A 57,671-nucleotide genomic window follows, 5' to 3' on the forward strand; every position below is an offset into this window, starting at 1 on the left:
GATTAAGCATCGACTGAAATTACTCAGTGATCAATGTGCCTTCTTTTTCACCCATCACAACACGGCGAAGCGCACCAGGTTTGTTCATATTGAAAACACGAATCGGTATTTTGTGATCGCGGGCCAGCGTAAACGCCGCCAAATCCATCACTTTCAGTTCTTTTTCCAGTACTTCGGTATAGGTCAATTGCTCACAAAGCGTGGCGGTAGGATCTTGAACCGGATCCGCAGTAAACACGCCATCTACTTTTGTGGCTTTCAGTACTACGTCCGCTTCAATCTCAATTCCACGCAAACACGCAGCAGAGTCAGTAGTAAAGAACGGATTACCGGTACCAGCTGCCAGGATAACTACGCGGTTATTGCGCAGCAAGCTGATAGCTTCTGCCCAGCTGTAGTTATCACATACGCCATTCAATGGAATAGCAGACATCAGGCGGGCGTTCACATAGGCGCGATGAAGCGCATCACGCATTGCCAGGCCGTTCATTACGGTTGCCAGCATGCCCATGTGGTCGCCCACAACACGGTTCATACCGGCTTTTGCCAGGCCTGCACCGCGGAATAAGTTGCCACCACCAATCACCACCCCGACCTGAATACCCAATTCAACCAGCTCTTTAATTTCCTGAGCCATACGATCAAGGATGCTTGCATCAATACCGAAGCCTTCGGTACCTTGCAGCGCTTCGCCGCTTAGCTTGAGCAGAATGCGTTTGTAGACAGGTTTTGCATTGGTAGCCATGATTCTTTCCTGGGAACAGTCAACGAATGGGGATGGTAAATTCAGACGACATAATGTCGCATATCAACAAGATCTGTATCAGAGCAGGCTGATTTTTAAAGCCAGATAAAAAGGAACCGCCAATTGGCGGCTCCCTTTAAAAATTAAGACTGCTTGGACATTGCAGCAACTTCTGCTGCGAAGTCAGTCTCAACTTTCTGGATGCCTTCGCCCACTTCAAAGCGGATGAAGCCAGTTACGTCAGCATTGTGCTCTTTCAGCAACTGACCAACAGTTTTGCTTGGCTCGATAACGAAAGGCTGACCAGTCAGAGAAACTTCACCGGTGAATTTCTTCATGCGGCCTTCAACCATTTTCTCTGCGATTTCTTTCGGCTTGCCAGACTGCATAGCGATGTCCAGCTGAACCTGGTACTCTTTCTCAACAACTTCAGCAGACACGTCTTCTGGCTTAACGAATTCTGGCTTGCTTGCAGCAACGTGCATAGCGATTTGCTTAACCAGCTCTTCGTCAGCGCCTTTAGCTGCAACAACAACACCGATGCGAGCACCGTGCAGGTAGCTACCCAGAACATCACCTTCCAGAACAGCGACACGACGAATGTTGATGTTCTCACCGATTTTAGCAACCAGTGCAACACGCTCTTCTTCGAACTGTGCTTTCAGTACTTCGATGTCAGTAACTTTGCCTGCAGCAGCAGCGTCCAGCACTTTGTCAGCAAATGCCTGGAAACCACCATCTTTAGCAACGAAGTCAGTCTGGCAGTTAACTTCCAGAATCACAGCGTAGCCGTCTGCGATCTTAGTTTTGATCACGCCGTCAGCAGCTACGTTGCCTGCTTTCTTAGCTGCTTTGATCGCACCAGACTTACGCATGTTTTCGATTGCCAGCTCGATGTCGCCATTAGCTTCAGTCAGTGACTTTTTGCAATCCATCATGCCTGCGCCAGTACGTTCACGCAGTTCTTTTACCAGAGCAGCAGTAATATCAGCCATTCTAAAATCCTCGGTTATCTCGTAGAGAGAGATAAGCCCTGGTCCACGAAATAGACGAACCCTGGCTCAAAATAAAAAGGGGGCCTGAGACAGGCCCCCTAACCAAACTATTCAATACCTGGTTAATAAGAGCTCAAATAAGAGCGAACCTTATTATTCAGCTTCTACGAAGCTTTCTTCTGCCTGAGAAGCCAGATCCTGAGAGCGGCCTTCACGAACGGTAGCAGCTACAGCACCCAGATACAGGGTTACAGCACGGATTGCATCGTCGTTACCAGGGATAACGAAATCAACGCCATCTGGATCGGAGTTAGTATCAACGATAGAGAATACTGGGATACCCAGGTTGTTCGCTTCTTTGATTGCAATGTGTTCGTGATCAGCGTCGATTACAAACAGTGCATCCGGCAAGCCGCCCATGTCTTTGATACCGCCGAGGCTGTTTTCTAACTTAATCAGCTCACGGGTACGCATCAGCGCTTCTTTCTTGGTCAGTTTGTCGAAGGTACCGTCCTGAGACTGGATTTCCAGGTCTTTCAGACGTTTGATGGACTGACGAACAGTTTTCCAGTTAGTCAGCATACCGCCCAACCAGCGATGGTTCACGAAGAACTGATCGCAGCTCAGAGCAGCTTCTTTTACTGGTTCGCTTGCAGCACGCTTAGTACCAACGAAAAGGATTTTGCCTTTACGAGAAGAAATCTTGCTCAGTTCAGCCAAAGCTTCGTTGAACATAGGTACAGTTTTTTCAAGGTTGATGATGTGAACTTTGTTACGAGCGCCGAAGATGAAAGGCTTCATTTTCGGGTTCCAGTAACGGGTTTGGTGACCGAAGTGAACACCAGCCTTGAGCATGTCGCGCATGGAAACAGTTGCCATGATTAAAACCTCTATATAAAAGTATGGGGTTAAGCCTCCACGTATCCCATATTACCGACCCCTAAGGGCACCCCGGAATATGTGTCGATACGTGTGTGTTATTTACACAAAGTGAGAGTGTTGGCCGTATCCGAAAAATCGGAATACAAGTCCGGCGCGCTTTATACCATAAAACAGACCCGGACTCCAATAGTTGTTAGTGGATAGTGCGCACACCGATTCTCGATTTGGCACCGATCGTAGGCCCTGATACCATTACCCTACTACTGCTCAATTATTGTCGATAACGACGACACCTGCGGATCGAATGAATGGCTATCTCAATTAAAACACCTGAAGAAATCGAAAAAATGCGCGTTGCGGGCCGCCTTGCCGCTGAAGTGCTGGAAATGATTGAATCCCACGTACGACCGGGCATTTCCACTGGCGAACTGGACCGTATTTGTAACGATTACATTGTTAACCAACAGCAAGCGGTTTCCGCGTGCCTCGGCTACCATGGCTTCCCGAAATCCGTGTGCATCTCCATTAATGAAGTGGTCTGCCACGGTATTCCTGATGACGCTAAACTCCTGAAAGATGGTGACATCGTCAACATCGACGTTACCGTTATCAAAGATGAATACCACGGCGACACCTCAAAAATGTTCATCGTTGGCAAACCGACCATTCTGGGTGAGCGTCTGTGCCGCGTGACTCAAGAAAGCCTGTATTTGTCTCTTCGCATGGTAAAACCAGGTATTCGCCTGCGCACTCTGGGTGCAGCCATTCAGAAGTTCGTTGAAGCTGAAGGTTTTTCTGTGGTTCGCGAATACTGTGGACACGGTATTGGCCGCGTATTCCACGAAGAACCGCAAGTGCTGCATTACGATGCTGATGACGGTGGCGTGGTGCTGCAACCGGGCATGACTTTCACTATCGAGCCGATGGTGAACTCCGGCGATTACCGCATTCGCACCATGAAAGACGGCTGGACGGTGAAAACCAAAGATCGCAGCTTGTCTGCACAATACGAGCATACTATTGTGGTGACAGATAACGGCTGCGAAATTCTCACTTTACGCAAAGATGACACCATCCCCGCGGTGATTTCGCATAACGAGTGATATGCCTGGCGAAAGTCAGCAATCGAAGCCGGCTTATGCCGGCTTTTTTTATGGATGGCGACATGACACCGAGCTTACCCGAGCAGTACGCAACCACAGTGCTTCCTGAGATTTCCGGGCAACCTGAATACCCTGTCAACTGGACAGACTCAGAGCTTAATTGCGCCGAAATCAAAGCCCGCCTCGACACTTTCCAGCAGTGGTTGGGGACAGCATTTGACGACGGTATTTCCGCCGAAAAACTTATCGATGCCCGCACCGAGTTTATCGACCAGTTACTGCAACGGTTGTGGGTAAACTACGGTTTTGGTGATGTCGCTGAAACCGCGCTCGTCGCGGTGGGTGGTTACGGGCGCGGTGAACTTCATCCGTTATCTGATATTGATTTGCTGATACTCAGCCGTAAACGTCTGAGCGAGCCGCAATCCCAGAAAATCGGTGAACTTCTCACGCTGCTATGGGACGTAAAGTTAGAAGTCGGCCACAGCGTACGCACGCTTGAAGAGTGCCTGCTCGAAGGCCTGTCTGATTTAACAGTTGCCACCAACCTGATTGAGTCACGCTTACTGATTGGCGATGTCGCACTCTTCCTTGAACTGCAAAAACACATTTTCAGCGACGGTTTCTGGCCATCTGCCAAGTTCTTTGCCGCAAAAATTGATGAGCAAAATGTTCGTCATCAGCGTTACCACGGCACAAGTTATAACCTCGAGCCAGATATCAAAAGCAGCCCCGGCGGTTTGCGTGACATCCATACGCTGCAATGGGTCGCGCGTCGCCATTTTGGTGCCACGTCCATGAGTGAAATGGTCGGCTTTGGTTTTTTAACCGAAGCAGAAAGAAATGAACTGGATGAGTGCCAACACTTGCTGTGGCGTATTCGCTTCGCTTTACATCTCGAAGTAAATCGCTATGACAACCGTTTGTTATTCGACAGGCAGCTCAGCGTTGCTCAACGTCTGGATTACAACGGTGAAGGCAATCAGCCGGTCGAAAACATGATGAAAGATTTCTATCGTGTGACCCGTCGCGTCGGTGAGCTTAACCAAATGCTGTTGCAGTTGTTTGATGAAGCGATTCTTGCGTTAGATGCCAGCGAAAAACCGCGCCCACTTGATGATGACTTCCAGTTACGCGGCACTCTGATTGATCTGCGTGACGAAACGCTATTTATGCGTGAACCGCAGGCTATTTTGCGTATGTTTTACATGATGGTGCGTAACCGTGACATCACCGGAATTTACTCAACCACCCTACGCCATTTGCGTCATGCGCGTCGCCATTTAGTACAGCCGCTTTGCTACATTCCGGAAGCGCGCGAGCTGTTCCTCACGATATTGCGCCACCCCGGTGCCGTGAGCCGCGCCTTATTGCCAATGCACCGCCACAGCGTGTTGTGGGCGTATATGCCGCAGTGGTCGCATATCGTCGGGCAGATGCAGTTTGACCTGTTCCATGCGTATACGGTGGATGAACACACGATTCGCGTGCTGCAAAAACTGGAAAGCTTCGCGAAAGAAGAAACCCGTCCGAAGCATCCATTATGTGTCGATCTCTGGCCGCGCCTGTCGCATCCAGAGCTTATATTGATTGCAGCCCTGTTCCATGACATCGCCAAAGGCCGTGGCGGGGATCACTCGGTTCTCGGCGCGGAGGACGTTATAAAATTTGCCGAACTGCACGGGTTGAACTCTCGCGAGACGCAACTTGTCGCGTGGCTGGTGCGCCAACATTTGCTGATGTCAGTCACCGCGCAGCGCCGTGATATCCAGGACCCGGAAGTGATTAAGCAGTTTGCTGAAGAAGTGCAGACTGAAAACCGCCTGCGTTACCTGGTTTGCCTGACCGTCGCTGATATCTGTGCGACCAACGAAACCTTATGGAATAGCTGGAAACAGAGTTTGTTGCGGGAACTCTATTTCGCCACAGAAAAACAGCTGCGTCGTGGGATGCAAAACAGCCCGGATATGCGTGAGCGTGTGCGCCACCATCAACTTCAGGCGCTGGCGTTACTGCGTATGGATAACATCAACGAAGAGGCGCTGCACAATATCTGGCGCCGCTGTCGAGCCAACTATTTTGTTCGCCACACGCCAAACCAAATTGCATGGCATGCGCGACACTTGCTCAAGCACGACCTCAGCAAACCGATGATTTTGCTTAGCCCACAGGCAACACGTGGTGGTACCGAAATCTTCATCTGGAGCCCTGATCGCCCTCACCTGTTCGCCGCTGTTTGTGCCGAGCTGGACAGGCGCAACCTGAGCGTTCATGACGCGCAAATCTTTACCACGCGTGACGGCATGGCAATGGACACCTTTATTGTGCTGGAGCCGGATGGCAGCCCGCTTTCCGCCGACAGGCACGAACTCATCCGCCACAGTATTGAACAGGCTATTACGCAGGCCAGCTGGCAGACGCCTCAACCGCGCCGCCAGTCCGCCAAACTGCGCCACTTTACCGTCGATACCGAAGTCAATTTCCTGCCTACTCATACTGACAGGCGCACATTCCTGGAACTGATTGCGTTGGATCAGCCAGGCTTACTGGCGCGGGTAGGTGAAGTGTTTGCTGACCTCGGAATTTCACTTTACGGGGCTAGAATTACGACAATTGGCGAGCGAGTAGAAGATTTATTTATAATAGCTACCGCTGATCGGCGTGCTCTTAATAATGAGTTGCAAGAGGAAGTACAGCAACGGTTGACAGCAGCCCTTAATCCAAACGATAAATAACAGTCTGTTAATTTCGTCACAATCAGGAAAATGTTCACAATGCCAATGCAGCAGCTACAAAACGTAATTGAAACCGCTTTCGAGCGCCGCGCCGAAATCACTCCGGCAAATGCTGATACCGTCACTCGTGAAGCGGTAAACCAGGTCATCTCCCTGCTCGACAGCGGTGCGCTGCGCGTTGCCGAAAAAATTGATGGCCAGTGGGTTACCCACCAATGGCTGAAGAAAGCCGTTCTGCTTTCTTTCCGTATCAATGACAACCAGGTTATTGATGGCGCAGAAAGCCGTTACTTCGACAAAGTGCCGATGAAATTCGCCAACTATGACGAAGCACGCTTCCAGAAAGAAGGTTTCCGCGTTGTGCCACCAGCGGCCGTTCGCCAGGGTGCATACATCGCACGTAACACCGTTCTGATGCCTTCTTACGTTAACATCGGCGCTTATGTTGATGAAGGCTCTATGGTTGATACCTGGGCAACTGTCGGTTCTTGTGCGCAGATTGGTAAAAACGTTCACCTGTCTGGTGGCGTAGGCATCGGTGGCGTTCTGGAGCCATTACAGGCTAACCCAACTATCATTGAAGATAACTGCTTCATCGGCGCGCGTTCAGAAGTTGTGGAAGGCGTTATAGTTGAAGAAGGTTCTGTGATTTCCATGGGCGTTTACATCGGCCAAAGCACGCGCATTTATGACCGTGAAACTGGTGAAGTACATTACGGCCGCGTGCCAGCAGGTTCCGTGGTCGTTTCCGGTAACCTGCCATCTAAAGATGGTAAGTACAGCCTGTACTGTGCAGTTATCGTGAAAAAAGTCGACGCGAAAACTCGCGGCAAAGTTGGAATCAACGAGCTGCTTCGCACTATCGACTAATAAAATATGCAAAAGGCGGGCTCTCCCGCCTTTTTAGCATTTAGGGCTAGCGGAAAAGGATATTTCCGTTAATTATCTTGATATTGCTGATATCGAAAAAGGTAACACTATGTACGATAACTTGAAAAGTCTGGGTATTACCAATCCTGATGAGATCGATCGTTACAGCCTCCGGCAGGAAGCCAATAACGATATCCTGAAAATCTATTTCCAGAAGGATAAAGGCGAGTTTTTCGCTAAAAGCGTGAAGTTTAAATACCCACGCCAGCGCAAAACTGTCGTTGCCGATGGCGTCGGTCAGGGTTACAAAGAAGTGCAGGAAATCAGCCCGAATCTGCGCTATGTTATTGATGAATTAGATCAACTTTGCCAACGAGATCGCACTGAAGTGGATCTGAAACGCAAAATCCTCGACGATCTTCGCCATCTGGAATCTGTAGTTGCTCACAAGATCAGTGAAATTGAATCCGATCTTGAAAAGTTAACTCGCGGTAAATAATGCAAAAGGGCCGGAATCTCCGGCCCTTTTATTATCTTTGCTCATCCAGTTGCAACGCCACATACAGCAGCAATCTATCGTCAAAATTTCCTAAATCTAACCCTGTTAATTCCGAAATACGGTTAAGTCGGTACTCGAGCGTATTACGATGAATAAACAATGCCTTAGACGTTGCCAATGGCTGCACGTTATGGCGGAACCACGCGCTTAACGTTCGGCGCAGCAGCCCGTTGTTATCCATTGATTTCAGGCGAGCTAAAGGGCGAGCCAGTTCATTCGCCTGCCATCCGCCACGCAAACTATCCAGCAGCACCGGCAACATCAAATCCTGGTAAAAATAGCCCCGGCTTTCTGGCATACGCTGTTTGCCGACCATCATGGTAGTGCGAGCGGTTCGATACGAGCGCGCAATACTACCAGACCCGGTAAAATAGTTGCCCAGCGCGACACGAAAGCGTAGCTGACCATTTTCTTTCATACGGTTGATTAGCTGCTCTACCCGCTTGCGGTGATCTTCTGCATCCCAACGGCCAAAAGGATTTAGCGCAGGTTTTAGCACCACCATTTCAGTTAACGACACAATGGCTATCAAATTATTCCGCTCAGGTGTCGTCAGTGCAGTTTGCAGCTGCTGTAACTCTTCCATAGCGCTTTCCACGCCAAGCTGCCCACTATCGACTTCCACAACAGCGACCACTCGAGGTTGATTCAGATCGATACCCAAACGTTGTGCCCATTCGCTCAAAGCCGGTGTCTGTTCTTCAGCCTGAATCAAATTCATCACTAACTCTTCACGCAGACGAGTGTCTTGTGCCAGCAAGTGCATCAGACGAGATTGTTCAAGCATCATCTCCGCCGTCATACACACCAGCTCACCGTACTTACGCAGCGAGCCAGGTTCCCCTGTAAGACCGATAACACCGACAATTTCACCTTCGATGCGCAGTGGCAGGTTTATCCCTTGACGCACGCCGTGCAGATGCCGGGCTACGGCATCATCAATATCAACCACACGTCCCTGGGAGAGCACCAGCAATGCACCTTCGTGCAATTCACCAATACGTTCTTTATCACCACTACCAATGATTCGCCCACGCGCATCCATCACGTTTATGTTGGTATCAATAATGGTCATGGTGCGCGCCACAATGTCCTGCGCCATTTTGGTATCAAGGTGCCAGCCAGCCATGTGTCCTCCTGAGTCGTGCTAATGGCCTAGCATAGGCGAGATGGATCGCCTCAGCATTGTGCGAATGCACAAAGCACCGATGAAGAGTATGGAGTTGTGGTAAGGCTCACAAAAAAGGGCCGCAATTTGCGGCCCTGATAGTTTAAGGAGAACTTAGTGGCAATTAATTACTGCATCAACAGATAGATGGTGCTGTCGCCACGCTGAATATTAAGCGCCATTACAGACGGTTTGGTGTCCAGAATTTTGCGCAGTTCAGCGATGTTATTTACAACCTGCTGGTTAACACCAATGATAATGTCGCCTTTTTTCAGGCCAATACGTGCAGCAGGGCTATTGCCTTTTACGTTATTGACGATGACACCCTTCTCATCTTTACCGCTGCGGTTGCTCATTTCAGCACCTTCGATACCCGTAAAGATGGTGGCTGAATCAACCTGAGTCTGGCTGCTTTGTTGCAGTTCCAGATTCACTGATACTGGTTTGCCATCACGCAGCAGGCCAAGAGTCAGTTTGCTGCCAACTGGCATAGAACCCACTTCAGCGCGCAAGGCAGCGAAGCTACTAATTGCTTTACCGTTCATGGAAACCACAACGTCACCGGCTTTCACGCCCGCTTTCGCAGCAGAAGAGTTAGGCATAACCTGGCTGACGAATGCACCACGTTGCGCGTCAACTTTCATCGCTTTTGCTAACTCGGAGTTCAGCTCAGTCCCAAGGATACCCAGTTCGCCACGCTTAACTTGACCATACTGCACCATCTGCGCAGTCAGGTTTTTCACCATGTTGCTTGGGATAGCAAAACCGATACCGATGTTGCCACCGTCTGGTGCCAGAATCGCAGTGTTAATCCCGATCAACTCACCATTAAGGTTAACCAGTGCACCACCGGAGTTACCACGGTTGATTGCCGCATCGGTCTGGATAAAGTTCTCATAGTTTTCAATGTTCAGGCCACTACGACCTAAAGCTGAAACAATACCGGAGGTCACGGTTTCGCCCAGACCATATGGGTTACCGATAGCTACGGTGTAATCACCAACGCGCAGTGCGTCGGAGTCGGCCATTTTTATCGCAGTCAGGTTTTTCGGGTCCTGCAACTGCAGCAGTGCGATATCAGAACGTGGATCTTTACCCACCACTTTTGCTTCAAACTTACGTCCATCACTCAGGGAAACCTGAATTTTTGTTGCATTATCAACAACGTGGTTGTTTGTCACCACATAGCCTTTAGCGGCGTCAATAATTACACCAGAACCCAGTGCTGCAAATTTCTGCTGCTGACCGCCGCCCTGAGGGCCTTGGTCCGCCGGGCCACCCTGGCAGAATGGAGAGCTCTGGAATGGAGAGCCTTCCTGACAGAATGGTGAATTATCACCAAAGAACTGCTGGAAGTTACGCCCCATACGCGGCGTATTAACAGTGGTGCTCCCCTCAACGTTAATACTCACTACGGAAGGCATCACTTTTTCCAGCATCGGCGCAAGGCTTGGCATAGGTTGCCCAGCGGTTGCAGGTACAGAAGAAGCGGTCTCTGCCGCAATTGCAGATACAGGACTCAGCGCCAAACCCAGGCTAAGAGCCAGCGCGCTCATTGCTAAAGTTGTTTTTTTCATCGATTTCAGTCTCAAGTTAATAAGTCACGCAAAATTGCTGTGTAGGCCAATATAGAGTGACAATTGAGGCGCTAAGTTCCGCCGATAAGTCACTGGAAAAAGTAAAAATTTATTGTCCGTCTTTACAAAACTCAATGAGCAACTTATTCCACCGCCATCAGGCGCCGATACTCATCCCAGGCGAATAAGTCCGTCATTCCGCTGATATAATCCTGAATTAGACGACAGCGGTAATAATATTCCCATACTGGGAAATCACTGGCTGACGGCGTCAAATCACTGACGGCTTCAATATACGCAAGTCTATGTTTTGTCGATAATTTGTGGAACAATCGAGTTTCAATCGGCAGACGACGTAAACTTTCTTTCTCCACCAGTTCAGCAAAATCCTCAACTGATATATTGAGTAATGGACTGTAAATTTCAAGTAAGCCACTGATAACGCGATAACCTTGTAACTCAAGTTGCTCAACTTCTGGGTGACTAAATACATGTTTAAATGCAACCTGCTTATATAGCTCCAGCAGGCGCGCAAAAGGGCTGTCATCTTCTAGTAGTGCGTGATTGAACTCGCCGCTAAATATATCGCTGATATTATCGATAAAACGTTGAGCGGCATAAGGCACCAACTGGTTTAACGTATTGACGCGCAGATACATAAAGAACTGATCTTCGGTACTGCGGCGCATCTGATTTGAACGGGATTTCTCCCAGGCCTCATCCACTACATGCTCAAAAAGATCGCCTTTGCTATGCTCGCCCCAGGCATCACATAAGTGCTGATAAAGTTGTTCAACGCTGAAAATGCGCTTCTCAACCGCATCTTCCAGATCCGCCACACAGTATGAAATATCATCCGCAGCTTCCATTATCCATGTCAGTGGGAAACGGCTGTATTCGCCCAGTTCAAGCTCCGTACGCAAACGGGCAATGTACGACTCTTCAGAAAGATAGAAGCCAGGTTTTTTCATCAGATAAGCGTGGCTTTTTGGCGGCTCGCCAACAAACCAGGCCGGGCGCGTATATTTGAGAATGCAACCAACCTGCGCCCAGGTCAGATTCATACGCAATAGACTATGTACCAGGCGAATGCCCTGCGCATTGCCTTCGAACTGACAAAGATCCTGGCGCACCTTGTGGCGCAAGCCATTCAGTTGATCTTCACCTTCACGCAGGCGTAAAGCTTCAACCCGGCAACGATCGTCGCTGCGCGGCTGGCTTCCGGCATCTGTTGGGAATAAACGCTGGCGGAACCAGTCATTAATAGCTGACTCACCAAAATGACCGAACGGTGGGTTACCGATGTCATGCATCAGGCAGGCCATTTCAACGATGCTTTCAAACGGGCCGGTGAGCTCATGCAGCCCAAAGCGCTCAAGATCCTGCTGCTCCTTCAGGCGGCTCAGCACTTCTTTGGCGATGTAGCGGCCGACTTGCTGAACCTCCATCGAGTGAGTCAAACGTGTGCGAACAGAGGCATTACGCTCCAGAGGGAAAACTTGAGTTTTCTGCTGCAAACGGCGAATTGCCGGAGAGTTAACGATTCTCCCGCGATCGCTTTCAAAAATACGCAGGATTTCATGTTCGTTCTTCAGCCCTTCAGGAGAGCGGAAACGGCGGTGCCAGTTAATTTTCTTACGGAAATCTATTTCACTCATGCCATCTCCTGCGCCTTTTAACAGCGGATTAATTCCTTGATGCCAGCCATGATAGACTATGAAGGTAATTTAACACTTTAGCGAGAATCACTATGAAAGTAGGCATCATTGGTGCAATGGAAGAAGAAGTTACGCTGCTGCGTGACAAAATTGAAAGCCGTCAGACTCTGAAGCTTGCAGGGTGTGAAATTTACACCGGCTCCCTGAATGGCGTTGAAGTAGCTTTGCTGAAATCAGGTATTGGCAAAGTCGCAGCTGCAATGGGTGCAACTCTCCTGCTTGAGCATTGCAAACCAGATGTAGTGATCAACACCGGTTCTGCAGGTGGTCTCGCATCCACACTTAAAGTTGGCGATATCGTGGTTTCTGATGAAGTGCGTTACCACGACGCAGATGTTACCGCTTTTGGCTATGAATATGGCCAATTGCCAGGTTGCCCAGCAGGTTTTGCTGCTGACGCGAAACTGATTGCCGCGGCTGAAGAGTGCATTGCCGAGCTGAACCTGAACGCCGTGCGCGGTTTGGTTGTTAGTGGTGATGCGTTTATTAACGGTTCTGTGGCACTGGCAAAAATCCGCCATAACTTCCCACAGGCGGTTGCTGTGGAAATGGAAGCGACCGCTGTTGCGCACGTTTGCCATAACTTCGGTACCCCGTTTGTCGTGGTGCGCGCGATCTCTGATGTTGCCGATCAGCAATCCCATCTGAGCTTCGAAGAGTTCTTAGCTGTTGCGGCGAAGCAGTCCACGCTGATGGTTGAAAACCTGGTGCAGAAACTGGCTCGTGGTTAATAAGAACTTTTGGCGCGGCATCACCGCGCTACTGTGTTGTCTCCCGGCGTGGCTTATTGCCGCGCCGCGGGTTATCTCATTATCGCCGAGCAATACTGAACTGGCATTTGCGGCTGGTATCACGCCAGTAGCGGTCAGCGCCTGGTCAGACTATCCGGAGGCCGCCAAAAAGCTTGAGCAAGTCTCAAACTGGCAGGGGATGAATCTCGAGCGCATCGTGGCGCTTAAACCTGATGTGGTTCTTGCCTGGCGCGGTGGAAATGCTGAGCGCCAGGTCAATCAACTAAAAGCATTGGGTATTAAAGTTGTCTGGCTTGATCCGGCAACGGTCGAAGGTGTGGTTGCGGCATTGCGTCAATTGAGCCAATACAGCCCGACACCCCAAACGGCCCACAACGCCGCAGATAAACTGGCAAAAGAGTTTGCCGATTTGAAAGCGCACTATTCTCAGCACCCGAAGAAAAAAGTGTTTCTCCAGTTCGGCCAGCAGCCGCTATTTACGTCAGGAAGTGGTTCAATTCAGAACGAAATTCTGGAAGTATGCGCAGGGCAAAATATCTTCGCTGATAGCCGGGTTCCCTGGCCGCAAGTGAGTCGTGAACAGGTGCTAAGCCGCCACCCACAGGCTATTATTATCACCGGCGATGAAACGCAAATCCCTCCGGTTGAACAATTCTGGAATACCCAGCTAAAAATTCCGGTTATTGCAGTGAATGATGACTGGTTTAGTCGCTCAGGCCCACGTATTATCCTCGCCGCAAAACAGCTCTGTGAGGAGCTGGCAGAAAAATAACCTTTTCTATGAGGATAACACCCACATGCTCGTCTATTGGCTGGACATCATTGGCACAGCCGTCTTTGCAATATCCGGCGTACTGCTGGCAGGTAAACTACGTATGGACCCGTTTGGTGTTCTGGTTCTTGGCGTAGTGACAGCGGTTGGCGGCGGAACTATTCGCGATATGGCACTGGATAATGGCCCGGTATTTTGGGTTAAAGACCCAACCGACTTAGTGGTCGCAATGGTCACCTGTATGCTGACTATTGTGTTGATTCGACAACCGCGTCGGCTACCAAAATGGATTTTACCAGTGCTCGATGCCGTGGGACTTGCGGTGTTTGTCGGTATTGGGGTGAATAAAGCATTTCTGGCGGGCGCAAGCCCACTAATTGCCATCTGCATGGGCGTGTTGACCGGTGTTGGCGGTGGGATTATTCGTGACGTTTTAGCGCGTGAAATCCCGATGATCCTGCGTACCGAAATCTATGCCACGGCGTGTATTGCAGGCGGAATTGTACATGCCACTGCGTATTACACCTTCCACATTCCACTGGAACAGGCGAGCATGATTGGCATGGTCGTCACCCTCGCAATCCGTCTGGCCGCCATTCGTTGGCATCTCAAATTGCCAACGTTTGCACTCGATGACAGACAATAGAGAATAAAAAAGCCGGATGACGCTTTCGCTTATCCGGCCTACAAGAATTTTTATAACTAACCATTTAAACCGAATAATTCGAGTTGCAGAAAGTCGACAAAGTAGTGAGTCCCAGGAGCATAGAAAACTATGTGACTGGGGCGAACGGGTGCAGTCGACGCATCTGCAGCTTGAAGTATGAAAGCTTAAACGCTGAACGAAGAACCACAACCACAGGTACTTTTCGCATTCGGGTTGGTCACAACAAAGCGCGAACCTTCCAGACCTTCAGTGTAATCCACCGCACCGCCTACCAGATATTGTAGGCTCATTGGGTCAACTACCAGCGCAACGCCTTGCTTCTCGATAGTCATATCGCCGTCATTAATCTGATCGTCAAAGGTAAAACCATACTGGAAACCGCTGCAACCACCACCGGTGATGTAAACGCGCAGTTTCAGATTCGGGTTCTCTTCATCCGCGATCAGGTTTTTTACTTTATTGGCTGCTGCTTCGGTAAACTGCAACGGCAGCACTGCTACGTCATCACTCATCATTTGCTCCCAACGAAATAAGAAGTCGGGTAAAGTTTAACCCAGCCTTTGGGGGTCATTATCTAATACCCGAGTAAATCGTTCAAGTATTCTCCCCGGCAGGGGTTTGCTGCTCTTTCGCCCGCTGTTCGGCTTCTTGTTTTGCCAACGTGCGCTCAAGAATCGAGGAGTATAGCGGCTTTCCGCCGAGAAATTGTGCCAATAGTGTCGCGCCAAGGCAGGTAATAATCATTGGCAGAATGAGCTGATAATTGTCAGTCATTTCCAGAACCAACACAATCCCGGTCAATGGCGCACGCACTGATGCGGCAAACAACGCCCCCATTCCGGCGATGGCAAATGTCCCAACTTCAAGATGATAGGCCGGGAACCAGGCCGCACTCGCGATACCAAATGCAGTGCCAAGTAATGTACCCAAAGCTAGCATTGGTGCAAAAATCCCGCCAGGCGCACCGGATGCAAAACACAGCAAAGTGGTAATCACACGAGCAATAAAGATAAACAGCAGCATGCCAAGGGTGTAATTGCCTGCGGCTGCAATGGGGATCAGATTAAAACCGCCACCGGCCGCTGCGGGTTGGATAAGACCAAGAATCCCGCAAATACCGCCCAGCAAGCCACCAATAATCACCCATTTTTTCAGATTGCCGCCGTGAAGGCGCTGGAACATATCCTGGGTACGGAACACCATCGCGTTAAAGAACACGCCGACGATGCCAAATACCATCCCCAACACCAGATACAACCACAGCGTGTTGACCGGCGCGTTAGCCAGTTTGCCGACTTCGATAACCGCATTTTCACCGTTAAAAATACGGAACACCACGCTCGACATAATCACGCCGATAAACACGGCTTTTATCGAAATCAGGTTGTAGCGAAATTGCGGGCGCATCTCTTCAATGATGAACAGAATCCCCGCCAATGGGGCATTAAATGCAGCGGATAAACCCGCAGCCGCACCGGTAGCTAACAGTGAATGGCGAGCTTCAGCACCACGCAGGCGGAAAATATCCAGCACCATGCGGCCGATATTCCCACCCAATTGCACCGTTGGCCCTTCGCGCCCGAGCACCATGCCAGCACCGAGTGTCCCCATCCCGCCGATAAACTTCACTGGAATGACACGCCACCAGCGCACCGGACGCAACTCTTCCAGTGCCCCTTCAATTTCAGGGATACCAGAGCCCCCTGCTTCCGGCGCAAAACGGCGCACCAGATAGTAGCCAATCATTGCCAAAAGCATTGAGCTAATGAATGCCAGCGGCCAGACAATAAGGCTGTGATCAGCCACATGAGCCAGCATTGCGAGGCGATTTTGTTGAACCCAGGTGACCGCTTTTTCAAAAGCGACACCCACCAAACCGGCTAACGTCCCTACTATCGCGGCCATGAAAAGAATAGCGACGGGAGTTTTATCCTGTCGAATTAGGCGACGCACCATGTCGCCCCTGCGTAAGCGCACAACCTGCTGTGCTTCAAAAGAGGGGTGGGAGTGATTCATTAGGCTAATCATTTATTGGTAATACAAATCGAGGGGGCATTCTACTCTCTCGACGCGTTTGGGCAAAACTTTCATAACTTCGAATGTTTCCCTTAGAATAGCGTGTAGTCATTATTTCCACGAATCCACGAATTGGAGCCGATTCATGAGTAAGTCTGAAAACCTGTACGCTGCAGCACGTAAAGTCATTCCTGGTGGAGTTAACTCGCCGGTTCGTGCTTTTACTGGTGTCGGCGGTGTGCCGCTGTTTATCGAACGCGCTGACGGGGCTTACCTGTATGACGCTGACGGCAAAGCCTATATCGATTATGTTGGTTCATGGGGGCCAATGGTTCTCGGTCACAACCACCCGGCAATTCGTAATGCCGTGATTGAGGCGGTTGAACGTGGTTTAAGCTTTGGCGCGCCAACTGAGATGGAAGTAAAAATGGCGGAGCTGGTGACCGACCTGGTTCCAACCATGGACATGGTTCGTATGGTGAACTCAGGCACAGAAGCCACCATGAGCGCCATTCGCCTGGCACGTGGTTTTACCGGTCGCGATAAAATCATCAAATTCGAAGGCTGCTACCACGGCCACGCTGACTGCCTGCTGGTGAAAGCCGGTTCTGGCGCACTGACCCTCGGCCAGCCAAACTCACCGGGCGTTCCGGCTGATTTCGCTAAACACACCCTCACCTGCACCTATAACGATCTCGCTTCCGTTCGCGCCGCGTTCGAGCAATATCCGCAAGATATTGCCTGCATTATCGTTGAACCCGTTGCAGGCAACATGAACTGCATCCCGCCAAACGATGACTTCCTGCCAGGCCTGCGTGCGCTGTGCGACGAGTTTGGTGCGTTGTTTATTATTGATGAAGTGATGACCGGTTTCCGTGTCGCGCTGGCAGGTGCCCAGTCTTACTACGGTGTGGAACCTGACTTAACTTGTCTGGGCAAAATCATCGGTGGCGGGATGCCGGTAGGTGCGTTCGGCGGTCGTCGCGAAATTATGGACGCGCTGGCACCAACTGGCCCGGTTTACCAGGCAGGTACGCTTTCCGGTAACCCAATTGCGATGGCGGCAGGCTACGCTTGCCTGACTGAAGTCGCACAACCAGGCGTTCACCAGACATTGACCGAACTGACCGAAATGCTGGCAAACGGTTTGCTGCATGCAGCGAAAGAAGAAAACATTCCATTGGTCGTGAACAATGTGGGCGGCATGTTTGGTTTGTTCTTCACTGATGCGGAAACGGTGACTTGCTACCAGGACGTGATGGCGTGTGATGTCGAGCGCTTTAAGAAGTTCTTCCACCTGATGCTGGAAGAAGGCGTTTACCTGGCACCATCGGCATTTGAAGCAGGCTTTATGTCAGTTGCGCATTCGAAAGAAGATATTCAGAAGACTATCGACGCTGCGCGTCGGGTGTTTGCGAAGCTGTAATCGATATGGATAGTGTCGGATGTCGCTTACGCTAATCCGACCTACTAAAAGAAAAGACTGTTGCAGTTGTAGGGTGGATTAGCGCGAGCGACATCCACCATTCATCATCTCGTCTGCTTACGTAGCAAATAGACGAAGTATGGCGCACCGATAAACGTTGCCAGCAAGCCAGCAGGCACCTGATCCGGGAACAGGATCATTCTTCCGCACCAGTCCGCCGCAACCATCAGCATCCCACCTAATAACGCCGATATTATCAGCTGCGGCATTGCACGCCGGAACCCGAGCATACGTGCGATATGTGGTGCCATTAGGCCAACAAAACTCAGCGGGCCGACGGTCATCGTTGCCGCCGCGGTTAAGGTCGCGGCCAGCAAAAGCAGCGCAAAACGTGATGGCGTCAGCGCCATACCGATAGCGCGTGCGGTCGCTCCGCCTAGCGGAAGTATCATTAACCAACGGCGACACAGCGGCGTCAGGGCAAATAGAATCACCATCAGAATAAGTGTTCTGACGGCTTGATCGCCGGTAACGTTATAGGTTGACCCCGAAATCCAGGTCAGGATCCCCGCCATACGCGGGTCACCGCTAGCCATCAGTAACATCAGCAACATGGTAAACGCCGTGCTCAGCGCCATCCCGGCGAGCAACATGCGCTGCGGCGAGAAACCGCCACGGCTGGCCGTTACCATAATCACCAGCAGTGTTACCGCAGCACCCAAGGTTCCAGCCGGGAACAACCAACCAAATGCATTTCCAGGTACGATAAACAACATCACCACCACGCCGAATGCCGCACCAGAGCTGATTCCTAACACTTCGGGGCTTGCCATCGCATTACCGGTCAGACGTTGGATAACGCTGCCAGCAACCGCCAGCATCATACCCGCAGTCAGTGCAGCTAATACACGCGGCCAGCGCCACTGTAATAACTCATGGAATAACGAACCGCTTACCCAGTTCCAGCCATACGCATCGCGTCCAAGCGTTAGCGCAGTGACAAGAACCAACGCTAGCACACCGCTACCGACTAACACCCACCATGCCAGATGCTGGCGTTCGCTAGGAACGTTATCGCCCTGGTTCATCGCTGGCGTGCCAACAGTACGCAAGCGTGGTAGCAGCCACAGCAATAATGGCGCTCCAATAAGAGCGGTCACGGTTCCGGTAGAGATCTCACGCCATACGTTGGTAAGCCAGATAACTGATTGATCTGAAAGCCACAATATCAACGCGCCAATAAGCGGTGCGAGGAACAAACGCGCAACCAGGCGGCGTGCCCCAAGCATTTTCGCCAGCAACGGCGCGAACAGGCCAATAAAACCAATAATCCCGACTGCATTAACCAACAGCGCACTGATGGCAATCGCCAGTACCAGCGTCGCGAGGCGCACCATCGAAAGCGCCAGGCCAAGGTTACGCGCTACACCATCGTCGAGCCCCATCAGCGTTAGCGGGCGCAACAACAGCAGTGTTAACAGCAAACCGCCGACCAGGCGAGGCCACAGGCCGTTAACGATGTCCCAGTCTTGTTGGTTTAACGAGCCAGTGCTCCACAGGAACATGTTCTGCAACTGGTCGTGATGGAAAATAGCCAGCAGTTGGTTTACCGCTCCACAGTAAAGGCTCAGTACCAGCCCTGCGAGAATAAGCGTGACCGGAGATAACCGCTTGCCCCAGGCAACGCCAAACACCAGTAAACCCACAACGCCTGCCCCTACCAGAGCGGCAAACTGTTGTGTGGCGAATCCGCCGGGCAATGCCCACAGCGTGGCAACGGTGACGCCTAATTGCGCGCCACTCGCCACACCCAGCGTTGTCGGTTCGGCAAGCGGGTTACGCAACACTTGCTGGAACAGCACGCCCACTAAACCCAGCCCTGCCCCGACCAACAAAGCGATGGCAAGGCGCGGCAGCAAACTGTAGTGGAATAACATCTGATTGATGTCATCCATGTTGGGTTGCCACCAGGCAGCACGCCATTGTGCAGCAGGCAATTGCGCATTCAGGTTATGCAACGTGAGCGCACAGGCAATGACAAACATCAGCGATAACAACATCGCCGGGAACAAGGCATGACGATGTTTCACGCTTTGCTCCCTATGGTTTTAGCCAGCATGGTGGTGAAATTCATGGCGGAAAGGGTCGCGCCGTAGAGCCAGACAGGTGGCACTCGCTGGAAACGGTTCTGGCGAACAAAAGGCATGGCATTCCACAATGGCGTGGCGGCGACGCGCGCCATTTCTGCATCGTTGTTATGATCGAGACAAATAACATCAGCATCTTTCACTTCGGCGAGGCGCTCAAGGCCAATGACCGCACTGCCCCAGAAGTTGGTTTCACCTGTCCACGCGTTTTTCACGCCGAGCAAGTCCATCACCTGTTGGAACAGACTGCTTTTGCCGATCACCAGCGCATGGCGCGAATCTAACAGTGTCATCAGCAATACGGGTTTATCGCCGCGGTTGGCAAAGCGGGGTTTCATCTGCTCGATAAATTGGTCGAAGTGGGCGAGATGATCTTTCGCGGCCTGCTGCATGCCGAGCTTTTCGCCCAGTTCGGTCAGCGACTGGCGTGCAACCATCAGCGGTTTGCCAGAGGCATCGTTAAAATTGAACCCCAAACCCGGCGCGATACGCGACATCTTTTCCGGTGACGGGCCGTAGCCTGCGGAATAGAGAATCAGTGACGGTTTTAATTGGGTCAGCAGTTCGAGATTGGGTTCGGTGCGTAAACCAACTTCGATTATGCCATCGGGCAATTTCGGTTCACCGACCCAGGCCTGATAATTTTTGATATCAGCCATCGCGTAAGGCTTAACGCCCAGCGCCAGCATCAATTCGACAGGTAGCCATTCCAGCGCAACAATTCGTTGCGGATCTATTGCCGCCGCATGAGCGTTGCCCATTTTGAGCAACAGCGGCGAGAGCGCCAGTGCCGTTAACAACTGGCGACGGCTCAGTAAAGGGTTAATCAGCTCACTCATCAGTAAACGAAGCTCACCGGAGCCGCGCCCGCAGGATGTGGCAGAATACCCATTGGGATACCGTAAATCTGTTCCAGCGTTTCGCTTTGCATCAATTCAGCAGGGCTACCCTGGGCAATCATTTCGCCACCGCGCAGCGCTGCAAGGTTGTCGCAATAACGCGCCGCCATATTGATATCGTGCAGAACGGCAATCACCGTCAAACCACGTTCCTGGCTAAGACGATGAATCAGCGCCAGTACATCAACCTGGTGGGCAATATCCAGCGCCGAAGTCGGTTCATCCAGCAACAGACAACGGCTATCTTGCGCCACCAGCATGGCAATCCACGCACGCTGGCGTTCGCCGCCAGAAAGACTGTCCACCAGACGATGAGCAAAAGGTTTCAGCCCGACCAAAGTGATGGCCTCTTCAACCAATTCCCTGTCCGCTACGCCAAAACGACCCAACGCGCCGTGCCACGGATAACGACCAATCGCCACCAGCTCACGCACGGTCATGCCTTCAGCCGCTGGGAGTTGTTGCGGTAAGTACGCGACTTTGCGCGCAAATTCCTTGCTGCTCCAGCTATCCAATGGTTGATTGTTGAGACTGATTTCCCCATCAGAGGGTTTCTGATGGCGACCAAGCATTTTCAGCAGTGTCGATTTCCCCGAGCCGTTGTGGCCAATCAGGCCTGTGACTTTGCCTACAGGAAAGGTCATCGACAGAGGATGGAGAAGCGTGCGACCAGGTACGCGGAAGGTAACGTCAGTGAGGCTAAACGTGGTATCGGGATGAACGAGTTTGTCCTGCATGGTAGCCATCTTTGTTGATGGGCACGGCGAACCGTGCCCGAATACACTTAGAAGCGGAATGTTGCAGTCGCAACAACCTGACGCTCAGCGCCCCAGAAGCAACCGTAGGTATTGAAGCAACTGGCTACATATTCACGATCGAATAGGTTATTCACGTGAACAGCCACGTTGGAACCAGCCATACCAACACGCGCCAAATCGTAGCGCACCAGGGCATCGACAACAGTATAACTTCCCACTTTGAAGGAGTTCGCCGGGTCGCCATAGCTGGAGCCGGTGAAGCGTCCACCAGTGCCTAACGTCAGACCAGACAGTGCGCCATCAAAGAAGGTGTAGTCAGCCCACAATGAAGCCATATGTTTTGGCACCTGTGCTGGCGTGTTGCCTTTGTAGTTGGTATCCGTGGTGTACTCAGCATCGGTGTAGGTGTAAGAACCAACTACGTTTACGCTCGCAGACAGTGCCGCTTTCGCTTCAACTTCAACGCCACGCGCGCGAATTTCACCACCTTCAACCGAGAAGAATGAGCCCGCAGGGTCAGCCATCAGGTTGTTGGTTTTGGTCAATTGGTACACCGCGCCGGTCAATACAATCGGACGATCGCTCGGCACATATTTCAGGCCCGCTTCATACTGCTTACCTGTAGAAGGTGAGAACAGATTACCCTGTGCGTCGGTCTGTGAAGCAGGTTCAAACGACTCACTGTAGCTGAAATACGGTGTGATACCGTTATCAAACAGATAGTTAACACCACCACGCCAGGTAAACTGAGTGTCATCACGTTTGGAAGTAGTACCAGCCACGCGGTTGTAGGATTCCTGATCGGCCCAGTCATAACGGCCGCCCAACGTCACCAGCACTTTATCCCATTGCGCCTGGTCCTGAACATAGAGGCCCGTTTGCTTCTGGCGGTTCAGGATCTGATACGGACCGGAGTTCGCCGGATCTTTCGAATTGAAATCGAAATCGGTATACACCGGATTGTAGAGATCCAGCAGCGGTACGGAGTCGTCGTAACCAAACCAGGAGTTTATGTCGTTACGCATACGCATAAAGTCAACGCCGGTCAGCAGAGTGTGGTCCACTTCGCCGGTGGCAAATTTGCTCTGCAACTGGGTATCAACAGTGAAGTTTTGCAGCTTCTCATCATCAACCACGTATTTACGAGCCAGATAATGGCCTTTGTCCGCCGGCGCTAACGCCGCACATTGCTTGCTAAAGCTGTTAGCTGGATCGGAACAGACGCCGTAACCGTAGACGCTGTTTTGCGAAGTTTTGTTTTCGGCAAAGCGCAGGTTCTGACGCACGGTAAAGGTATCGTTGAATTCATGGTCGAAGCTGTAGCCAACCATTTTCTCATTACGAGAATAGGTATTGTTCTTCGCACCTTCATTGAAGTCAGTAGGCAGACGATCGCCGTTTGGCAACGGATCGACCGTTCCCTCTTTTGGCAGCCAGCCGTAGTAACCGGTTTCCGGTTCGTTCTGGAAGTAAGAGAGGAAGGTAAAGTTAGTTTTGTCATCCGGACGCCATGAGAAAGACGGCGCGATGGTATAACGCTGCTCTTCCGCACGATCCTGCTGAGCATTGTTCGAACGAGCCAGACCCGTTAAGCGGTACGAGTACACGCCGTCGTCATCTATTGCATCGCTGAAGTCAAAGCCGGTCTGGAAGAGGCTGTCAGTGCCCATTTTGAACTGGATCTCTTTCAGCGGTTCCGTGGTCGGACGCTTACTTACCATGTTCAGCAAACCACCCGGGCTGCTTTTTCCGTACAGAACGGAAACCGGACCACGCATGATTTCAGCGCGCTCCAGCATATAAGGATCTACTACCGCGTCGTTATAGAAGTTGCCCTGCATCTTCATACCATCGAGGTAGTTATTCTGACTCTGACCATCGGCCGCAAATCCGCGAATCACCAAATAGTCATAAGTATTTGAAGCACCACGAGTTCCAACCGCAACGCCTGGGGTATAGCTCAATGCTTCCTTCACCGATCTTGGTTGATGCAACGCCATCTCTTCGGCGGTCACCACAGAAATAGACTGAGGTACCTTTTCAATAGGCGTATCAGTTTTGGTCCCGGTCGCAGACTGACGCGCCGCGATCGTGGCCGCAGGTCCCCAGGCACTTTCTTGCGGGGCTGTGGAAGAAACTGTGATGGTATCTTCTTTGCTGGTTGTGTTGTCTGCTGCAAAACTTGATGCACTCACGCCACTGACGGCGGCCGCAACAAAGAATGCAAGTTTACGGATTGAGGTGTTGACTGGTTGTCCAGTTCTTAAACGCGCCATTGGTTTTTCTCTGATGAAGTAGTGACGAATGATAACGTAAACGATAATTATTATTAGCCGCAGAATAATAGACGAAACGGAAAGTGCATAGCAAGCAGGAAACGCCCCTGCTAAGCGCGAGGGAATAATAATTAACCAGAGTGATTGCATGGGCTTAATAAAAAAGAAAAGCCCCCGTGGTAAACGGAGGCTTTATGGGAAAACCGTGAGGTTTATTTACTGCCGAACATGTCTTTTATCCAACCTGCAACACCGTCACTACTTTCTTGCTGCTGAGGTTGTTGCTGCTGCGGCTGTTGTGGCTGCTGAGTCTGTGGCGCCTGTGACTGACTAAACGGATTGTTGTTCTGCTCAGCCTGCTGGCTTTGCTGGCACAACCCGTCCGGATTAGTGGTCCACACTGGCAACACACGATCCCCGCCGCCGCCACACTGGAAGTAGCCTGCGCTATCAACACCCATATCAACGATATCTTCCGGCGGGTTCAGCACCAGTGGAATCGGCGTCTGGTTAGCCAGATAACGTTGGTAAAGCGACATCGCCCCGCTCGCACCATACAGTTTGGTCGGCTGGTTGTTGTCACGCCCTACCCAGGTAATCGCCACTTCTTTGCCGTCGATGCCCGCAAACCAGGTATCCACGTTATCGTTGGTGGTACCCGTTTTTCCTGCTAAGTGCAGGTTCGGATATTTGCCCCCTAACGCACGACCCGTACCGCGAGCCATAACCTGCTGCATGGTAAACAGCGTCATGTATGCAGCCTGAGGAGGAACAGCCTGCTCCGCCTGTGGGAAGCTTTGGTATAGCACGGTGCCATCTTCAGCAATAACCGAACGCAAGGCTGAAAGCGTTGCCCGGTTGCCACCGCTGGCGATGGTCTGGAATGCCTGAGCCACTTCAATTGGCGTCAGGTTCAGCGCACCCAGCAACATCGCAGGAACCGGATGTAACTGGTTCTGCGGCACACCAAGTTTGACCCAAGTGTCTGTGACAGCAGGCAGGCCCAGCGCCATCCCCAGGTTGACAGTTGGTACGTTCATAGAACGCGTCAGCGCGTCCACGAGCATGACCTTGCCGCTCTCACTGTAGCGACGATCATCGTTTTGCGGCGACCACACTTGCCCGTTCGGCTGTTTCAGCGCGATTGGCGCATCGGCAATCCAGGTATTCAGACGGTAAGCGTCAGGCTGGCTTAATGCCGTCAGATAAGTCGCTGGTTTTGCCAGAGAACCGATAGAACGACGAGCCTGCATCGCGCGGTTGAAGCCCGCAAACTGCGTTTCAGCTCCGCCGACCATCGCACGAACTTCACCGGTCGAACGGTCAACAATGACCATTGCCGCTTCCAGATCTTTCAGTTTGCGCGAGTTACGCAGAACCGGAACCCCTTCACTCACCGCTTTTTCTGCCGCATCCTGAGAAACGGAGTCGAAAGTGGTGAAGATCTTCACGCCGGACAAGTCTTTAACTTTGTCGCCAAGTTTGGTCTGAAGTTCGTTTCGCACCATCTGCATAAAAGCAGGCTGCGGCGAAATCACACCACCACGCGGTTGCACACCCAGAGGGCGCGCGCTCAGCATGTCGTAAAGCTCCTGGTCAATGACCTTCTGCTCTTGCAGCAAGCGCAATACAAGGTTACGACGTTCCAGCGCCAGTTTCGGGTTACGCCACGGGTTATAAATCGACGCGCCTTTCACCATGCCCACCAGCAATGCTTGCTGATCGAGGCTCAGTTCTTCTACCGGACGGCCAAAGTAATACAAGCTCGCCAGCGGGAAGCCGCGAATTTCGTTATCACCGCTCTGGCCGAGATAGACCTCGTTCAGATACAGTTCAAGGATGCGATCTTTGCCGTAACGCGCATCCATGATCAGCGCCATGTACGCTTCGTTCGCTTTACGCCAGTAAGAACGCTCGCTCGACAAGAACAGGTTTTTGACCAACTGTTGCGTCAGCGTACTCGCGCCCTGCACGGTACGGCCAGCTGTCAGGTTCGCCAGCACCGCACGGCCAATGGAGAAGAAGCTAATCCCGTCGTGCTCGTAGAAATGGCGGTCTTCTGTTGCGATCAACGTGTCGACCAGCAGCTCCGGGAACCCGGTGCGCGGCACAAACAGGCGCTGTTCACCATTCGGTGAAGACAACATGGTAATCAAGCGTGGATCCAGACGGAAGAAACCGAAGCTGCGGTTGTTATCCATGTTCTGGATGGATTCCAGATGGTCACCATCAAAATTCAGACGTGCGCGGATCTGCCCTTCTTTACTATCAGGGAAATCAAACGGACGACGGATCATCTCAATGCTGTTGCCCTGAACCGTAAACTCACCAGGGCGCGTCATCTTCGTCACCTGACGGTACTGGGTCGCCTCCAGCAGGTTAACCATCTCTTTTTTGCTGTACGGCATGTCTGGTTCAAGGTTCACCATACGGCCATAGACTGCCGCCGGGAGCTGCCAGACTTTCCCATCAATACGGGTACGGATCTTCTGATCGAGGTAAACACCGTAAATCACGAACAGCACAGCAAAGACAACAAACAGTTTTACCAGGAACCAGAACCAACGGCGCTTTTTACGTGGCGGGCGACCATTGCCATTGCCACTGCCTTTTCCTTTACGTGGCGGCATCGGTTTCTCGTCTTCATAATCATCATCGTAATCCGCGTCATATTCCTCTTCACGGACACGGCGACGGCTTACTTTCTCTTTCACAGGACGTGAAGGTTTTCCTTTACGTCCAATCGGTTCGCGGTCATTCCCCGCCATTGCTTTCTCCACCAAAAATAAGGCGCACGGCCTGATTCTCCCCATCTCAACTCAAGTCGAAAGAGGAAATCTCTCAAAGTTATTGGTACTTTTTGGTACGCCGCGTAGGCAGCGCGTCTGCTGGCGAGTCCGGCCAGACGTGTTTTGGATAACGTCCTTTCATCTCTTTTTGCACTTCCCGATACGCGCCATTCCAGAATGCGGTTAAATCACGCGTAATCTGCAATGGGCGCTGCGCCGGGGAGAGCAACTCCAGAACCAGTGGCACACGGCCTTCGGCAATCACCGGAGTCTGAGCTTCACCAAACATTTCTTGCATACGCACAGCAAGAACTGGCGGGTTTTCATCATCATAGCGAATGGCTATCTGGCTTCCAGTCGGCACAGTGTAATGAGTTGGCAGCGCACTATCCAGACGTACGCGTGCGTTCCAGTCGATCAGGTTCTGTAACGCCCGTGTGACATCAATGTTTTTTAACGCGCGAAGCGAGTGTACACCATGCAGTTCGGGTAATAACCAGCTGTCTAAATCACGCAGCAACGCCTCGTCAGAGACGTCTGGCCATTTAAGTTCTGGCAACCATTTTGCTGCACAGGCCAGGCGTGTTCTTAACTGTTGCGCATGCGCCGACCAGTTAAGCACTGACAGGCCTTTCTCACGAATACCATTAAGCATCGCTTGATGCAGTTCGTCTTCGGAAGGTTTCGCCAGTGGCTGAACTTTCAGAATTAACTTGCCAATTTGTGAACGGCGAAACGCTTTTAAGGTGCCTTGTGTTTCATCCCACTCAACGGTGTCACTTTCGTTCATCAACACCGGGCACTGTAGCGTTAGCGACTCAATATCCAGCGGGATAGCCTGCAAGATACGCGCGTCAGGCGTATGGCTTCCCTGCAATAAAAGCGGTGCCAACAGCCATTCGTAGCGTGTTAATGGGTCATCCTGATTGAGCATCGCCCCCATACCATTGGCTAATTGGTAGCGACCGTCCAGACCACGGCGGCGAGCAATCCTGTCGGGAAACGCCTGCGCCAGTAACGGAGCCGCAAGGGAGAAATCCGCTTCGCCACCGCGGCTGTTAAGCCTTTTAAGCAACTGGGTGCTACGCTGCTGCCAGTTATCCTGACGTCGACTAAAAGCATTACGCAAATCGCTGTCCTGACCGCGCGGTGGCTCTTCAAGAATCGCGACAAGCCGCGCTGCGGTTGCCTGTTGATCGGCATCTTTAGCGTTAACCAACATCGCTGCCAGGCGCGGTTCATTACCCAGGTTCGCCATTTTCTGGCCTACGGGTGTGAGTTTGTTTTGTCCATCCAGAGCATTGAGCTGGCGCAACAAGGTTTGCGCAGCCGCTAAATTGGTGGCAGGCGGGGTATCAAGCCAGGTCAGTTGGCCCGGATCCTGGCAACCCCATTGCAGTAAATCGAGTAGCAGGCCAGAAAGGTCGCTTTGCAGGATTTCTGGTTCACTTTGCAAGCTCGCGCGTTCTGCCTGCTCGGCACTGGTTAAGTGCAGACAGATACCCGACTCCAGACGCCCCGCTCGCCCGGCACGTTGAATCATCGACGCTTGGCTAATGCGTTGGGTGATAAGCCTTGTGAGCCCAGTGCGAACGTCAAAACGCGCGACGCGCTCCTGCGCGCAATCCACCACCAGGCGGATACCTTCAATAGTCAGGCTGGTTTCGGCAATATTGGTCGCCAGCACCACTTTGCGAGTGCCGTTTTCCGCAGGGAGAATTGCTTTGCGCTGTTCGCTTAAAGGCAGTGCACCGTATAACGGACAAAGCTGAACATCACTTGTGACGCGCTCTTGCAGCTGTTGCATAACACGCTGAATTTCACCGACACCAGGCAAAAACAGCAACAGAGAACCCGACTCTTCGCGCAGCAAATTCGCCACAGCGCTAGCAACCGCTTCGTCAAAGCGTTGATGGGTAGAAAGCGGACTGTAGCGACGTTCAACCGGAAATGCTCGCCCTTCAGAGCTGATAACCGGAGCTTCCGGTAAACATTGCTGAAGGCGCGCATTATCAAGCGTTGCCGACATAATCAGCAATTTAAGATCGTCACGTAACCCTTGCTGCACGTCGAGTAACAGCGCCAGCGCCAGATCGGCTTGCAGGCTACGTTCATGGAATTCATCGAGGATCACCAGCGCAACACCTGAAAGCTCAGGATCGTGCTGAATCATGCGCGTCAAAATACCTTCGGTTACCACTTCAAGCTGGGTGTTAGGCCCAACACAGGTTTCGGCACGCATCCGGTAGCCAACTGTTTCACCGGGCTTTTCACCCAATAATTCAGCCAGACGCTGTGCAACATTACGCGCAGCCAGGCGACGTGGTTCCAGCAGTAGAATGCGACCGCCCAAGTTTGCCTGCCGTAAAATCTGCAACGGCAACCAGGTCGATTTACCTGCCCCCGTTGGGGCGCTCAGTAAGACCTGCGGCGCATTTTGCAAGGCGTTAAGAATATCGGGTAGCACTGCGGCAACCGGTAATGACGGCACAAACGGCTCCAAACGGGTATGATGCGAAGTTCGCTATTGTAGCATCAAGCCAATTCATAACGAGAGACCACTATGGCCGAAACTCGCCGTCTGTTTTTTGCCCTCGAATTGCCAGCCGAGGTACAACAACAGATTATCCAGTGGCGCGCCACACAGTTCCCTGAAGATTCCGGGCGTCCGGTCGCTGCTGCAAATTTGCATCTGACTCTCGCCTTTTTAGGCGACATCAGTGTTGAAAAGCAAAAAGCACTCAGCCTGCTCGCCGGGAGAATCCGCCAGAGCGGTTTTACCCTGACAATTGATGATGCAGGGCAATGGTTGCGGTCAAACGTGGTATGGATTGGCCCCCGGCATGCCCCTCTGGGGCTGATTCAACTGGCAAATATGTTGCGCGCACAAGCGGCTCGTAGCGGGTGCTACCAAAGCCCGCAGCCGTTTCACCCGCATATCACGCTTTATCGGAACACACCGCGTGCGGTCACCATCCCGCCACCCAATTTTCGCTGGCAATACAAAGTTGAAGACTTCGTATTGTATGAGTCAGTTTTCAAGCAAGGGCGAACGCGTTACCTGGAGCTACAGCGCTGGTCATTAAGCAATAAGGAAGAGTAAATGGAGTTTAGTCCCCCGCTACAACAAGCCACACTCATCAAACGCTATAAACGCTTTCTGGCTGATGTGGTAACTCCGTCTGGTGAAGAGTTAACGCTCCATTGCCCAAACACCGGTGCGATGACCGGATGTGCAACACCAGGCGATACTGTGTGGTATTCCACATCAGATAGCCCAACTCGAAAATATCCCCACACCTGGGAAATAACCCAAACGCAAAACGGCGAATTTATTTGCGTTAATACGCTGCGCGCTAATGCGGTTGTGAAGGAAGCATTAAGTTCGGAAAGCATTTCAGAATTAATTGGTTATACAACCATTAAAAGTGAAGTGAAGTATGGTGCTGAACGTAGCCGCATTGACTTTATGTTGCAGGCAGATTGCAAGGTTAACTGCTATATTGAAGTAAAATCAGTCACGTTATCAGAACAAGGAAATGGCTATTTCCCGGATGCTGTAAGTCTGCGTGGGCAGAAGCATTTGCGAGAATTGATGAACGTGGTTATGCAGGGCGAACGTGCGGTGCTGCTATTTGCAGTATTGCATTCTGCTATCACCCAGGTTTCCCCGGCACGCCACATCGACGCCAAATACGCACAATTATTATGCGAGGCGCAACAGTGTGGAGTTGAAGTTATTGCTTATAAGGCTGAACTTTCGGATAAAGGCTTGAGTCTAATCTCGCCGTTACCTGTTTGTTTGATTGAAGAGTGCCCGCAATAATTCGAGTTGCATCGCGGCGGCAAGTGAATAAGCCCCGATGAGCTTACTGCAGTAAGTGATTCGGGTGAGTAATCGCCGCCAACAAAAAGATGCAGCTTGAAGTATAAAGGGTATTAACGTTTGTCTGTTTTGTGTGCTGGCGGTTCGCGTAAATACGCTTTTCTTCACAGGCTTGTCAAGAGAGGAATTTATATAATTGCCATCCTGAAAAGCATCTGCTATTTATAGCGGCCTGATTTTCCCCCGAACAGGGGACCGATAATGCGTGTTAAGGAGAAACAACATGCAAGAAGGGCAAAAGCGTAAAACATCGTCCCTGAGTATCCTCGCCATCGCTGGGGTGGAGCCATACCAGGAGAAAACGGGCGAAGAATACATGAACGAAGCCCAGCTGACGCACTTCAGGCGTATTCTTGAAGCATGGCGTAATCAACTTATGGATGAAGTTGATCGTACCGTCACGCACATGCAAGAAGAAGCGGCTAACTTCCCTGATCCGGCAGACCGTGCCACTCAGGAAGAAGAGTTCAGCCTGGAACTGCGTAACCGCGATCGCGAACGTAAACTGATCAAGAAGATCGAGAAAACGCTCAAGAAAGTGGAAGACGAAGATTTCGGTTACTGCGAATCCTGTGGCGTTGAAATCGGCATTCGCCGTCTCGAAGCTCGTCCGACAGCTGATTTGTGCATTGACTGTAAAACGTTGGCAGAAATTCGCGAAAAACAAATGGCCGGTTAACGGCTCGCAATTTCAGATTACTCATAATGGCGGGATACTCTCCCGCCTTATTTATTTCTAGCCTACCGCAGCAAATCATGAACACACCCCACTACATTGGACGCTTTGCCCCCTCGCCTTCGGGTGAACTCCATTTCGGCTCGCTAATTGCCGCACTCGGCAGCTACCTGCAAGCACGCTCAAAACAAGGCCAATGGCTGGTGCGTATCGAAGATATCGACCCACCACGTGAAGTACCGGGCGCTGCTGCTACTATATTGCGCCAACTTGAGCATTACGGTCTGGAGTGGGATGGTGAAGTTTTATGGCAATCCCAACGACACGAAGCCTACCGCGAAGCACTCTCATGGTTACATCAGCAAGGGCTGAGTTATTACTGCACCTGCACGCGCAGCCGGATTCAGCAAATTGGCGGTTTTTACGATGGCCATTGCCGCACGTTAAACCATGGTCCTAATAATGCCGCGTTGCGTTTTATGCAACATCACCCGGTATTAAGTTTTGAAGATAAACTTCATGGGACGTTAATAGCCGACGAACAACTGGCTCGTGAAGATTTCATCATTCACCGCCGGGATGGGTTATTTGCCTATAATCTTGCTGTGGTAGTGGATGATAATTATCAAGGTGTGAGCGAAATTGTACGTGGCGCAGATTTAATTGAGCCAACGGTAAGACAAATTTCGCTGTATCAACAATTTGGTTGGACGGTGCCTGATTACGTACATTTGCCCTTAGTGCTTAATGAGAATGGGGCAAAGCTTTCTAAGCAGAATCACGCGCCAGCCCTACCGCAAGGCGATCCACGTCCGGTTATTCATGCCGCGCTGGCATTTTTGAATCAACCAGAAATTGCCCATTGGCAAGATTTGACGCTCAACGAATTACTCAGTCAGGCGGTGCAAACCTGGTCGCTTGAGGCTATTGAACCAGGCTCGGCGTGAATACGCCATTCTCAAATGCCACGCACTGAGCTATGATTAGCCGCTGTTTTTTTGTCCCTATGATTGACACTGCCGAGGTGTACTATTTTTACCCGAGTCGCTAATTTTTGCCGCAAGGTGCTTAACCGCGATGGCGTCGTGGTCGAGGAGATTGAAGATCTCCCGCAAATCACGGTAATTCCGCGTGACCAGCACGCTCTGTCCCGCAAAGATATCAGTGAAAATGCCCTCAAGGTGCTCTATCGTCTGAACAAAGCAGGCTACGAGGCTTACCTCGTGGGTGGCGGTGTCCGTGACCTTTTGCTCGGCAAACAGCCGAAAGACTTTGATGTCACGACCAGTGCTACGCCAGATCAAGTGCGTAAACTGTTCCGCAACTGTCGTCTGGTGGGTCGTCGCTTCCGTCTGGCGCATGTAATGTTTGGGCCGGAAATCATCGAAGTTGCTACTTTCCGTGGTCACCATGAAGAGCAAAAGTCTGACAAACAGACTTCTCAGACCGGTCAAAACGGTATGTTGCTTCGTGACAACATCTTCGGTTCTATCGAAGAAGATGCACAGCGCCGCGATTTCACAATCAACAGCCTCTATTACAGCGTGGCTGATTTCTCCGTTCGCGATTATGTCGGCGGCCTGCGTGATTTACGCAATGGCGTTATCCGTCTGATTGGTGACCCTGAAACGCGCTACCGTGAAGACCCTGTACGTATGCTTCGTGCAGTGCGCTTTGCCGCCAAGCTGAACATGACGATTAGCCCGGAAACTGGCGAACCTATTCCGCGCTTAGCGACCTTGATTAACGATGTGCCGCCTGCTCGTTTGTTTGAAGAGTCATTGAAACTTCTGCAAGCTGGCCACGGTTATCCAACTTACGAATTACTGCGCGAATATCAGCTGTTCCAGCCGTTATTCCCGACCATCACCCGCTACTTTACCGAGCAGGGTGACAGCCCGATGGAACGAATGATTGTTCAGGTGCTGAAGAATACCGATAACCGCATTCAGAATGATATGCGTGTTAATCCGGCCTTCCTGTTCTCTGCCATATTCTGGTATCCGCAACTTGAGATGGCCCAAAAGCTGACTCAGGAAAGCGGCCTTGCCTATATGGATGCTTTTGCACTGGCGATGAACGAAGTGCTGGATGAAGCTTGCCGTGCGCTGGCGATTCCAAAACGTATCACCACGCTGGTTCGTGATATCTGGGGCCTGCAGCTTCGCCTGTCACGCCGCCAGGGCAAACGCGCATGGAAGCTGATGGAGCATCCTAAATTCCGTGCAGCTTACGATTTGCTGGCACTGCGTGCTGAAGTGGAAAATAACCAGGAATTACTGCGCCTGACCAAATGGTGGGGTGAGTTCCAGGTTGCAGCTCCGCCGGCACAGAAAGATATGCTCGATGTGTTAGGTGATGAACCTGCCGATCGCCGCCGTCACCGCCGTCCACGCAAGCGTGCACCACGCAGCGGTGGAAGTGCATGACGCTTGCGTACATCGCACTCGGCAGCAACCAGGCGTCACCGCTTGAGCAAGTGACTCAAGCGCTGAACGCCATTGCAACCATCCCGCAAAGCCGGGTGGTTGCAACTTCCTCGTACTACCGCACCCCGCCGCTCGGCCCGCAAGACCAACCCGATTACCTCAATGCTGCTGTGGCACTAGAAACCGAACTGTCTCCCGAAGCATTACTAGCCCATACTCAACGTATTGAGTTGGAGCATGGTCGCGTGCGTAAAGCTGAACGCTGGGGGCCGCGCACGCTTGATCTCGACATCATGCTGTTCGGTAATCTGACTGTTGCAACACCAACGCTTATCGTGCCGCATTATGATATGAAAAATCGCGCGTTTATGTTGGTTCCGCTGCTGGAAATTGCACCTGACTGCACCTTCCCGGACGGCAAACGCGCCGCTGATATTTTAGATACTCTCTCCCAGGATGGGATTACGTTTTGGTAACCACGGACGTGTTCTGTTTGCTAATGTAGCGATTTCACCTCTCATTCTTTTTTCTCTGGGATTGCCATGAAACCAATCACCATGTCTCAGTTGCGCCAGTGGAAACAGGCCCAACGCAAATTCGCAACCATCACCTCTTATGATTTCAGCTTTGCAAAACTGTTTGCCGATGAAGGCATTGGTGTGATGCTAGTTGGCGATTCATTAGGGATGACTGTTCAGGGGCACGACTCCACTTTACCCGTTACCGTGGAAGATATTGCCTACCACACCTGCGCCGTGCGCCGTGGTGCGCCAAACTGCCTGCTGCTTGCTGACCTGCCTTTTATGGCATATGCCACACCTGAACAGGCGTTTGCCAATTCAGCCATCGTTATGCGCGCTGGTGCTAATATGGTCAAAATCGAAGGCGGGCGCTGGTTGGTTGAAACAGTCAAGATGCTGACCGAACGTGCCGTTCCGGTATGCGGGCATTTGGGCCTTACGCCGCAATCCGTGAACATCTTCGGTGGCTATAAAGTCCAGGGACGTGATGAGGCCGCCGCACAGACACTATTCGATGATGCCGTGGCACTCGAAGCGGCAGGTGCACAATTGTTGGTGTTGGAATGTGTTCCGGTCGCTCTGGCAAAACGCATCACTGAAGCGCTGAGCATTCCGGTCATCGGTATTGGCGCGGGTAATGTCACAGATGGACAGATTCTGGTTATGCACGATGCCTTTGGTATCACCGGTGGTCATATTCCAAAATTCGCCAAAAACTTCCTTACAGGAAACGGCGACATGCGCGCCGCGGTACGCCAGTACATAACTGAAGTTGAATCAGGCACCTACCCAGGTGAAGAACATAGTTTCCACTGACAGGAGAAGGGTTGTGTTGATTATCGAAACGATACCGCTGTTACGTCAGCAAATCCGCCGCTGGCGCCAGGAAGGTAAACGCATCGCACTGGTGCCGACCATGGGCAACCTGCACGACGGCCATATGAAACTGGTCGATGATGCGAAAAGCCGCGCCGATGTGGTGGTTACCACCATATTTGTGAACCCGATGCAGTTTGACCGACCGGATGATTTAACTCGCTATCCCCGCACCTTGCAGGAAGATTGCGAGAAACTAAACCGTCGCAAAGTCGATTTGGTGTTTGCCCCTGCCCCAGCCGATATTTATCCACAAGGACTGGACTCACAGACCTTTGTTGAAGTTCCAGGGCTTTCTACCATGCTCGAAGGCGCAAGTCGTCCAGGGCATTTCCGTGGCGTCTCTACCATTGTCAGCAAGCTCTTTAACATGGTGCAGCCTGATATCGCCTGCTTCGGTGAGAAGGACTTCCAGCAAGTCGCCGTGATCCGCAAGATGGTGGCGGATATGGGTTATGACATCGAAATTATCGGCGTGCCAACGGTTCGTGCGAAAGACGGCCTGGCACTGAGTTCACGCAATGGTTATCTAACCGCAGAACAGCGCAAAATTGCGCCAGGTTTGCATAAAGTGATGCAGTCTCTGGCAGATAAACTGCGGTCTGGTGAGCGAGACACGGAAGAAATGTTGGCTATCGCCGCCACCGAACTGAATGAAAAAGGTTTTCGTTCTGACGACCTGCAAATTCGCGATGCCGATACCTTGTTAGAGCTGAACGTTGAGAGTAAACGTGCGGTGGTATTAATGGCCGCATGGCTTGGCCAGGCGCGTTTGATTGATAATATTCAGGTTGATCTGGCGCAGTAGACAGCATTCATAAATCGGGCAATACTGCCCGCTTATATTCATAGAGCTGATAAAATCAGCTCTATTCGGACCCCGTAATAAAGGTTTAATTTTATGATACGCACCATGCTGCAAGGCAAACTTCACCGTGTCAAAGTGACGCAGGCGGATTTGCATTATGAAGGCTCCTGCGCCATCGATCAGGACTTCCTTGAGGCGGCAGGCATTCTGGAATATGAAGCCATTGATATTTATAACGTCACCAACGGTAAGCGTTTTTCAACTTACGCTATCGCGGGTGAGCGCGGTTCAAAAATCATTTCGGTGAATGGTGCCGCAGCGCATTGCGCGGATGTTGGCGACATCATGATCATTGCCACTTACGTGACTATGCCAGATGAGCAAGCACGCACCTGGCAGCCGAAAGTCGCCTATTTCGATGGCGATAACGAAATGAAACGTCTCGCGAAAGCCGTACCGGTTCAGGTTGCATAACAACCTCCGAACGAATGAAAAAGACCTGCTTTGTTAAGCAGGTCTTTTTTTATCTTAAGATTTTGTCTGGTTGCTGATAAGCCGCGACATGGTCTCTAACGAGTCAGTTCTCAATATATAAAGTCGTTTTAGCAAAAACGGATTATCCCCCGGCTTCACTTTCCCACGCACTGTCGTCACAGCCATATGGAACCCCGCATCGTTGGCTGCTGTCACCGCCTTATCGTTGTAACCGCCGAACGGATACGAAAGATATAAAACATGCGGATTAAACTGCGCAAGCGCGCGGCGCGAGTGTTCAAAATCAAGCAGGATATTACGATAGGTGCGGCGTAAAAGTGTCGGCTGACGATTAGCGTCAACGCGATGCAAGAAATGGGTATGCGACTGGATATCAAACACATCCTGGCTGGCCTGTAATTCCGAGATACTCATAAACTGCAGCGTTTTCGGGTTCCAGGTTTGCGGATGAGCCTTGATGCGCGAAGAAATAATAAAGGACGTCGCTTTGAAGCCGTACTCTTTAAGAATCGGATAAGCGTAGCGATAAACCGATTTCAGGCCGTCGTCAAAGGTAATCACTACCGCCCGCGCGGGCAGATTCATACGGTTACGCACGTAGCCTTCGAGCTGATACATCGTAAGGGTGGTGTAGCCCGTGTCGCGCAACCAGGTCATTTGGTTGCTGAATGCTACCACCGAGGTAGTTGTTGATGTATGGCGAAAGCGAGTGTTCTCTTCATCACGCAGAATATGGTGGTAGGTGAGTACCGGAATACCATTGTCCTGCTGCGCATCGAGACTGCTGACATACCCAAGGCGATTGCCAATACGAATTTGATACCAGGTTTGGTTTAAACGGTCTTTCAGACTGGCAATAATTGGGTAACGTAAATTATCGGCCAATGTACCGAACGTGGCGCTCCGGGTATCCGGTTCGTTATACACAGCAACATCACGGAAAGTGACCAGATTCTGGTTGCTCAGCGGTTTATTCAGATCGCCCAGTCGGTCTTCAATCCGTTGCTTACCTACAACCGGTTCAAGATGCGCTTTATCAATAAAGCCGGTGCCAAAGCCAAAGTTAAATTCGTAATAGTCTGCCGCCATTGGCACGACCGCCAGAATCTGCCCTTCCTGAACAGTGCCAACAGAGATGACTTTATCCCCCACCTGCGCCCAGATATCAGCATCTTCAGTGGTTTGCATATATTGCGCGGGAGTGTGATTGCTGCTGAGCAGGCTGGCATTAGCGCTACTGCCACAAATCAGCATCAGCACAGCAAAAATAAGGCGAGTTAGCATAACGAGTTTGATAGCACTGAGTGTCCCAACGGCGGAAAGAGGGTGTCATTCTAACAAAAGCCCACCCGATACCAACCTTTCAAATCAATATTGGTGGAGTAATACGAATGGCGGATTTTTTTGCTGTTGATGCCAGAGGCTGGTGATGTCATCGCCACCCTGCTCAACAATGCGGTCACGGAACTCTTCGCTGGTCAGCGTTTCTCGGTGCATGCGCATCGCGAATAGCACAGGCAGCGTGACACCAGAGATCACTTCACAATGGGAATGTTGGTGGCTCATGAGTGCAGCCGTACGATAAGGTGCAGCCCCGGTTTGATCGGTCAGAAAGACCACTCCATCCCCAGAATCGCAATTGTACAATGCATCACACATCATACGGCTTAGCATATTGGTGCTAAGCCCATTCCAATAATTCACCGCGTAACATTGCGGTTGCGGTCCAAAACGTCGCTCGATTGCATCCAGCATATCTTGAGCGTAATAGTCATGACCGGCAATAACCCAACCTAACATCGCGTTCTCCTTTTCGCAGAGCGCAAGTGTGCCAGAGCGGGAAATCTGCCACGTGATGCTAATCAAAACGGAGTAAGAAAACGCTCAGTAACCTCCCCTTTCGGGGAGGTTAGCAGAATTAGCTGCGCAAACCGCGGCCACGTTGAATCAGATACCAACACAGGATATAGAAGGCGGCGATAAAGCCCACCAGCACGGTGACAGTAAATAGCAATGGTACGTCGTTGATACCGAGGAAACCGTAACGGAAGCCACTGATCATATACACCACCGGGTTCAGGTGGGATAAAGCCTGCCAGAACGGTGGCAACAGCGTCAGGGAGTAGAATACACCGCCTAAATAGGTCAGCGGAGTCAGCACGAAAGTTGGGATCAGGCTGATATCGTCAAAGGTCTTGGCAAACACGGCATTGAGCAAACCAGCTAACGAGAACAGGATGGCAGTCAACAGCAGCGTCAGGGCGACAAACAGCCACGAGTGAACCTGGAAAGGCACGAAGAACAGCGATACTGCCGTCACCAGAATCCCGACACACAGACCACGCGCCACACCACCGCCAACATAACCGGCAATGATAATGTGCGTCGGTACCGGTGCCACTAGCAGCTCTTCAATGTTGCGCTGGAACTTCGCGCTGAAGAACGAAGAGGCCACGTTAGCGTAAGAGTTAGTAATCACCGCCATCATGATCAGGCCCGGCACGATGAACTGCATGTAGGTAAAACCATGCATTGAGCCAATCTGCGAGCCAATCAAATTACCGAAAATAATAAAATACAGGGTCATGGTGATGACCGGCGGTACAAGCGTCTGGATCCAGATACGCGTGAAACGGTGGATTTCTTTAGTCCAGATACTTTTTAGCGCCACCCAATAGAGATGCATCATGCCTGCTCTCCTTTCGAGCCATTTACCAGCGTGACGAACAACTCCTCAAGACGGTTAGCTTTGTTACGCATACTTAATACCTGAACCCCTTGCGAGCTTAACTGACTGAAGACACTATTTATTCCTTGCTCACGCAGCACTTCCACTTCCAGAGTGGAAGTATCCACCAGCCGATATTGGTAGCCATCGAGCTTCGGTAATGGGCTTTTCGGTGCTAAATCGAGAATAAAAGTTTCTGACTTCAGTTTTGAAAGTAGTGATTTCATCGAGGTGTTTTCGACTAGCTCACCGTTTTGAATAATACCGATATTGCGGCACAGCATTTCTGCTTCTTCAAGGTAGTGAGTGGTCAGAATAATAGTGGTGCCTTTATCGTTCAGATCCTTCAGGAATCCCCACATCGAGCGACGTAGTTCAATATCGACACCCGCAGTTGGCTCATCAAGAATCAACAACTTTGGCTCATGCATTAAGGCACGAGCAATCATCAGACGGCGTTTCATACCACCCGATAACATACGTGCACGTTCGTTGCGTTTTTCCCACAGATCGAGCTGTTTCAGGTACTTTTCGCTACGCGCAATGGCTTCGTTTTTTTCAACGCCATAGTATCCCGCCTGGTGCACAACGATTTGCTGTACGGTCTCAAACGGGTTGAAGTTAAACTCCTGCGGCACCAAACCAAGCTGGCGTTTAGCGTTAACAATGTCTTTTTGCAGGTCATAACCAAACACGCGTACCCGGCCAGAGGTTTTATTTACCAGCGAGCTGATAATACCGATGGTAGTGGATTTCCCTGCGCCATTCGGCCCCAGCAGAGCGTAAAAGTCCCCTGCCTCAACACGAAGATCTATGCCACGCAGTGCCTGAACACCGCCGGGATAGGTTTTCGTTAACTGTTCCAGTTCTAATGCAATGGTCATTATTTGCGGTTACCTTGTTCGGTACAAAAAAGTTAAGCTGTTTAAAAATTATTTCAGTTGCACAATCAGTTGCCCTATATTACCTCAACGCACTTCATCCGTTACAGGTTGTTAACCTCCATGAAAGACATTGATACCCTCATCAGCAATAACCAGGTCTGGTCAAAACTGATGGAGGACGAAGACCCGGGCTTTTTCGAACGTTTGTCTCAGGCCCAAAAACCTCGCTTCTTGTGGATTGGCTGTTCTGATAGTCGCGTACCAGCTGAACGTCTGACTGGCCTTGAGCCTGGAGAGTTATTTGTTCACCGTAACGTGGCAAACCTGGTAATTCATACGGATTTAAATTGCCTTTCTGTAGTGCAGTACGCGGTAGATGTTCTGGAAGTTGAACACATAATCATTTGCGGTCACTACGGGTGCGGTGGTGTACAAGCGGCGGTTGAAAACCCGGATTTAGGGCTAATTAACAACTGGTTGCTGCATATCCGCGATATCTGGTTCAAGCATAGTTCGCTACTGGGAGAACTCCCACCGGAACAGCGTCTGGATACACTTTGCGAGCTCAATGTGATGGAGCAGGTTTATAACCTTGGTCATTCAACCATTATGCAATCCGCATGGAAACGCGGGCAGAAAGTCACTGTCCACGGTTGGGCTTACGGTATTCACGATGGACGCTTACGTGACCTGGAAGTCACCGCAACCAGTCGCGAATCACTGGAGCAAGGTTACCGCAGCGGGATTTCGAACCTCCAGAATTCCCATCGCAGCCACAAGAATAGAACACCTTCGCAGTAATGCTGATAGCAAAAAGGGCCTTAAAGGCCCTTTTTTAATGGATGTAGCAAAAGACTTACTCGTCCAGCAGAACCACTTTACCAACGTATGGCAGATGGCGATAACGCTGAGCGTAATCAATGCCGTAACCCACTACGAACTCATCAGGAATAGCGAAACCAACCCACTCAACATTCACTTCCACTTCGCGGCGCTCTGGTTTATCCAGCAGCGTACAAATGGCCAGTGATTTTGGTTCACGCAGGCTAAGAATCTCACGTACTTTGCTCAGCGTATTACCGGAGTCGATAATATCTTCGACGATCAACACGTCTTTGCCGCGGATATCCTCATCGAGATCTTTCAGGATTTTCACATCGCGGGTGGTGGACATGCCGCTGCCATAACTGGATGCGGTCATAAAATCGACTTCGTGGGGCACTTGCACTTCACGGCACAGGTCCGCCATGAACATAAATGAACCACGCAGCAAGCCAACCAGCACCATATCACTACCGCTATCACGATAATGTTCAGTGATCTCACGACCCAATTCAGCGATACGGGCTTTGATCTCCGCTTCGGGGATCATCACTTCAACAGTATGTTTCATAGTTATAACCATATGATTTAAAAATAAATCATTCGATGTTGGTTAGATTTTAGCCAACACAAAATATTCAGGCCAGCAGTATAACAGCAAAACCCATTCCCGTGCCCAATTGGTAAAAAAGCCATTTATGTGATGAATATCACACTTGTTAATAACTATAATGAATTGCTATCAAACTTTTAAGAGCGTGATAATTGTGAAAACAAATAACTCTGGTTCGCGGGTAATCGCAACCTTAACAGTCCTGTTTGCGGTACTGACTGGACTGTATTTATTAATTGGCGGGATATGGTTAGTGGCAATTGGTGGGTCCTGGTACTACCCAATTGCAGGGGTGGTGATGTTAATCACCGCATGGTTACTTTGGCAACGTAAAGCTCTGGCCCTGTGGCTCTATGCTGCACTACTGCTTTGCACCGTGGCGTGGTCTGTCTGGGAAGTTGGTTTTGATTTCTGGGCATTAACACCACGTTTAGACGTTCTGTTCTTCTTCGGCGTATGGCTGCTACTGCCATTTGTTTATCGTCATCTGATTTTACCCACTGCAGGTGCGGCTCCGGCCCTTGGTGCGGTGCTGGCGATTACCGTTGTGGCGCTGGTCTGGGCGGTATTTAACGATCCGCAAGAAATCAATGGCACGCTGAGTGCGGATGCGACAACACCCGTTTCCGCATCATCAACCATTCCTGATGCCGACTGGCCTGCATATGGTCGTAATCAGGAAGGCCAACGCTACTCTCCTTTAAAACAGATCAACGATAAAAACGTCGGCCAGCTTAAAGAAGCGTGGAGTTTCCAGACTGGCGATGTGAAACGCCCAAGCGATCCGGGTGAAATCACCAACGAAGTCACTCCGATTAAAATCCGCGACACGCTTTACCTGTGTACCGCACACCAGCAGTTGTTTGCGCTGGATGCGACCACCGGTAAACAGAAGTGGAAATTTGATCCGCGTCTGGATACGAATCCTTCGTTCCAGCACGTGACTTGCCGTGGTGTTTCTTACCACGAAGCAACCGCGGATAACGCGACTCCGGATGTGGTTTCAGATTGCCCACGTCGTATCATTCTTCCTGTGAATGACGGACGTCTGTTTGCCATTAATGCCGATAACGGCAAGCTTTGCGAAAGCTTTGCTAACAAAGGCATCCTGAATCTGCAAACCAACATGCCGGTCACCACGCCTGGCATGTACGAACCTACTTCACCTCCGATTATCACCGATAAAGTTATCGTGATTGCCGGTGCGGTCACCGATAACTACTCCACTCGCGAGCCGTCTGGTGTGATCCGTGGCTTTGATGTGAACAGCGGTAAATTGCTGTGGGCATTCGATCCTGGTGCTAAAGATCCCAACACCATTCCTGGTGATGAGCATCATTACACCATTAACTCGCCAAACTCCTGGGCACCAGCGGCCTATGACGCGAAGTTAGATTTGGTGTACCTGCCGATGGGTGTTACCACACCCGATATTTGGGGCGGTAACCGCACGCCGGAGCAGGAGCGTTATGCCAGCAGCATCGTGGCACTAAACGCAACTACCGGGAAACTGGCCTGGTCATATCAAACAGTTCATCACGACCTGTGGGATATGGATATGCCATCGCAGCCGACGCTTGCGGATATTACGGTTAAAGGCGAAATCGTTCCGGTTATCTACGCGCCTGCGAAAACCGGCAACATCTTTGTGCTCGACCGTCGTGACGGCAAACTGGTAGTTCCGGCTCCGGAAAAACCTGTGCCGCAAGGTGCCGCAAAAGGCGACTACGTGACGCCAACTCAGCCGTTCTCGGATTTGAGTTTCCGTCCGAAGAAAGATCTGAGCGGCGCGGATATGTGGGGAGCGACCCTTTATGATCAAATGGTTTGTCGCATCATCTTCCATAAACTGCGTTATGAAGGCATTTTCACACCACCGTCTGAGCAAGGCACGCTTGTGTTCCCAGGTAACCTGGGGATGTTCGAGTGGGGTGGGATTTCCGTTGATCCAAACCGTCAGGTAGCAATTGCCAACCCAATGGCACTGCCGTTTGTATCTAAACTGATGCCACGTGGCCCAGGCAACCCGATGGAGCCGCCGAAAGACGCTAAAGGGTCTGGTACCGAAACTGGCATTCAGCCGCAGTACGGCGTGCCGTATGGCGTGACGCTTAATCCGTTCCTCTCTCCGTTTGGCTTACCTTGTAAGCAGCCTGCATGGGGCTACATCTCTGCGGTCGATTTGAAAACCAACGAAGTGGTATGGAAAAAACGTATTGGTACCGTGCGCGACAGCTCACCGCTTCCTCTGCCGTTTAAAATGGGGATGCCAATGCTGGGTGGCCCAATTTCTACCGCAGGTAATGTTCTGTTTATTGGCGCAACCGCAGATAACTACCTGCGTGCTTATAACATGAGCAATGGTGAGAAATTGTGGGAAGCACGCCTGCCAGCCGGTGGCCAGGCAACGCCGATGACCTATGAAGCGAATGGTAAACAGTACGTCGTGATTTCTGCGGGCGGCCACGGCTCCTTCGGAACCAAGATGGGTGACTATATCGTAGCGTACGCGTTACCGGACGACGCTAAGTAAAAAACTGTCGGATAGCGCAGCACTTATCCGACCTACGAAACTGGCGGATGAACAGACTTCTGTTCATCCGCCTTTTTTATGCCACCGTAAAGCCAAGCATCATGCCGGTGTCTTCATGTTCCAGCAGATGGCAGTGCGCCATATACGCCTGCTCTTTAGAAGCCGCATGATCGAACTTCACTAACACTTCACTGCGCCCACCTTCTACTCGAACCGTATCTTTCCAGCCCTGACGATGGGCCGCTACCGGTTGGCCATTTTCACTCAGAATGCGGAACTGCGTACCATGAATATGGAATGGGTGAAGCATCATGTCGCCCTCACCGGAAATCGTCCATTTCTCATATTTGCCTTTTTCGGCAGCAAACACTGGCGTGTTCATATCAAATGCTTTGCCGTTAATCTTATTGGCATTGTGGAAATCGAAGCCCTGCTTGCCGTGGTTCATTCCGCCATGGTTCATCTTCCCATGATCCATCTGGCCCATATTACCCATGTTGCCATGTCCGGCCATGTTCATACCCGCCATTGCCTGCTGACCATATTTGTCCATCAGCGCCTGCATCCCCATCATATCTAGCATCGGGTCCATCATCAGTTGCAGCCAGCGCTCGGTGATCCCTTCAATATTTGGCACAGCCGGTACGGTAACCAGTGTGTCTGGCATTTCGCCGGACGCCGCAATAATCAGTGGTTGAATGTGCACTACGGGCTGGGGTTTGTCGAAAGGCTCAACCGTCATACCCATTTGTTTGACTGGCAGCGTGACGATATCAAACGCCTTACCGTCACTCGTATCCACCAGCACTTCGAAACGCTCGCCCATCAACAGAGGGAGTTCAGTGACTTTCACTGGTTCCGTGAGTAAGCCACCATCACTGGCTATCACGTACAGCGGGCGGTTATCGCTAGCCGCTATATTGAGCGAACGCGCATTACAACCATTGAGCAAACGCAAACGCAACCAACCACGTGGGTTTGCATGCTGAGGATAAACCACGCCATTGCACAGCAGAGTGTCACCAAACCAGCCGACTGCGGCACTCATCACATCTAGCTGATAATCAATTTGCCCATCGGCAGCAAAGCGTTTGTCTTGAATAATCAGCGGAACATCATCGATGCCCCACTGTTTTGGTAAGCGTAGCGCGCGACTTTCTTTATCATCGATTAATACCAACCCTGCGAGTCCCATCGCAACCTGATGGCCTGTTTTGCCATGCTGATGTGGGTGGAACCAACAAGTTGCAGCGCGTTGTTGTGGCGTAAATTTCACGGAGCGTTTACCACCTGCGGCAATTACGCCTTGTGGCCCACCGTCAACATCACCGGGAACTTCTAAACCATGCCAGTGAACCGTGGTTTCTTCTGTGAGGTTATTATTAATCTCAACGGTGACCTCTTCGCCCTGAGTCAGTTGCAAAGCAGGACCTAGCAAGTTGCCGTTATAGCCCCAGGTAGTGGCAGTTTTTCCATTGAATGTGCTTTTGCCCGCTTGCACAGCTAAACGAATGCTATTCTTTGCATCAGGGGCGAGAATTTCGGGGATCGGTAGTGCTGGTCTATCAGCGGCCAGTGCCGCTTTACTCCAGAGCGGTAAGGCGCTAAACGCACCAATGGCAGCAGAATATTTTAGAAAATCACGGCGATGCATATTCAATTCCTTTAGGTTGCAGGCGTGCCATTAAGCATAAACCCTGCCCTTACAGGAAGGTCAAGTTTAGAGCAGATAATAATTCTCGTCGTGTCTCATTTAACTGTGTTAACGTTTCGTATCTGATAAAAAGTGGTAGATGTGATGAAGATGGGAGTTAGGGCGTTAATGCTGGGTTTGTTGCTGGCTTTTTCCACCAGCAGTCAGGCACTTAGCGAGTCTGAAGCAGAAGATATGGCCGATCTTACTGCGGTATTTGTGTTCCTGAAAAATGATTGTGGCTACCAAAACCTGCCTAACGGACAAATTCGCCGCGCATTGGTCTTTTTTGCCCAGCAAAACCAGTGGGATTTGAGCAACTACGACACCTTCAACATGAAGGCGCTTGGCGAAGATAGCTATCGTGATTTAAGCGGTATTGCCATTCCAACTGCCAAGAAATGCAAATCCCTTGCCCGGGACTCGCTCAGCTTGCTCGCCTACGTGAAATAGCCCGAACTTCCACAACCCTTTGCGGAAAGTTATGCCGTCCCAAAAGTCTTCACCCAGGCTTTTGGGACACTGCTTTAATAACAAGTCATCGGTTCTGTGCGATAAACTCTCGGTATGCGTTTACAACCTGCAGAAAATCCTCAACGCCGCAGAATGACAAACTCTCTTCATCGTAGTAGTTCATCCCTTCTTCCATTTCATCACCTGAAATTTCCAGCTGATTGGCGCGAATCATCACTTCTTCACCATCGAGCAACACTGTGTATTCATGCCCGACACGTTGCCACTGGCGCTCGCTACCTTTCACTGAATTTGCCGCTTCTTCTACTTCATCAAGCAGGCCGAGATTATCTTTCACTTCTTCGTTAAACCAATGGCCCACCACTTCATGACCCATCGACATACGCACTTTCACCAAACCGGTGACATCACGCAAAAATTCATATTCCATGGTGTTTTCCTCTACCCTGCCTGGGGAAATGCAGTACCCCTTAGCGTATAAGGTAATTATCGCAGCAAAGTCGGCGAAAAACAGCGTTCAGGTCCGCGCGTGGCAAATAAAAAGGGAGGCCTAAGCCTCCCTTGTCGCAGATTGGGTAAATGTTATACCGCAGTCTGGAAAATCACGCCGTCTGCCTTCTCGGTGTACTGAGAAAGTTTGTCGAAGTTCAGGTAACGGTAAGTATCTACCGCAGTCTTATCGACTTGCGCCATAAAGGTCTGGTACTCGTCAGGCGTTGGCAGTTTGCCCAGCAGTGAAGCCACTGCGGCCAGTTCTGCAGAAGCCAGGAATACGTTCGCACCGGTCCCTAAACGGTTAGGGAAGTTACGGGTAGACGTTGAAACCACGGTTGAACCGTCTGCTACACGCGCCTGGTTACCCATGCACAGTGAACAGCCTGGGATTTCGATACGCGCACCGCTCTTACCAAATACACTGTAGTAGCCTTCTTCAGTCAACTGAGCGGCATCCATACGCGTTGGTGGTGCAACCCATAGACGAGTCGGCAACTGGCCTTTGTGGCTATCGAGCAGTTTACCTGCCGCACGGAAGTGGCCGATGTTGGTCATGCAAGAACCGATAAATACTTCATCGATTTTCTCGCCAGCTACATCAGACAGCAGACGCGCGTCGTCAGGATCGTTTGGTGCACAAAGGATTGGCTCTTTGATATCGTTCAGATCGATTTCGATGATCTCTGCGTATTCCGCATCGGCATCGGCTTCCAGCAACTGAGGATCGGCCAGCCATTTTTCCATGCCCTGGATACGGCGCTCAAGCGTACGACGATCGCCGTAACCTTCTGCGATCATCCACTTCAGCAACACAATGTTAGAGCTCAGATATTCTTCGATCGGCTCGCGATCCAACTTGATGGTACAACCAGCAGCTGAACGCTCAGCGGAAGCATCGGTCAGCTCAAACGCTTGCTCTACTTTCAGAGTTGGCAGGCCTTCGATTTCCAGGATGCGGCCAGAGAAGATGTTTTTCTTACCTTTCTTCTCAACAGTCAGCAGGCCCTGTTTAATCGCATACAGCGGGATGGCGTGAACCAGGTCGCGCAGAGTGATACCCGGCTGCATTTTACCTTTAAAGCGCACCAGCACCGATTCAGGCATATCCAGTGGCATCACGCCAGTTGCCGCAGCAAACGCCACCAGACCAGAACCCGCCGGGAATGAAATACCGATTGGGAAACGAGTATGGGAATCACCGCCAGTACCGACGGTATCCGGCAGCAGCATACGGTTCAGCCATGAGTGGATAACACCATCACCCGGACGCAGCGACACGCCGCCACGGTTCATGATGAAGTCAGGCAGTGTGTGGTGAGTATTCACATCCACCGGCTTTGGATAAGCCGCAGTGTGGCAGAAGGACTGCATCACCAGGTCAGCAGAGAAGCCCAGGCACGCCAGGTCTTTAAGCTCATCACGGGTCATTGGACCGGTGGTGTCCTGAGAACCCACAGAAGTCATTTTTGGTTCGCAGTACTGATTTGGGCGAATACCGTCCACGCCGCAGGCACGGCCAACCATTTTCTGCGCCAGAGAGAAGCCGCGAGTACTGGCGACAACATCTTTCGCCTGAACAAACACTTCGCTGCGTGGCAGATCCAGCGCTTCACGCGCTTTCGTCGTCAGACCGCGGCCAATGATCAACGGAATACGACCGCCAGCACGAACTTCGTCGAGCAGCACGTCAGTTTTCAGCTCGAAGTTTGCGATAACTTCGTTGGTTTCGTGGTTACGCACTTCGCCTTTGTACGGATAGATGTCGATAACATCGCCCATGTTCAGGTCGTTTACGTCAACTTCGATTGGCAGCGCACCCGCATCTTCCATAGTGTTAAAGAAGATTGGCGCGATTTTGCCACCGAGCACCACACCGCCGCCGCGCTTGTTCGGCACGTTCGGGATGTCATCACCCATGAACCACAGCACTGAGTTAGTCGCAGATTTACGCGAAGAACCGGTACCTACAACGTCGCCCACGTAAGCCAGCGGGAAACCTTTTTGGTTTAACGCTTCAATCTGTTTGATCGGGCCAACACTACCAGGTTGATCGGGCTCGATACCTTCACGGGCGTTTTTCAGCATCGCTAAAGCGTGCAGAGGGATATCCGGGCGTGACCAGGCATCTGGTGCCGGAGACAGGTCATCGGTGTTCGTTTCACCGGTAACTTTAAATACGGTAACGGTGATTTTCTCAGCCAGTTTCGGGCGAGAGAGGAACCACTCAGCATCAGCCCAGGATTTCAGCACTTTTTGTGCGTGGGTGTTGCCCGCTTTTGCTTTTTCTTCCACATCGTAGAAGTTATCAAACATCAGCAGCGTGTGGGACAGGGCTTTAGCGGCAATAGCTGCCAGCTTTTCGTTATCCAGCGCGTCAATCAGAGGGTGAATATTGTAGCCACCTTGCATGGTGCCAAGCAGTTCTACAGCTTTCTCTGGGGAGATTAACGGGGAGGTAGCCTCACCTTTAGTGAGGGCAGCCAGGAAACCGGCTTTAACGTAGGCGGCTTCATCAACGCCTGGCGGAACACGATTGGTAATAAGATCTAAAAGGAATTCTTCTTCACCCGCTGGCGGGGATTTCAGCAGCTCGACCAGTGCGGCCATTTGGGATGCTTCTAAAGGTTTTGGAACAATCCCATCTGCAGCACGTTCGGCTACGTGCTTACGGTATTCTTCTAGCACGACGGTTCTCCTCGCTCTCATTGTCATTTCGGTTCCGGCTATTATCTTCACGCTCCTGTGAGACAGCAGTTTGTAGGGTAAATGCCCGGTACCGCGACGGGCAGCATAGCAGGATTTTCAGGGGGGTGAATGTGTTTACAAAAAAGCAACATTAAATACTTGCTGAATCGTTAAGGGCAAAACATTACTTTTCGATATGACCGTCTGGCCTCGTTTTAATTGATGATTAGCCGGTTCTGGGAGGCGTTTTTTCAGCTTATTTTTCGAGAGAGTTACCCTGCAAATGCAAAAAAGTGCTGATGTTAAGAAAACCATCAGCACCGATATGCATTTAATAAAAATTGGCAATAAAGGACGTATTAAAGCTGCTCGCCGTTAGACTTAATCACCTTCTGATACCAGGCGAAAGATTTCTTCTGGCTGCGTTCCAATGTTCCATTACCTTCGTTATCTTTATCAACATAGATAAAGCCGTAACGTTTTTTCATCTCGCCGGTTCCCGCAGAAACCAGGTCGATGCATCCCCATGGGGTGTAACCCATCAAGTCAACGCCGTCTTCAACCACCGCTTTTTTCATCTCGGCGATATGAGCAGACATATAGTCGATGCGGTACTGATCATCCACCACGCCATCGCTTCCCTGAACATCAATCGCTCCAAAGCCGTTTTCAACGATAAACAGCGGCAGTTGATAATGATCCCAGAACCAGTTCAGTGAGTAGCGAAGCCCTACCGGATCAATCTGCCAACCCCAGTCTGATTTTTGGACATATGGGTTAGAGACCAGGCTCTTAGATTCATCGTAATCAAGTTGCAGGTTATCGTCCGTGGCTTTGGTGGCAAACGACATATAATAGCTAAAGCCGATGTAATCGACGCAGCCCTGCTCCAGAACGGCGAGATCTTCGCGGGTAATATCCAGCTCGAAGCCACGGCGTTCAAAGTAATTCAACAGATGTTGTGGATACTTGCCACGGACGTGCACGTCGGTAAACCAGTAACGGCGGTGCATGGCGTTCATCGCCATCATCATATCGTTAGGCGCACAGCTCAACGGGTAGATTGGGCACATCGCGATCATGCAGCCAACCAGCAGATCGGGGTTGATCTCACGCGCCGCTTTCACGGCCAAAGCGCTGGCGACCAGTTCATAATGCGCAGCCTGGAACATCACCGGCTCACGATCTTCACCCGCTTCATACTTCAGGCCAGAGTTGGTAAACGGCGCAAAGTCTTCGTGGAAGTTAGCCTGGTTGTTGATCTCGTTAAAGGTCATCCAGTATTTCACTTTGTGCTGGTAACGAGTGAATACCACTTTGGCAAAACGCACGAAGAAGTCGATAAGCTTACGATTACGCCAGCCACCGTACTCGGTAACCAAATGGTAAGGCATCTCGAAATGCGACAAAGTGATAACCGGCTCGATACCGTGCTTCAGGCACTCATCGAACAAATCATCATAAAATTGCAGACCTGCTTCATTAGGCTCCAACTCATCACCTAGCGGAAAGATACGCGTCCAGGCAATTGAGGTGCGGAAACATTTAAAGCCCATATCGGCAAACAGTTGAATATCTTCTTTATAACGATGGTAAAAATCTATCGCTTCATGATTAGGATAATTTTTGCCCGGCAACACACCTTCAGTAATTTCGCGTGGAACACCATGAGCACCAGCGGTCATGACATCGGCAACGCTTATTCCCTTTCCACCTTCTTTCCAGCCGCCTTCCAACTGATGAGCTGCAACCGCACCACCCCACAGAAATCCATCTTTAAATCCGGACATATTCTTTCCCTCAATTAGAGATCGCGAGTGTGCGACCGGTATTGCTGATTGAAATGGTAGACCGCGCCGATAAGTCCGGCGTCGTTGCCATGGCTGACGGTATCGACATACTCGCCTATCGAAAACCAGGCTAGATGTTCACGAAGCAGCGCAAGAAACCCGGGGCGTTCAACAATGCCGCCACCCACCAAAATCTTTTGCGGATCGAATAAATTGACGAGGTTATAGAGACCTGTACCAATGCCGTTAAAAAACTCTGTAACCAGACGCTGACACACAACGTCACCTGCGTCATAACGCTCGAAGACCTCTTCTCCGGTGACCTCTTCTAGCGACTTACCTGCGTAATCAGCGTAATACTGACGCAGAACTCGCATGGTGCAGGTTGCGTTCATTGTGTAGTGGGGAACATCGCGTGGGCCTGCACGTTCGGTGAGCATATAACCGAACTCTCCCGCCCTAAAACGCGCCCCATGTACCAGTTGGTTATTGCAAAAAATTGCGCCACCGATTCCGGTTCCGATAGTCAGTACTAGAAAGTTAGCCATCTCCGCCGCCTTGCCCTGCCAGCGTTCAGCCAGCAACACACAGTTAGCGTCATTTTCAATAGCAACAGGAAGCTGGGTTTGTTCTTCAAGCCACGCTTTGATAGCGAAATTATCAAACTTGCGAATAGCACCGCCCATCTCGATAAAACCGGTGTGCGGGTTTACATAGCCCGGAGCGCTGATAGCTATGCCTTCGCATTCTGGACGGGCCGCAATCCATGTAAGAATCGCCTGCAAAATTTGTTCACCGTCACTGTCGCTAATCGGCTGCTTTCCCTTCTCCAGAATTTTTCCGTCAGAGGTAATTACCCCCATTTTCAGCGCCGTACCACCGATATCAAATGCTGCAATCTTCATGCGGTTCTTTCCTTCAGAATTACTCGGTAAACAGAGGGAAAATAACTGTTCTAATTCATTTTTTATTATCGAACGTGATGACTAAAACAATCTTAATGAACCATGAGTTCAATTAGCAAGTTGTGGCCCACAAGCATTTAAACCTCTTTTGAACCTGTTAAAAAAGCCAAGACACAAGAAGTTAGAGGCTGCTGCTAAATAAACATCACAACATGTGCATTTATTTTGGGTTTTCTGAACAACTTTTTTGCCGGGAAGTGTGATCGATGACCGGAATTAACGCCCCGTATCAGGATCATTTTTCCGATTGGGTCATCTTCCGAGGTAAGAAATACTTCACCTGAAATTCGAACACGTTCGTGTAGAGAATCGAATAATCTATGGGGTTGTTACTCTCATCGATAGATTGCGTCTCCATTTTAATAATGGGATCACGAATGCTGATATGAAGCATTTTGGCTATTTCTGGGGAAGGAAGCACCGGTTGGAAGGACTCATAGCAGCCCTGAATGACGACGTTACATTCGTCCTCAATGTATGAAAATTTTGATTTCTTCATGTGATTAACCGTCAAGTCAGGAAAGCGATTGACGGAAAGCCAGGTTTCCTCAAGCTGCATAGGCACGTTATCAATGTGGCGTAGCCGCTTTGAGTAATAAACCGGTTCACCCGCAGTCAGTTGCAAGCGGATGGCTATTTCCTCTGATGCCGCCTGTAACTCAAACCTCAGCACCTGGCTGGTTGGTTTTTTCCCTTCGCTCCTGGCAATTTCAGTGAAGCTGTCCAGATGGGTCACGAATGCCTGGAAATGCTTATTGCGTAAATAGGTTCCTGAGCCATGTCTACGCTCAATCAATTCCTCGTCTTCCAGTACTTTTAGCGCTTTTCTCAACGTGTTACGCGAGACATTACACGACTCCGCCAGCTCCTTTTCCGAGGGGAGAATATCGCCAATGTTGTAAGTAGGGCTGCTAATTTTGTTTTTGAGTAAGTTAACGACATCTTTGTAAACCACTTTTGAACCTCCGCAATCCATTTTAAATCAGTAAGTTATATTCTTTTCCGTGCTGGAGCCATTCATACGTTCATTTTTATCGGTTTTTTTAAACAACTCAGCCGTTACTAACTGTGATCAAAATTGCAGATGCCTGGTTAGATATTCATTAAGTTACCCTGCATCTGAACATCAACATATATTGAGAAGGTAAAAATGAAAAATATATTATTGGTTTGTGCTGCTGGAATGTCCACGAGCATGCTCGTAAAACGTATGAAAGAACATGCTGTAGCGGGAAATATTGAAGTCAATATTAACGCACTGGCAATTTCTGAAGCAAAAGACAGAATAAAGAAAAATGAAGCGGATATCGTGCTACTGGGACCACAGGTACGCTTTCAGAAAAGTGAAATAGAAGAAATTACTCAAGGGAAAATACCTGTCGCCGTCATTGATATGAAACACTACGGGCAAATGGATGGGAAAACCGTATTAGACAATGCGTTAATGCTGCTTGCCAGTCATTAACCTTTAATATCCCAGGTCATTAGTGCACGAGCCATAATTTAATTCCGGTGTAAGTTGCCGGCATTTTCTATTGTTAAGATGGTGACTGCAATGATTTCCTGAAATTCGACTCAGCATTATTTATATACCTTAACTCTCAATATACCCATACAACCACAAGGGACTCGTCATGAGTTTAATGGATAACTTTGAACGCGGCATGGAAAAAATCCTTGTCCCTGTCGCGATCAAATTAAATTCTCAGATACATATCTCTGCTATTCGCGATGCCTTTATTCTGTCATTTCCTATCGTCATGGCAAGCTCGCTTATTGTATTAATCAACTTTGCCATTCTCTCGCCGGATGGTTTTATCGCCTCTATTTTACATTTGGGTATCATTTTCCCGAATTTAGCAGAAGCACAAAAAATATTTTCTCCGGTAATGAATGGTTCGGTCAACATCATGTCCATCATGATTGCCTTCCTGGTTGCGCGTAATATAGCGATAAATTATCAGCAAGACGATTTGCTCTGCGGGCTGACGGCAATTGGTGCTTTCTTTGTCGTTTACACGCCTTACCAAATGGTGGGCGGCCAGGCTTATTTAACGACCCAGTATTTAGGGCCACAGGGACTTTTTGTTGCCATTATTGTCGCCATGCTGACCAGCGAAATTTTTTGCCGGCTTTCGCGCAACCCTAGAATCACCATTACGATGCCTGATGCTGTTCCACCAGCCGTGGCACGTTCTTTTAAAGTACTGATCCCGATTTTCTGTGTCATGATTTTCTTCTCAATCGTTAACTACTGCCTGACGAAGATATCGCCAAACGGCCTGAATGAGCTTATTTACACACTCATTCAGGCACCACTGAAAAACATGGGTACCAATATTTTTGCAGTATTAATACTTGGTGTAGTGGCGAACTTCCTGTGGGTATTGGGTATCCACGGCCCTAATACTGTTGCAGCTATCCGTGAAACTATCTTCTCTGAAGCCAATCTTGAAAACTTATCATTTGCCGCATCTAACGGCACGACCTGGGGAGCACCTTACCCAATTACCTGGGGTGGCATAAACGATGCCTTTGCCAACTATGGTGGCTCAGGTATGACACTGGGCTTGCTGTTAGCAATATTTATTGCCTCACGCCGCGCCGATTATCGCGATATGGCAAAAATGGCCTTCGTTCCTGGACTATTTAATATTAACGAGCCTATTATTTTTGGCCTGCCGGTGGTTCTGAACCCAATATTAATAATCCCGTTTATTACAGTGCCTTTTGTTAACTCTTTAGTTGGCTACTTCTTCGTTACCATGGAGATTATTCCGCCGATTGCTTATGCCGTTCCCTGGACAACCCCCGGCCCATTAATTGCATTTTTCGGGACGGGAGGAAATTGGCTAGCGCTCTTTGTGGGAATATTGTGCCTGGCTATTTCAACATTAATTTACTTACCTTTCGTTATTGCCGCTAACAAAGTCAACGCCACACAAGCAGCACAATAATTATAGTTTGATTCACCCTTCTTCAGTCGCCCCTGACTGAAGGAGAATAATAATTATATTTAGAGGTGTCACATGTATTCAAGACCATTGAAGGTTAGCTTATTATCTTTATCAATACTTCTGGCTTTATCCTCATCAAATTCTCTGGCGGCTAAATTAACAGTTGAGCAGCGCCTCGAACTTCTTGAGAATCAATTATTAGAAAACAGAGCTGAATTAAATAAAACACAGAAGGAATTAGCTACATATAAAAATAAAGTGGTGAGTTTAGAAAAAAACACTCCACCACAAACCGCTCAGGCAACTCAAACCGAGTTATCACCGGCAGCAGATAATATTACCAATGAGAATAAACCGGTGGGTGATATTTCAGCTCCAACTTCATTGAAAGCAACACAGAAAGTGGCTGTGATAAGTCATGAAGGTGGAAAAACCAGCGTTGAAAGCGTCACACTGAAAGATATCAGTAAATTTATTAAAGATGATATCGGCTTTAGTTACCAGGGTTACTTCCGCTCAGGCTGGGCGGCGTCCAACCATGGCTCGGCACAAACCTATGCAGCGGGATCTCTGGGGCGTTTTGGTAACGAGATGAGCGGCTGGTTCGATTTAACCCTGAATCAGCGGGTCTATAACCAGGATGGCAGAACGGCCAACGCGATTGTCACCTACGATGGTAACGTCGGTGAGCAATACAATGATGCCTGGTTCGGTGACAGCGATAATGAAAATATTATGCAGTTCAGCGATATTTTCCTGACCACCCGAGGCTTCCTTCCTTTTGCACAAGAAGCCGACTTTTGGGTAGGCAAGCATAAACTGCCAGAGTACGAAATCCAGATGCTCGACTGGAAAACATTAACCACCGATGTTGCCGCAGCCGTAGGTATCCAAAACTGGGATCTGGGGCCAGGACAACTCGATGCTTCCGTAAGTCGTAATGACGTAGATGTTTATTCGCGTGATTTCAGCCACACGACGCAGATGAACACCAATTCCGTGGACTTACGTTATCGTAATATCCCTCTCTGGCAGGATGGCTCACTCTCACTGATGGGCAAATATGCATTTGCCAATAAAACAGATGACCAGAAAACCAACGAAGACAATGGTTCCTTCTTTAAACTGGAGGATACCTGGATGACGACCGCCATTGTTCGCCAGAATCTGCCTCGCGATGCCTTTAATGAGTTCACACTTCAGGTCGCCAACAACTCTTATGCCAGCAGCTTTGCCAACTTCTCCGGAGCCAGCAACTCTATGGCAGCCGGACGTTATTACTATGGCGACCATTCTGACGGGATCGCCTGGCGTCTGATTTCACAGGGCGAAATGTACCTGGCAGACAAAATCATCATGGCGAACGCGTTAGTCTGGGCACATGGCGAAGATATCTACAGCTATGAGAGCGGTGCCCATAGCGATTTCAACAGCCTTCGCGCTGTTATTCGCCCTGCATGGATTTGGGATACCTGGAATCAGACCGGTGTGGAATTAAGCTGGTTTGCCCAGAAAAATAAAACTGAACAAGGCGTTAATCTGAAAGAGTCAGGTTTTAAAACAACGCTTTACCACGCGCTGAAGGTTGGGCCAAGTTTGCTAGGCTCACGTCCGGAGATTCGTTTTTACGGAACCTACCTTAATATCCTGGATAACGAGCTTTCGCAGTTCAAGTTTAATGACAACAGCAACAATGAGTTTATGGCTGGGGTTCAGGCAGAAGTTTGGTGGTAATGATTCCGAAGATATCGTGAAGTAACACAGGGCGTAGGTGCGTAAATACCTAAGCCCTTTTTTACACAGTCGCCACAGTCCCCTACAAACACCCTCGCAATGCGCATTCAGCGCAGCTCGAAATAATATTTCACGCTTTCGAGCAACATTTCCGGCAAGAATCACCGTTTAAGTCAAAAATTAAACTATCAGCTCCATATACTCGCCAGAAACCGCCGCGTACCGGCATAACTCTCTACTTCTGAATACCAGGAGAAGTTAAATGAAGTTGCCCTTCAAGCCTCATATTCTTGCCCTCATATGCAGCGCCGGAATTTTAGCGGCATCTGGTCTTCTGTATGTAAAAAGTCAGACGACGAGTGAACCGACGCCTGCAGCTCAGACTGCACAACCAGCTCCAGCAGCCCCAGTAACACCAACTGCTCCAGCTCCGACCGCGACACCAGCGCCTGCGGCAACTACCGCAGCAGTCGCACCACCAACTTACACTACGGCACAACTCGACCAATGGGTTGCACCAATTGCGCTCTATCCTGACCAACTTTTATCACAAGTCTTGATGGCGTCGACGTATCCCGCAAACGTAGTGCAGGCGGTGCAATGGTCCCGTGATAATCCGAAGCAACAAGGTGACGCCGCCATCCAGGCTGTCGCCAACCAGCCGTGGGACCCGAGTGTAAAATCTCTCGTTGCCTTCCCTCCGCTATTGGCTCTGATGGGTGAAAACCCGGAATGGGTGCAAAATCTGGGGGA

48 protein-coding genes and 1 pseudogene (1 of these 49 cut by a window edge) are annotated in these 57,671 nt (G+C 50.4%); 24 read left to right on the forward strand and 25 right to left on the reverse strand.

The genetic code is table 11. The features are described from left to right. Positions 1-19: 19 nt before the first annotated feature. The 3 genes from pyrH to rpsB all read right to left on the reverse strand — a co-directional run bounded on the left by pyrH (position 20) and on the right by rpsB (position 2,619). Entirely contained in the window at positions 20-745 is a 726-nt protein-coding gene (gene pyrH / locus AC0IXI_RS19445) for a UMP kinase (protein WP_064516322.1), read from the reverse strand. A 143-nt stretch (positions 746-888) separates the two neighbouring features. After that, positions 889-1,740: a translation elongation factor Ts gene (tsf, locus tag AC0IXI_RS19450; RefSeq protein ID WP_064516320.1), complete on the reverse strand. Its 852-nt coding sequence runs from the start codon at positions 1,738-1,740 to the stop codon at positions 889-891. Positions 1,741-1,893: 153 nt separating this feature from the next. Continuing rightward, on the reverse strand, positions 1,894-2,619 hold the full coding sequence (gene rpsB, locus AC0IXI_RS19455; protein ID WP_064516318.1) for a 30S ribosomal protein S2: 726 nt from the start codon (positions 2,617-2,619) through the stop codon (positions 1,894-1,896). 311 nt (positions 2,620-2,930) lie between these two features. On the opposite strand from rpsB, the gene map reads away from it, so the two are divergent. The 4 genes from map (at position 2,931) to AC0IXI_RS19475 (ending at position 7,829) form a co-directional block, all read left to right on the forward strand. Then, positions 2,931-3,725 carry a type I methionyl aminopeptidase gene (map, locus tag AC0IXI_RS19460; RefSeq protein WP_413499493.1) on the forward strand — a complete coding sequence of 265 codons (795 nt, stop codon included), beginning with the start codon at positions 2,931-2,933 and terminating at the stop codon, positions 3,723-3,725. A gap of 62 nt (positions 3,726-3,787) precedes the next feature. Next, a complete protein-coding gene (glnD, locus tag AC0IXI_RS19465) occupies positions 3,788-6,460 on the forward strand; it encodes a bifunctional uridylyltransferase/uridylyl-removing protein GlnD (protein WP_471682958.1) in 2,673 nt (890 codons plus the stop codon). Between the two features lie 45 nt (positions 6,461-6,505). After that, positions 6,506-7,330 (forward strand): 2,3,4,5-tetrahydropyridine-2,6-dicarboxylate N-succinyltransferase, encoded by an 825-nt coding sequence (dapD, locus tag AC0IXI_RS19470; RefSeq protein WP_034461055.1) that lies wholly within the window; start codon positions 6,506-6,508, stop codon positions 7,328-7,330. 109 nt (positions 7,331-7,439) lie between these two features. Next, the gene (locus AC0IXI_RS19475; protein ID WP_034460862.1) at positions 7,440-7,829 is read left to right on the forward strand and encodes a DUF3461 family protein; all 390 of its coding nucleotides are present in this window, start codon (positions 7,440-7,442) and stop codon (positions 7,827-7,829) included. 31 nt (positions 7,830-7,860) lie between these two features. Here the strand turns inward: AC0IXI_RS19475 and AC0IXI_RS19480 are convergent, their stop codons facing one another. The 3 genes from AC0IXI_RS19480 to dgt all read right to left on the reverse strand — a co-directional run bounded on the left by AC0IXI_RS19480 (position 7,861) and on the right by dgt (position 12,292). Next, complete coding sequence (locus AC0IXI_RS19480) at positions 7,861-9,018, reverse strand: CdaR family transcriptional regulator (protein WP_134186990.1); 1,158 nt, start codon at positions 9,016-9,018, stop codon at positions 7,861-7,863. A gap of 167 nt (positions 9,019-9,185) precedes the next feature. Beyond that, a complete protein-coding gene (degP, locus tag AC0IXI_RS19485; protein ID WP_134186992.1) occupies positions 9,186-10,634 on the reverse strand; it encodes a serine endoprotease DegP in 1,449 nt (482 codons plus the stop codon). A gap of 143 nt (positions 10,635-10,777) precedes the next feature. Next, positions 10,778-12,292 (reverse strand): dGTPase, encoded by a 1,515-nt coding sequence (gene dgt / locus AC0IXI_RS19490; protein WP_134186994.1) that lies wholly within the window; start codon positions 12,290-12,292, stop codon positions 10,778-10,780. A gap of 92 nt (positions 12,293-12,384) precedes the next feature. Here dgt and mtnN point away from each other — a divergent pair, with 92 nt between their 5' ends. From mtnN to AC0IXI_RS19505, 3 genes are read left to right on the forward strand one after another with little or no spacing between them, the layout of a single operon-like run. After that, a complete protein-coding gene (gene mtnN / locus AC0IXI_RS19495) occupies positions 12,385-13,083 on the forward strand; it encodes a 5'-methylthioadenosine/S-adenosylhomocysteine nucleosidase (protein WP_134186996.1) in 699 nt (232 codons plus the stop codon). Then, entirely contained in the window at positions 13,076-13,876 is an 801-nt protein-coding gene (gene btuF / locus AC0IXI_RS19500) for a vitamin B12 ABC transporter substrate-binding protein BtuF (RefSeq protein WP_471682959.1), read from the forward strand. Before mtnN ends, btuF begins: the two co-directional genes overlap by 8 nt. A 25-nt stretch (positions 13,877-13,901) precedes the next feature. Continuing rightward, positions 13,902-14,522, forward strand: coding sequence for a TRIC cation channel family protein (locus tag AC0IXI_RS19505; RefSeq protein ID WP_471682960.1), 621 nt, complete (start codon positions 13,902-13,904; stop codon positions 14,520-14,522). Positions 14,523-14,707: 185 nt separating this feature from the next. On the opposite strand, the gene erpA is transcribed toward AC0IXI_RS19505, so the two are convergent. Next, the gene (erpA, locus tag AC0IXI_RS19510) at positions 14,708-15,055 is read right to left on the reverse strand and encodes an iron-sulfur cluster insertion protein ErpA (RefSeq protein WP_034460870.1); all 348 of its coding nucleotides are present in this window, start codon (positions 15,053-15,055) and stop codon (positions 14,708-14,710) included. Between the two features lie 82 nt (positions 15,056-15,137). Beyond that, entirely contained in the window at positions 15,138-16,559 is a 1,422-nt protein-coding gene (gene clcA, locus AC0IXI_RS19515) for a H(+)/Cl(-) exchange transporter ClcA (protein ID WP_134187000.1), read from the reverse strand. Positions 16,560-16,704: 145 nt separating this feature from the next. Here clcA and hemL point away from each other — a divergent pair, with 145 nt between their 5' ends. Then, entirely contained in the window at positions 16,705-17,985 is a 1,281-nt protein-coding gene (gene hemL / locus AC0IXI_RS19520) for a glutamate-1-semialdehyde 2,1-aminomutase (RefSeq protein ID WP_064516299.1), read from the forward strand. A 104-nt stretch (positions 17,986-18,089) separates the two neighbouring features. Here the strand turns inward: hemL and fhuB are convergent, their stop codons facing one another. From fhuB to hrpB, 6 genes are all read right to left on the reverse strand, one after another. Then, positions 18,090-20,075 carry a Fe(3+)-hydroxamate ABC transporter permease FhuB gene (gene fhuB, locus AC0IXI_RS19525; RefSeq protein ID WP_471682961.1) on the reverse strand — a complete coding sequence of 662 codons (1,986 nt, stop codon included), beginning with the start codon at positions 20,073-20,075 and terminating at the stop codon, positions 18,090-18,092. Next, positions 20,072-20,971 carry a Fe(3+)-hydroxamate ABC transporter substrate-binding protein FhuD gene (fhuD, locus tag AC0IXI_RS19530; RefSeq protein WP_471682962.1) on the reverse strand — a complete coding sequence of 300 codons (900 nt, stop codon included), beginning with the start codon at positions 20,969-20,971 and terminating at the stop codon, positions 20,072-20,074. The genes fhuB and fhuD overlap by 4 nt, the downstream gene beginning before the upstream one ends. Then, positions 20,971-21,768: a Fe3+-hydroxamate ABC transporter ATP-binding protein FhuC gene (gene fhuC / locus AC0IXI_RS19535; RefSeq protein WP_064516293.1), complete on the reverse strand. Its 798-nt coding sequence runs from the start codon at positions 21,766-21,768 to the stop codon at positions 20,971-20,973. The genes fhuD and fhuC overlap by 1 nt, the downstream gene beginning before the upstream one ends. Before the next feature lie 47 nt (positions 21,769-21,815). Beyond that, on the reverse strand, positions 21,816-24,065 hold the full coding sequence (gene fhuA, locus AC0IXI_RS19540; protein WP_471682963.1) for a ferrichrome porin FhuA: 2,250 nt from the start codon (positions 24,063-24,065) through the stop codon (positions 21,816-21,818). A 212-nt stretch (positions 24,066-24,277) separates the two neighbouring features. Beyond that, entirely contained in the window at positions 24,278-26,833 is a 2,556-nt protein-coding gene (mrcB, locus tag AC0IXI_RS19545) for a bifunctional glycosyl transferase/transpeptidase (protein ID WP_064516289.1), read from the reverse strand. A 79-nt stretch (positions 26,834-26,912) separates the two neighbouring features. After that, a complete protein-coding gene (gene hrpB, locus AC0IXI_RS19550) occupies positions 26,913-29,345 on the reverse strand; it encodes an ATP-dependent helicase HrpB (protein WP_471682964.1) in 2,433 nt (810 codons plus the stop codon). Between the two features lie 72 nt (positions 29,346-29,417). Between hrpB and thpR the strand changes: the two genes are divergently transcribed. From thpR to panD, 9 genes and pseudogenes are all read left to right on the forward strand, one after another. Continuing rightward, the gene (gene thpR / locus AC0IXI_RS19555; protein ID WP_064516285.1) at positions 29,418-29,957 is read left to right on the forward strand and encodes an RNA 2',3'-cyclic phosphodiesterase; all 540 of its coding nucleotides are present in this window, start codon (positions 29,418-29,420) and stop codon (positions 29,955-29,957) included. Next, a complete protein-coding gene (gene sfsA / locus AC0IXI_RS19560; protein WP_134187014.1) occupies positions 29,958-30,680 on the forward strand; it encodes a DNA/RNA nuclease SfsA in 723 nt (240 codons plus the stop codon). A 283-nt stretch (positions 30,681-30,963) separates the two neighbouring features. After that, positions 30,964-31,419: an RNA polymerase-binding protein DksA gene (dksA, locus tag AC0IXI_RS19565; protein WP_064516282.1), complete on the forward strand. Its 456-nt coding sequence runs from the start codon at positions 30,964-30,966 to the stop codon at positions 31,417-31,419. 77 nt (positions 31,420-31,496) lie between these two features. Continuing rightward, positions 31,497-32,392, forward strand: a pseudogene (gene gluQRS / locus AC0IXI_RS19570) (tRNA glutamyl-Q(34) synthetase GluQRS). A 55-nt stretch (positions 32,393-32,447) separates the two neighbouring features. After that, a complete protein-coding gene (pcnB, locus tag AC0IXI_RS19575) occupies positions 32,448-33,845 on the forward strand; it encodes a polynucleotide adenylyltransferase PcnB (RefSeq protein WP_471683254.1) in 1,398 nt (465 codons plus the stop codon). Beyond that, on the forward strand, positions 33,842-34,321 hold the full coding sequence (folK, locus tag AC0IXI_RS19580; RefSeq protein ID WP_064516276.1) for a 2-amino-4-hydroxy-6-hydroxymethyldihydropteridine diphosphokinase: 480 nt from the start codon (positions 33,842-33,844) through the stop codon (positions 34,319-34,321). Before pcnB ends, folK begins: the two co-directional genes overlap by 4 nt. A 66-nt stretch (positions 34,322-34,387) precedes the next feature. Beyond that, positions 34,388-35,182: a 3-methyl-2-oxobutanoate hydroxymethyltransferase gene (gene panB, locus AC0IXI_RS19585; RefSeq protein ID WP_424222732.1), complete on the forward strand. Its 795-nt coding sequence runs from the start codon at positions 34,388-34,390 to the stop codon at positions 35,180-35,182. Positions 35,183-35,195: 13 nt separating this feature from the next. Next, positions 35,196-36,050, forward strand: coding sequence for a pantoate--beta-alanine ligase (gene panC / locus AC0IXI_RS19590; RefSeq protein WP_034460889.1), 855 nt, complete (start codon positions 35,196-35,198; stop codon positions 36,048-36,050). Positions 36,051-36,143: 93 nt separating this feature from the next. Further along, positions 36,144-36,524 carry an aspartate 1-decarboxylase gene (panD, locus tag AC0IXI_RS19595; RefSeq protein WP_034460890.1) on the forward strand — a complete coding sequence of 127 codons (381 nt, stop codon included), beginning with the start codon at positions 36,144-36,146 and terminating at the stop codon, positions 36,522-36,524. A 54-nt stretch (positions 36,525-36,578) separates the two neighbouring features. Here panD and AC0IXI_RS19600 read toward each other — a convergent pair whose 3' ends face one another. The 4 genes from AC0IXI_RS19600 to AC0IXI_RS19615 form a co-directional block, all read right to left on the reverse strand. Continuing rightward, complete coding sequence (locus tag AC0IXI_RS19600) at positions 36,579-37,829, reverse strand: polysaccharide deacetylase family protein (RefSeq protein WP_422569180.1); 1,251 nt, start codon at positions 37,827-37,829, stop codon at positions 36,579-36,581. An 84-nt stretch (positions 37,830-37,913) separates the two neighbouring features. Then, positions 37,914-38,345 (reverse strand): PTS sugar transporter subunit IIA, encoded by a 432-nt coding sequence (locus tag AC0IXI_RS19605; RefSeq protein WP_064516270.1) that lies wholly within the window; start codon positions 38,343-38,345, stop codon positions 37,914-37,916. A 118-nt stretch (positions 38,346-38,463) separates the two neighbouring features. Further along, positions 38,464-39,234 carry an ABC transporter permease gene (locus tag AC0IXI_RS19610; protein WP_034460895.1) on the reverse strand — a complete coding sequence of 257 codons (771 nt, stop codon included), beginning with the start codon at positions 39,232-39,234 and terminating at the stop codon, positions 38,464-38,466. After that, on the reverse strand, positions 39,231-40,157 hold the full coding sequence (locus AC0IXI_RS19615) for an ABC transporter ATP-binding protein (RefSeq protein ID WP_064516268.1): 927 nt from the start codon (positions 40,155-40,157) through the stop codon (positions 39,231-39,233). The genes AC0IXI_RS19610 and AC0IXI_RS19615 overlap by 4 nt, the downstream gene beginning before the upstream one ends. A 120-nt stretch (positions 40,158-40,277) precedes the next feature. Here AC0IXI_RS19615 and can point away from each other — a divergent pair, with 120 nt between their 5' ends. Continuing rightward, entirely contained in the window at positions 40,278-40,958 is a 681-nt protein-coding gene (can, locus tag AC0IXI_RS19620; protein ID WP_064516266.1) for a carbonate dehydratase, read from the forward strand. A 55-nt stretch (positions 40,959-41,013) separates the two neighbouring features. Here the strand turns inward: can and hpt are convergent, their stop codons facing one another. Continuing rightward, positions 41,014-41,550, reverse strand: a complete 537-nt coding sequence (gene hpt, locus AC0IXI_RS19625) for a hypoxanthine phosphoribosyltransferase (RefSeq protein WP_064516264.1) — start codon at positions 41,548-41,550, stop codon at positions 41,014-41,016. A gap of 160 nt (positions 41,551-41,710) precedes the next feature. Between hpt and AC0IXI_RS19630 the strand changes: the two genes are divergently transcribed. Beyond that, a complete protein-coding gene (locus AC0IXI_RS19630) occupies positions 41,711-44,125 on the forward strand; it encodes a glucose/quinate/shikimate family membrane-bound PQQ-dependent dehydrogenase (protein WP_154151450.1) in 2,415 nt (804 codons plus the stop codon). 76 nt (positions 44,126-44,201) lie between these two features. Here the strand turns inward: AC0IXI_RS19630 and cueO are convergent, their stop codons facing one another. Then, on the reverse strand, positions 44,202-45,779 hold the full coding sequence (gene cueO, locus AC0IXI_RS19635) for a multicopper oxidase CueO (RefSeq protein WP_471682965.1): 1,578 nt from the start codon (positions 45,777-45,779) through the stop codon (positions 44,202-44,204). Between the two features lie 144 nt (positions 45,780-45,923). Here cueO and AC0IXI_RS19640 point away from each other — a divergent pair, with 144 nt between their 5' ends. Then, on the forward strand, positions 45,924-46,271 hold the full coding sequence (locus AC0IXI_RS19640) for a YacC family pilotin-like protein (protein WP_134187024.1): 348 nt from the start codon (positions 45,924-45,926) through the stop codon (positions 46,269-46,271). 85 nt (positions 46,272-46,356) lie between these two features. Here AC0IXI_RS19640 and yacL read toward each other — a convergent pair whose 3' ends face one another. From yacL to AC0IXI_RS19665, 5 genes are all read right to left on the reverse strand, one after another. Then, positions 46,357-46,722: a protein YacL gene (gene yacL, locus AC0IXI_RS19645; RefSeq protein WP_064516256.1), complete on the reverse strand. Its 366-nt coding sequence runs from the start codon at positions 46,720-46,722 to the stop codon at positions 46,357-46,359. 152 nt (positions 46,723-46,874) lie between these two features. After that, positions 46,875-49,472 carry a bifunctional aconitate hydratase 2/2-methylisocitrate dehydratase gene (gene acnB / locus AC0IXI_RS19650; protein ID WP_471682966.1) on the reverse strand — a complete coding sequence of 866 codons (2,598 nt, stop codon included), beginning with the start codon at positions 49,470-49,472 and terminating at the stop codon, positions 46,875-46,877. 359 nt (positions 49,473-49,831) lie between these two features. Beyond that, entirely contained in the window at positions 49,832-51,262 is a 1,431-nt protein-coding gene (locus tag AC0IXI_RS19655; protein WP_424221715.1) for a 6-phospho-beta-glucosidase, read from the reverse strand. Positions 51,263-51,276: 14 nt separating this feature from the next. Continuing rightward, complete coding sequence (gene bglK, locus AC0IXI_RS19660) at positions 51,277-52,167, reverse strand: beta-glucoside kinase BglK (protein WP_424221716.1); 891 nt, start codon at positions 52,165-52,167, stop codon at positions 51,277-51,279. Between the two features lie 295 nt (positions 52,168-52,462). Further along, positions 52,463-53,182, reverse strand: a complete 720-nt coding sequence (locus AC0IXI_RS19665; RefSeq protein WP_424221717.1) for a GntR family transcriptional regulator — start codon at positions 53,180-53,182, stop codon at positions 52,463-52,465. A gap of 195 nt (positions 53,183-53,377) precedes the next feature. Here AC0IXI_RS19665 and AC0IXI_RS19670 point away from each other — a divergent pair, with 195 nt between their 5' ends. The 4 genes from AC0IXI_RS19670 to AC0IXI_RS19685 all read left to right on the forward strand — a co-directional run. Beyond that, positions 53,378-53,692, forward strand: a complete 315-nt coding sequence (locus AC0IXI_RS19670; protein ID WP_064516248.1) for a PTS sugar transporter subunit IIB — start codon at positions 53,378-53,380, stop codon at positions 53,690-53,692. A gap of 169 nt (positions 53,693-53,861) precedes the next feature. Then, entirely contained in the window at positions 53,862-55,184 is a 1,323-nt protein-coding gene (locus tag AC0IXI_RS19675; RefSeq protein WP_424221718.1) for a PTS sugar transporter subunit IIC, read from the forward strand. Positions 55,185-55,256: 72 nt separating this feature from the next. Then, positions 55,257-56,918: a carbohydrate porin gene (locus AC0IXI_RS19680; protein ID WP_471682967.1), complete on the forward strand. Its 1,662-nt coding sequence runs from the start codon at positions 55,257-55,259 to the stop codon at positions 56,916-56,918. A gap of 262 nt (positions 56,919-57,180) precedes the next feature. Next, positions 57,181-57,671 carry the start of a DUF3300 domain-containing protein gene (locus tag AC0IXI_RS19685; protein WP_413499472.1) on the forward strand. 1,234 nt of this gene lie beyond the right edge of the window, so only the first 491 of its 1,725 coding nucleotides appear in the window; the start codon lies at positions 57,181-57,183; its stop codon lies beyond the right edge, outside the window.

This window comes from Buttiauxella sp. AC038, from assembly GCF_979253565.1.

Bases quoted from the DNA above. Each gene is read 5' to 3' on its own strand.
- pyrH (WP_064516322.1), bottom strand. From the start codon at position 745: ATGGCTACCAATGCAAAACCTGTCTACAAACGCATTCTGCTCAAGCTA.
- tsf (WP_064516320.1), bottom strand. From the start codon at position 1,740: ATGGCTGATATTACTGCTGCTCTGGTAAAAGAACTGCGTGAACGTACT.
- rpsB (WP_064516318.1), bottom strand. From the start codon at position 2,619: ATGGCAACTGTTTCCATGCGCGACATGCTCAAGGCTGGTGTTCACTTC.
- map (WP_413499493.1), top strand. From the start codon at position 2,931: ATGGCTATCTCAATTAAAACACCTGAAGAAATCGAAAAAATGCGCGTT.
- glnD (WP_471682958.1), top strand. From the start codon at position 3,788: ATGACACCGAGCTTACCCGAGCAGTACGCAACCACAGTGCTTCCTGAG.
- dapD (WP_034461055.1), top strand. From the start codon at position 6,506: ATGCAGCAGCTACAAAACGTAATTGAAACCGCTTTCGAGCGCCGCGCC.
- AC0IXI_RS19475 (WP_034460862.1), top strand. From the start codon at position 7,440: ATGTACGATAACTTGAAAAGTCTGGGTATTACCAATCCTGATGAGATC.
- AC0IXI_RS19480 (WP_134186990.1), bottom strand. From the start codon at position 9,018: ATGGCTGGCTGGCACCTTGATACCAAAATGGCGCAGGACATTGTGGCG.
- degP (WP_134186992.1), bottom strand. From the start codon at position 10,634: ATGAAAAAAACAACTTTAGCAATGAGCGCGCTGGCTCTTAGCCTGGGT.
- dgt (WP_134186994.1), bottom strand. From the start codon at position 12,292: ATGAGTGAAATAGATTTCCGTAAGAAAATTAACTGGCACCGCCGTTTC.
- mtnN (WP_134186996.1), top strand. From the start codon at position 12,385: ATGAAAGTAGGCATCATTGGTGCAATGGAAGAAGAAGTTACGCTGCTG.
- AC0IXI_RS19505 (WP_471682960.1), top strand. From the start codon at position 13,902: ATGCTCGTCTATTGGCTGGACATCATTGGCACAGCCGTCTTTGCAATA.
- erpA (WP_034460870.1), bottom strand. From the start codon at position 15,055: ATGAGTGATGACGTAGCAGTGCTGCCGTTGCAGTTTACCGAAGCAGCA.
- clcA (WP_134187000.1), bottom strand. From the start codon at position 16,559: ATGAATCACTCCCACCCCTCTTTTGAAGCACAGCAGGTTGTGCGCTTA.
- hemL (WP_064516299.1), top strand. From the start codon at position 16,705: ATGAGTAAGTCTGAAAACCTGTACGCTGCAGCACGTAAAGTCATTCCT.
- fhuD (WP_471682962.1), bottom strand. From the start codon at position 20,971: ATGAGTGAGCTGATTAACCCTTTACTGAGCCGTCGCCAGTTGTTAACG.
- fhuC (WP_064516293.1), bottom strand. From the start codon at position 21,768: ATGCAGGACAAACTCGTTCATCCCGATACCACGTTTAGCCTCACTGAC.
- fhuA (WP_471682963.1), bottom strand. From the start codon at position 24,065: ATGGCGCGTTTAAGAACTGGACAACCAGTCAACACCTCAATCCGTAAA.
- mrcB (WP_064516289.1), bottom strand. From the start codon at position 26,833: ATGGCGGGGAATGACCGCGAACCGATTGGACGTAAAGGAAAACCTTCA.
- thpR (WP_064516285.1), top strand. From the start codon at position 29,418: ATGGCCGAAACTCGCCGTCTGTTTTTTGCCCTCGAATTGCCAGCCGAG.
- sfsA (WP_134187014.1), top strand. From the start codon at position 29,958: ATGGAGTTTAGTCCCCCGCTACAACAAGCCACACTCATCAAACGCTAT.
- dksA (WP_064516282.1), top strand. From the start codon at position 30,964: ATGCAAGAAGGGCAAAAGCGTAAAACATCGTCCCTGAGTATCCTCGCC.
- folK (WP_064516276.1), top strand. From the start codon at position 33,842: ATGACGCTTGCGTACATCGCACTCGGCAGCAACCAGGCGTCACCGCTT.
- panB (WP_424222732.1), top strand. From the start codon at position 34,388: ATGAAACCAATCACCATGTCTCAGTTGCGCCAGTGGAAACAGGCCCAA.
- panD (WP_034460890.1), top strand. From the start codon at position 36,144: ATGATACGCACCATGCTGCAAGGCAAACTTCACCGTGTCAAAGTGACG.
- AC0IXI_RS19600 (WP_422569180.1), bottom strand. From the start codon at position 37,829: ATGCTAACTCGCCTTATTTTTGCTGTGCTGATGCTGATTTGTGGCAGT.
- AC0IXI_RS19605 (WP_064516270.1), bottom strand. From the start codon at position 38,345: ATGTTAGGTTGGGTTATTGCCGGTCATGACTATTACGCTCAAGATATG.
- AC0IXI_RS19610 (WP_034460895.1), bottom strand. From the start codon at position 39,234: ATGATGCATCTCTATTGGGTGGCGCTAAAAAGTATCTGGACTAAAGAA.
- AC0IXI_RS19615 (WP_064516268.1), bottom strand. From the start codon at position 40,157: ATGACCATTGCATTAGAACTGGAACAGTTAACGAAAACCTATCCCGGC.
- can (WP_064516266.1), top strand. From the start codon at position 40,278: ATGAAAGACATTGATACCCTCATCAGCAATAACCAGGTCTGGTCAAAA.
- hpt (WP_064516264.1), bottom strand. From the start codon at position 41,550: ATGAAACATACTGTTGAAGTGATGATCCCCGAAGCGGAGATCAAAGCC.
- AC0IXI_RS19630 (WP_154151450.1), top strand. From the start codon at position 41,711: ATGAATTGCTATCAAACTTTTAAGAGCGTGATAATTGTGAAAACAAAT.
- cueO (WP_471682965.1), bottom strand. From the start codon at position 45,779: ATGCATCGCCGTGATTTTCTAAAATATTCTGCTGCCATTGGTGCGTTT.
- AC0IXI_RS19640 (WP_134187024.1), top strand. From the start codon at position 45,924: ATGAAGATGGGAGTTAGGGCGTTAATGCTGGGTTTGTTGCTGGCTTTT.
- yacL (WP_064516256.1), bottom strand. From the start codon at position 46,722: ATGGAATATGAATTTTTGCGTGATGTCACCGGTTTGGTGAAAGTGCGT.
- AC0IXI_RS19655 (WP_424221715.1), bottom strand. From the start codon at position 51,262: ATGTCCGGATTTAAAGATGGATTTCTGTGGGGTGGTGCGGTTGCAGCT.
- bglK (WP_424221716.1), bottom strand. From the start codon at position 52,167: ATGAAGATTGCAGCATTTGATATCGGTGGTACGGCGCTGAAAATGGGG.
- AC0IXI_RS19670 (WP_064516248.1), top strand. From the start codon at position 53,378: ATGAAAAATATATTATTGGTTTGTGCTGCTGGAATGTCCACGAGCATG.
- AC0IXI_RS19675 (WP_424221718.1), top strand. From the start codon at position 53,862: ATGAGTTTAATGGATAACTTTGAACGCGGCATGGAAAAAATCCTTGTC.
- AC0IXI_RS19680 (WP_471682967.1), top strand. From the start codon at position 55,257: ATGTATTCAAGACCATTGAAGGTTAGCTTATTATCTTTATCAATACTT.